42 protein-coding genes (2 of these 42 running past the window's edge) are annotated in these 57,671 nt (G+C 51.9%); 14 read left to right on the forward strand and 28 right to left on the reverse strand.

From position 1 onward, the window contains the following. A protein-coding gene (locus TH63_RS10345; protein WP_048920885.1) for a PAS domain-containing sensor histidine kinase crosses the window boundary here: on the reverse strand, positions 1–1,033 show its 5' portion. Its footprint begins 62 nt before the window's first position; 1,033 of the gene's 1,095 nt are visible here — the first part of the coding sequence; the start codon lies at positions 1,031–1,033; its stop codon lies off the left edge, out of view. Between the two features lie 168 nt (positions 1,034–1,201). Between TH63_RS10345 and TH63_RS10350 the strand changes: the two genes are divergently transcribed. Next, on the forward strand, positions 1,202–1,636 hold the full coding sequence (locus TH63_RS10350; RefSeq protein WP_048920886.1) for a response regulator: 435 nt from the start codon (positions 1,202–1,204) through the stop codon (positions 1,634–1,636). 631 nt (positions 1,637–2,267) lie between these two features. Here TH63_RS10350 and TH63_RS10355 read toward each other — a convergent pair. From TH63_RS10355 to TH63_RS10375, 5 genes are all read right to left on the reverse strand, one after another. Then, positions 2,268–2,672, reverse strand: coding sequence for a response regulator (locus TH63_RS10355; protein ID WP_076606638.1), 405 nt, complete (start codon positions 2,670–2,672; stop codon positions 2,268–2,270). A 185-nt stretch (positions 2,673–2,857) separates the two neighbouring features. Next, positions 2,858–4,054, reverse strand: coding sequence for a Na+/H+ antiporter NhaA (gene nhaA, locus TH63_RS10360; RefSeq protein ID WP_048922735.1), 1,197 nt, complete (start codon positions 4,052–4,054; stop codon positions 2,858–2,860). A gap of 189 nt (positions 4,055–4,243) precedes the next feature. Beyond that, on the reverse strand, positions 4,244–5,839 hold the full coding sequence (gene treF, locus TH63_RS10365; protein ID WP_082161630.1) for an alpha,alpha-trehalase TreF: 1,596 nt from the start codon (positions 5,837–5,839) through the stop codon (positions 4,244–4,246). Positions 5,840–6,086: 247 nt separating this feature from the next. Continuing rightward, on the reverse strand, positions 6,087–6,773 hold the full coding sequence (locus TH63_RS10370) for a potassium channel family protein (protein ID WP_048920888.1): 687 nt from the start codon (positions 6,771–6,773) through the stop codon (positions 6,087–6,089). Positions 6,774–6,784: 11 nt separating this feature from the next. Then, positions 6,785–8,608, reverse strand: a complete 1,824-nt coding sequence (locus TH63_RS10375) for a TrkH family potassium uptake protein (RefSeq protein ID WP_156180533.1) — start codon at positions 8,606–8,608, stop codon at positions 6,785–6,787. Positions 8,609–8,762: 154 nt separating this feature from the next. Here TH63_RS10375 and TH63_RS10380 point away from each other — a divergent pair, with 154 nt between their 5' ends. Further along, positions 8,763–9,059, forward strand: a complete 297-nt coding sequence (locus TH63_RS10380; RefSeq protein WP_048922738.1) for a sll1863 family stress response protein — start codon at positions 8,763–8,765, stop codon at positions 9,057–9,059. Positions 9,060–9,251: 192 nt separating this feature from the next. Here TH63_RS10380 and TH63_RS10385 read toward each other — a convergent pair whose 3' ends face one another. Further along, positions 9,252–9,662: a response regulator gene (locus TH63_RS10385; protein WP_048920889.1), complete on the reverse strand. Its 411-nt coding sequence runs from the start codon at positions 9,660–9,662 to the stop codon at positions 9,252–9,254. Then, positions 9,655–11,514, reverse strand: a complete 1,860-nt coding sequence (locus tag TH63_RS10390) for a PAS domain-containing sensor histidine kinase (RefSeq protein ID WP_048920890.1) — start codon at positions 11,512–11,514, stop codon at positions 9,655–9,657. Before TH63_RS10390 ends, TH63_RS10385 begins: the two co-directional genes overlap by 8 nt. A gap of 639 nt (positions 11,515–12,153) precedes the next feature. Between TH63_RS10390 and TH63_RS10395 the strand changes: the two genes are divergently transcribed. After that, entirely contained in the window at positions 12,154–14,835 is a 2,682-nt protein-coding gene (locus tag TH63_RS10395) for a S8/S53 family peptidase (protein WP_197088538.1), read from the forward strand. Positions 14,836–14,946: 111 nt separating this feature from the next. Here TH63_RS10395 and TH63_RS10400 read toward each other — a convergent pair whose 3' ends face one another. Continuing rightward, positions 14,947–17,220, reverse strand: a complete 2,274-nt coding sequence (locus TH63_RS10400) for an aconitate hydratase (RefSeq protein ID WP_048920892.1) — start codon at positions 17,218–17,220, stop codon at positions 14,947–14,949. A 152-nt stretch (positions 17,221–17,372) separates the two neighbouring features. Here TH63_RS10400 and TH63_RS10405 point away from each other — a divergent pair, with 152 nt between their 5' ends. Further along, positions 17,373–18,620: a peroxiredoxin family protein gene (locus TH63_RS10405; RefSeq protein WP_082161633.1), complete on the forward strand. Its 1,248-nt coding sequence runs from the start codon at positions 17,373–17,375 to the stop codon at positions 18,618–18,620. 139 nt (positions 18,621–18,759) lie between these two features. On the opposite strand, the gene mgtA is transcribed toward TH63_RS10405, so the two are convergent. The 3 genes from mgtA to TH63_RS10425 form a co-directional block, all read right to left on the reverse strand. After that, the gene (gene mgtA / locus TH63_RS10410) at positions 18,760–21,294 is read right to left on the reverse strand and encodes a magnesium-translocating P-type ATPase (protein ID WP_048920893.1); all 2,535 of its coding nucleotides are present in this window, start codon (positions 21,292–21,294) and stop codon (positions 18,760–18,762) included. Between the two features lie 120 nt (positions 21,295–21,414). Beyond that, positions 21,415–23,259 (reverse strand): ABC transporter ATP-binding protein, encoded by a 1,845-nt coding sequence (locus TH63_RS10415; protein WP_082161635.1) that lies wholly within the window; start codon positions 23,257–23,259, stop codon positions 21,415–21,417. Between the two features lie 1,076 nt (positions 23,260–24,335). Further along, on the reverse strand, positions 24,336–25,313 hold the full coding sequence (locus TH63_RS10425; protein WP_048920895.1) for a polyprenyl synthetase family protein: 978 nt from the start codon (positions 25,311–25,313) through the stop codon (positions 24,336–24,338). A gap of 103 nt (positions 25,314–25,416) precedes the next feature. On the opposite strand from TH63_RS10425, the gene TH63_RS10430 reads away from it, so the two are divergent. Both TH63_RS10430 and folK read left to right on the forward strand, forming a co-directional pair. Next, the gene (locus TH63_RS10430) at positions 25,417–26,274 is read left to right on the forward strand and encodes an alpha/beta hydrolase family protein (RefSeq protein WP_048920896.1); all 858 of its coding nucleotides are present in this window, start codon (positions 25,417–25,419) and stop codon (positions 26,272–26,274) included. Next, the gene (gene folK, locus TH63_RS10435; RefSeq protein WP_048920897.1) at positions 26,274–26,759 is read left to right on the forward strand and encodes a 2-amino-4-hydroxy-6-hydroxymethyldihydropteridine diphosphokinase; all 486 of its coding nucleotides are present in this window, start codon (positions 26,274–26,276) and stop codon (positions 26,757–26,759) included. The genes TH63_RS10430 and folK overlap by 1 nt, the downstream gene beginning before the upstream one ends. 473 nt (positions 26,760–27,232) lie before the next feature. On the opposite strand, the gene TH63_RS10440 is transcribed toward folK, so the two are convergent. From TH63_RS10440 to TH63_RS10450, 3 genes are all read right to left on the reverse strand, one after another. After that, the gene (locus TH63_RS10440; RefSeq protein WP_076606460.1) at positions 27,233–29,140 is read right to left on the reverse strand and encodes a polysaccharide biosynthesis protein; all 1,908 of its coding nucleotides are present in this window, start codon (positions 29,138–29,140) and stop codon (positions 27,233–27,235) included. Positions 29,141–29,182: 42 nt separating this feature from the next. Continuing rightward, positions 29,183–30,058 carry an ACP S-malonyltransferase gene (fabD, locus tag TH63_RS10445; RefSeq protein ID WP_048920898.1) on the reverse strand — a complete coding sequence of 292 codons (876 nt, stop codon included), beginning with the start codon at positions 30,056–30,058 and terminating at the stop codon, positions 29,183–29,185. A 153-nt stretch (positions 30,059–30,211) separates the two neighbouring features. Continuing rightward, the gene (locus TH63_RS10450) at positions 30,212–32,929 is read right to left on the reverse strand and encodes a T9SS C-terminal target domain-containing protein (protein ID WP_048920899.1); all 2,718 of its coding nucleotides are present in this window, start codon (positions 32,927–32,929) and stop codon (positions 30,212–30,214) included. A gap of 346 nt (positions 32,930–33,275) precedes the next feature. On the opposite strand from TH63_RS10450, the gene TH63_RS10455 reads away from it, so the two are divergent. The 4 genes from TH63_RS10455 (at position 33,276) to TH63_RS10470 (ending at position 37,491) form a co-directional block, all read left to right on the forward strand. Continuing rightward, on the forward strand, positions 33,276–33,968 hold the full coding sequence (locus tag TH63_RS10455; protein ID WP_048920900.1) for a succinate dehydrogenase cytochrome b subunit: 693 nt from the start codon (positions 33,276–33,278) through the stop codon (positions 33,966–33,968). 9 nt (positions 33,969–33,977) lie between these two features. Next, entirely contained in the window at positions 33,978–35,891 is a 1,914-nt protein-coding gene (locus TH63_RS10460; RefSeq protein WP_048920901.1) for a fumarate reductase/succinate dehydrogenase flavoprotein subunit, read from the forward strand. 135 nt (positions 35,892–36,026) lie between these two features. Continuing rightward, a complete protein-coding gene (locus tag TH63_RS10465) occupies positions 36,027–36,779 on the forward strand; it encodes a succinate dehydrogenase/fumarate reductase iron-sulfur subunit (RefSeq protein WP_048920902.1) in 753 nt (250 codons plus the stop codon). Between the two features lie 187 nt (positions 36,780–36,966). Next, on the forward strand, positions 36,967–37,491 hold the full coding sequence (locus TH63_RS10470; RefSeq protein ID WP_048920903.1) for an NADPH-dependent FMN reductase: 525 nt from the start codon (positions 36,967–36,969) through the stop codon (positions 37,489–37,491). A gap of 221 nt (positions 37,492–37,712) precedes the next feature. Here the strand turns inward: TH63_RS10470 and ftsZ are convergent, their stop codons facing one another. From ftsZ to mraZ, 13 genes are all read right to left on the reverse strand, one after another. Further along, positions 37,713–39,218 carry a cell division protein FtsZ gene (gene ftsZ, locus TH63_RS10475; RefSeq protein ID WP_048920904.1) on the reverse strand — a complete coding sequence of 502 codons (1,506 nt, stop codon included), beginning with the start codon at positions 39,216–39,218 and terminating at the stop codon, positions 37,713–37,715. Between the two features lie 25 nt (positions 39,219–39,243). Beyond that, a complete protein-coding gene (gene ftsA / locus TH63_RS10480; RefSeq protein ID WP_048920905.1) occupies positions 39,244–40,572 on the reverse strand; it encodes a cell division protein FtsA in 1,329 nt (442 codons plus the stop codon). Positions 40,573–40,580: 8 nt separating this feature from the next. Beyond that, the gene (locus tag TH63_RS10485) at positions 40,581–41,138 is read right to left on the reverse strand and encodes a cell division protein FtsQ/DivIB (protein ID WP_231583458.1); all 558 of its coding nucleotides are present in this window, start codon (positions 41,136–41,138) and stop codon (positions 40,581–40,583) included. 190 nt (positions 41,139–41,328) lie between these two features. Next, positions 41,329–42,738, reverse strand: coding sequence for a UDP-N-acetylmuramate--L-alanine ligase (gene murC, locus TH63_RS10490; RefSeq protein ID WP_048920907.1), 1,410 nt, complete (start codon positions 42,736–42,738; stop codon positions 41,329–41,331). Then, a complete protein-coding gene (murG, locus tag TH63_RS10495; RefSeq protein ID WP_048920908.1) occupies positions 42,735–43,841 on the reverse strand; it encodes an undecaprenyldiphospho-muramoylpentapeptide beta-N-acetylglucosaminyltransferase in 1,107 nt (368 codons plus the stop codon). The genes murC and murG overlap by 4 nt, the downstream gene beginning before the upstream one ends. Further along, on the reverse strand, positions 43,834–44,997 hold the full coding sequence (locus TH63_RS10500; RefSeq protein WP_048920909.1) for an FtsW/RodA/SpoVE family cell cycle protein: 1,164 nt from the start codon (positions 44,995–44,997) through the stop codon (positions 43,834–43,836). The genes murG and TH63_RS10500 overlap by 8 nt, the downstream gene beginning before the upstream one ends. Further along, on the reverse strand, positions 44,994–46,343 hold the full coding sequence (murD, locus tag TH63_RS10505; RefSeq protein ID WP_048920910.1) for a UDP-N-acetylmuramoyl-L-alanine--D-glutamate ligase: 1,350 nt from the start codon (positions 46,341–46,343) through the stop codon (positions 44,994–44,996). Before murD ends, TH63_RS10500 begins: the two co-directional genes overlap by 4 nt. Before the next feature lie 59 nt (positions 46,344–46,402). After that, positions 46,403–47,620, reverse strand: a complete 1,218-nt coding sequence (mraY, locus tag TH63_RS10510) for a phospho-N-acetylmuramoyl-pentapeptide-transferase (RefSeq protein WP_048920911.1) — start codon at positions 47,618–47,620, stop codon at positions 46,403–46,405. A gap of 89 nt (positions 47,621–47,709) precedes the next feature. After that, a complete protein-coding gene (locus tag TH63_RS10515; protein WP_048920912.1) occupies positions 47,710–49,173 on the reverse strand; it encodes a UDP-N-acetylmuramoyl-L-alanyl-D-glutamate--2,6-diaminopimelate ligase in 1,464 nt (487 codons plus the stop codon). Further along, positions 49,112–51,265 carry a penicillin-binding protein gene (locus TH63_RS10520; protein ID WP_076606461.1) on the reverse strand — a complete coding sequence of 718 codons (2,154 nt, stop codon included), beginning with the start codon at positions 51,263–51,265 and terminating at the stop codon, positions 49,112–49,114. The genes TH63_RS10515 and TH63_RS10520 overlap by 62 nt, the downstream gene beginning before the upstream one ends. Then, entirely contained in the window at positions 51,255–51,686 is a 432-nt protein-coding gene (locus tag TH63_RS10525; protein ID WP_048920913.1) for an FtsL-like putative cell division protein, read from the reverse strand. Before TH63_RS10525 ends, TH63_RS10520 begins: the two co-directional genes overlap by 11 nt. 39 nt (positions 51,687–51,725) lie before the next feature. Continuing rightward, the gene (gene rsmH, locus TH63_RS10530) at positions 51,726–52,652 is read right to left on the reverse strand and encodes a 16S rRNA (cytosine(1402)-N(4))-methyltransferase RsmH (RefSeq protein ID WP_048920914.1); all 927 of its coding nucleotides are present in this window, start codon (positions 52,650–52,652) and stop codon (positions 51,726–51,728) included. 7 nt (positions 52,653–52,659) lie between these two features. After that, positions 52,660–53,127 carry a division/cell wall cluster transcriptional repressor MraZ gene (gene mraZ, locus TH63_RS10535; RefSeq protein WP_048920915.1) on the reverse strand — a complete coding sequence of 156 codons (468 nt, stop codon included), beginning with the start codon at positions 53,125–53,127 and terminating at the stop codon, positions 52,660–52,662. Positions 53,128–53,457: 330 nt separating this feature from the next. Between mraZ and TH63_RS10540 the strand changes: the two genes are divergently transcribed. From TH63_RS10540 to TH63_RS10555, 4 genes are all read left to right on the forward strand, one after another. Continuing rightward, positions 53,458–53,886, forward strand: a complete 429-nt coding sequence (locus TH63_RS10540) for a hypothetical protein (protein ID WP_197088539.1) — start codon at positions 53,458–53,460, stop codon at positions 53,884–53,886. Between the two features lie 86 nt (positions 53,887–53,972). Beyond that, positions 53,973–56,186 (forward strand): TonB-dependent receptor, encoded by a 2,214-nt coding sequence (locus TH63_RS10545; RefSeq protein ID WP_082161638.1) that lies wholly within the window; start codon positions 53,973–53,975, stop codon positions 56,184–56,186. Positions 56,187–56,330: 144 nt separating this feature from the next. Then, the gene (locus TH63_RS10550) at positions 56,331–56,681 is read left to right on the forward strand and encodes a heavy-metal-associated domain-containing protein (protein ID WP_053093780.1); all 351 of its coding nucleotides are present in this window, start codon (positions 56,331–56,333) and stop codon (positions 56,679–56,681) included. Between the two features lie 198 nt (positions 56,682–56,879). Then, positions 56,880–57,671, forward strand: the 5' portion of a protein-coding gene (locus tag TH63_RS10555; protein WP_048920918.1) for a M1 family metallopeptidase. Its footprint extends 1,083 nt past the window's final position; 792 of the gene's 1,875 nt are visible here — the first part of the coding sequence; the start codon lies at positions 56,880–56,882; the stop codon falls past the right edge of the window.

Below are 57,671 nucleotides of genomic sequence, written 5' to 3' on the forward strand. Positions count from 1 at the left end.
TCTTGCCCTCATGCAGGTTCACAATGTTTTTGATGATAGACATGCCCAGGCCCACGCTTTTCTCGCCGCGAAGGCCTTCGCGCCGGGCTTTGGTGAACTTGTCAAACAGGTAAGGCTTGAGGTGATTTGGAATGCCAATCCCGTTGTCTGCCACGGTAATGAGCACCGTATCAGACTTGGGTTCCAGAGACACAGTAATGGTCCCTTTTTCCCTGGTGAATTTCATGGCGTTAGACACCAGGTTGTTTAATACCTGCATGAATTTCATGACGTCCAGGTATACAAACACGGGTTCAGCGGGCAGGTTGGCGGTAAAGTTTTTCTCCAGCAGCGTGTCACCCACGTGCTGGTAATTGTCCATCATGATGCCCAGTTTCTGCGTGATGTCTACCCGCTCCTTGTGCAGCACCACCTGTGAGGACTCCAGAAACTCATTGTCCACGAAATCACGGATCAGGTCAGAGCCCTTGGTGGCGTTTTCTTTAATGTAGCCCACCAACTCCAGGGTCATGGGGTTCGCCGACTTCAGTTCAGCCTCCAGCAGTTTAATCATTCCCTCAATGTTGTTGAAAGGCGCGGCCAGGTCATGGGAAAGAATCTCCAGGGTAGAGTTTTTCTTTGAATTAAATTTAAGGATGTTGCTTTGGTACTCTTTCCTTTTGGTAATGTCTTCGGCATACCCCGTAATATAGCGGGTGGCCTCCATTTCTATAATTGCGCAGTTGAGGCAGATCCATTTAAGTGGCTGGCCCGGCACCTGAATCCTGAACTCAATGCCGCTTTGCCTTAGGCTGTTCTGGAGCTGGTGGTATTGCTCCGTGAGAAAGTCTCTGTCATCCGCGTGCACCCGGTCCACAAGTCCCGTGGCGTCATAGAGCACTTTCTCGGTGTCTACCCCAAACATCTTGGCAAAGGCCCCATTCACGTATTGCAGCGCGTTTTGCCCATCTTGGTACACAAAATATGCCTGCCCGAAGGCCTCTGCCGCCTGCTCTACCAGAGAGGCGTAAAAGGCAGCTTTTGTATTTTTCATTTTTATAATTTAATAAGGTGAATTCCGGTAAGAATGAGGAGAAACGTGTATTTTAAAAGTATGTTCGTTTTTATATATAGCAGGCCTTAAACTTTTGGTTTTAGAAAGCTGGAAAATAAAGAGTATCTTCGTTATAGTTATTCTTATGTCACGCTTATCCCCTACGTCATGCCGGCAACCCAAAGATCAAATCCCTACTATCATGAAACAGGTGAAATCCTGGTGATTGATGATGATTCCTCTAGTCTGTTTCTAATTCAGGACCTACTTAATTCGCTGGGGATGGGCGATAAGGTCACCACGGCTACCAACGCCGCAGATGCCCTGGCGGTGATCAAAAGCCGCATTGGCACAGACAAATTCCCTGAGCTGCTGTTCCTGGACATTAAAATGCCTGGTATTGACGGCTTCGGGTTTCTGGAGCAGTTACGCCACATGTACTATCCCAGCCACGCAGAACCAAAAGTGGTCTTGCTAAGCTATTACGGCAACAGAATGTACCAAGAGCGCGCGGCGGAATTTGGTGTTTCTGCTTATTTACGTAAACCGTTAACCAAAGAAAAGGTTATGGACGTTATTGACCTGCATACGTTCAACAACTAAGGCCCGCCCTACTACCTAGATTCCCGCTTTTAGCATCAAGTGCCTCTGGTGGAATGGATTCTTCCTTCTATGAGCCTGGCAATAAGAACATCCTTGTCCCCTGCCCCGGACCCCGGGGCAGGGGACAAGGATGTTAGCTGTCCTGCTCAAGGCTTCCCAAGCCGTTTTTATCGCCAAAAAGACCTTGGCAGTATTCTTTTCCAGACTTTATACTTGCTGCTGTTTCCTGCGCCCCTCGCCTGCTTTCAGCAACTAAACCCACGGTTATTTCGTCAAAGACGCCTGTAACAGGCTTACGATTGGACCTTGGTCACTTGGCTGCTTGCCTTGTTAAAAAGGAGGGCTGGCCGCGAGGCTGTTATTTATCTTTTTAATTCTTTATCTTTAACCTAGACTCCACGCTTAAACCTACCTACTATGGCCAAAGGAAAATCACCCTCAAAAGAAACCAAAAAGAAGGAGCCCACTAAAAGCTTGAAAGAGAAGAGAGCTGAGAAGCAGCAGAAAAGGGATTCTAAACGGGACTAACACGCCCGCCTTCATTATGAACCGGGGCCCCAGCGGTGGCGTAGCAGAACAGAAATCTGGCTACGCCACCGCTGGGGCCCCGGCTTTTATAGGGGTACTTCCCTTATAAAGGGTTCGGTAATTCGTTTACTACTTCCCTGAAGTCTTGCTCACTCAGGGGTTTTGCCAAGTGTCGCTGAATGCCCAGGGCCTGCATCTGGTTAATATCTGAAGCGTTGGTAGAGGTAGACAAGACCACAACCCTGGTGGCCGCTTCCTTTGCCACGCTCAGCTTGTTGAATTCCTCCAGAAAGGAGAAACCGTCTAGCACCGGCATGTTAATGTCCAGCAGAATCAAGCTGGGGTACGCTTCAGGCCCCGAAAGGCTTTGCAGGTAGGCCAGCCCCTCCATGCCATTGGAGGCCACAATAATCTGGTCTACCAGACCGGTTTCTTCAATAACGGTCTGGTTAAGAAAGTTGGTTATCTCATCATCCTCAATAAGAAGTATGGATTTGATTTTTTTCACGGGCAATAGTTAAGTGGGGGACTTATTAAATATTGTAAAGAAAAGACTTTACCAGATAAAACTTCTCAAAACCTGCGGTTTTTACTGAATTTTAACAAAGATTTTTTTCTCCCCCTCCTGTGCAGCGCATCAAAAGCTCCACCCAGAGCAATACCTACTTCTTGGTATTTGTGAAACTCTCCTTTTTAGCCCTTTTCTGCCTGCTGGAGCCGTGGCGCGCGGCAGGAATTTTTCAAGACCAGGTACCCGACCACCCCACTTAAAACCGAGGCGACCAGGATAGCGAATTTGGCGTTGGTTTGGTAGGCTTCTTCCTGGAAAGAGAGCAAGGCAATGAAAATAGACATGGTAAACCCTACCCCGGCCAACAACCCGGCCCCTATCAGCTGCCGCCAGGATACCCCCTCTGGCAAAGAACTAAGCTTTATCTTGTAAGAAAGCCAGGAGAGAAGCATAATGCCCAGTGGCTTACCAACACAAAGTCCCAGCAAAATACCCAGGCCCAACGGACTGGCCAGCCCCTCTACCATGCCCGCCTCAAACCTGATATTGGTGTTTACCAGCGCGAAGATGGGCATGATGAGAAAGTTCACCGGCTTTACAATGGCATGTTCCAGCTTTTCCAGAGGAGACTCCTCGGCGGTTTTGTTGGTAGGAATGGTAAAGGCAGTCAACACCCCGGCCAGGGTGGCGTGCACCCCAGAATGATGGATAAAGTACCACATGGCCAGCCCGGGCACCAGATAAAAGAAAAGGTTGGTTATGCCCAGCCGGTTAAAGACCGCCAGCAGCGCCATCACCCCGGCAGCGTACAGCAGGTAATTCACGTGCAACTCCGCAGAGTAGAAAACGGCAATCACCAGAATAGCCACCAGGTCATCTACAATGGCCAGGGCCGTTAAAAAGATCTTGAGCGCTACCGGCACCCGGTTTCCCAGAATAGAGAGAATACCAATGGCAAAGGCAATGTCCGTAGCCATGGGAATACCCCAGCCCCCGGCCGTGGGCTCGCCTGCATTGATCAAGGCATAGATTGACGCCGGTACCAGCACCCCGCCCAGCGCCGCAAAAACAGGCAGGGCGGCCTGGCTTACAGAAGACAGCTCGCCTTCTATCAACTCGCGCTTGATCTCCAGCCCTACCAACAGGAAAAAGATGGCCATTAACCCGTCATTCACCCATAACAAAACAGAATATTTTAAGCCAATCATCTCCGAGGCATAGCCCACCTCCAGGGCCAGAAAACGTTCCAGGTCATCGCCTAGCGGCGAATTGGCAATGAGCAATGAAATGGCCACAAAAGCCATCAACAGAAAACCACCCGCCGACGTGGATTGAAAGAAACGCTTGTACACCTCTAAATTGATAAGCTTACTGATCATAGGCAATTTTGAAATGTAGGTGAAGGATACCCCGCTGGTTACTACCAATTGCGTGGTTACCTGAGACTGGCTTTAAGATACTATAATTTTATTTACCCGAAAGCGCTGCTGTTTCAGGGCCTTTTTTCTGAACACAGGGCAAAACCAGCCAATAGCCGTAGCCTGAAAAGCAGTCAGACTGAAAATTTTTTACTTGCGTTGCTGCTGTTTTATCAATTTCAGGAGCACCCCGTTGGTCCACCCAAAGCCGTCCTGGTTGGGGTATTCTCCCCCGCCGCCCTGGGTGGCCGGCTTCTCCACGTTGTATTTCTCCGTCAGTTTGCCGGTCTGCTTATACACTTGCAGGTTTTGGTTTACCCAGTTCCAGGCAATGGTGCTGGCCAGTTTGTTTTGGCCGTAGGCTTTTAAGCCCTGAATGCTCATCCATTGCAAGGGTGCCCAACCGTTGGGCGCGTCCCACTGCTGCCCTGAGGCTACCAGCGTTGCCGGCAAGCCGCCCTGCCGCAAGAAATCACGTTCCAGCTTCCTGGCTACGCCCCGGGCCTGTGCTTTGGTAGCCATGCAAAAGAACAAAGGCGTAACCGCCGCCAGCGTAGGGTGCGTGGACAATTTCTGCCGCACAAAGTCATAGTCAAAGAAAAATTGCTCGGTGGGGTTCCAGCAGTAAGCCAGCAGTGCCTTCTTCCTTTTTTCGGCCTTGGCCCGGTAGGCCCGTTCCTGGTCTTTATCCTGCCGCAGATGCGCCATGTCTGCCAGTAATACTTCTACGTGGTAAAGCAGGGCATTCAGATCTACGGGTACCAATTCGGTGGTTCTGATGCTCTCCAATGACTTTCCGTCTAAGAACCAGCGGCTGCTGAAGTCCCAGCCAGACTCAGCGGCGGCCCTTATGTTGCGGAAAACTTCCTCAGGATTCCGGCCGGAGGCCCGGGCCACTTCCAGATCTTCCTTGTAGGCTTCGGGGCGTGGCGAGGGGTCATCGTCCCAGTAGCGGTTCAGGACGTTTCCATCGGGCAGCAGCACTACCCGGCGGAAGGCAGGTTTCTGGGCGGTAAGGTTCTGGGCCCCGTCCATCCAGAAGGCGTATTCCTTTTCCAGGGCCGGGGCGTAGGTGCTCAGGATTTGCTGCCCTTTCTGCTGGGCCAATACGCGCAGCATAAGGGCAAAGAACGGGGGCTGCGACCTGCTCACGTAATAGGTGCGGTTTCCGTTAGGAATATGGCCTACGGTCTCAATAAGAAAGGCGAAATTGTCTACCATGTTCTGGATAAGCTGGGTCTGCTGGCTTTCCTGTAGGCCCAGCATGGTAAAGTAACTGTCCCAGTAGTAGATTTCCCTGAAGCGGCCCCCCGGCACCACATAGGCGTGGGGCAAGGCCAGCAAAGACCCTTTTTGCTGCTGGGGCTGGCGGGTTAAGACGGGCCACAGGGCCTGGATATGGTCAGTGACCGGCTGGGAGGTATCTGCCTGGTAGTCATTGCCCGGGGTAGGCGGTAACTCAAAGTGGCGCAGTACAAATGCCTTCAGGTCAAAGCCTGGCTTGTCTTTCTCCTGCGCATACGCCCTTAGAATCTCCGCCGGGGCGGAACGGGGCACACAGTCCGGGAAAGTCTTGGAGTCTGGAAACACGGGCGCCACCTGCACAGCCTTAAACAGGTCACCCAGCTCCTGGTGCGGCCTGAACTGTGCCTGACCATCCAAACCCCAGCACAGGGCCAGGAAAAGCTGTAAAACCGGTAAAATTCTATGGAATGGGGAATTGTGGCGGGCGTACTTGTCTGTCATAGGAGAAACGGTTGAAACCAACTGTCCATACGCAGGAACCCGCTGGTTGGGATACAGCGCTCCGTTTTTGCACCCATTTAGCTGCCTGCCCAAAGGACTATTTTTCCCTTTTTTCTACTAGTATTACCAGCTAAAAAAATTCCGTTTCGGGCCTGTTTTCAGAAAAACAGCCCCGAAACGGAAACAGGTATTTGTTGCTTAGTTTACAGTGGCAAAAGAAGACATCCGGCCTTAGGCCTACGGTAGTTTACCGCTCATGCAGCAACCGGTCAATGTCCTGAATTTTTCCGAAGATCACAAGAATGTCGCCGGCCTCAAAGACCGTTTCGGCTTTCACCACCCCCATCACGGTGGCTTTCTGCTGCGTCTTCCCGAAAAGGTTTTTAGTTTCCCGGTGCCGCAGAATGGTGAGCACGTTCACTTGGTACTTGGCCCGGAAATTAGACTCCGCAATGGTCATGCCCACGTACCGCTCCGGCACGGTGGCCTCAATAATGTTGTAGTCTTCGGTCAGGTCAAAGGAGTCAATCACCCCGCGCATCTCCAGTTTCTTGGCCAGCCGCTCGGCGCTTTCCTGCTCGGGCCTGATGATCTGGTCCACCCCAATCGCCTCCAGCACGGTTTGGTGCAAAGGGGAAATGGCGCGGCTCATCAGGCGTTTTACGCCTAGCTGCTTAAATATGGCGGTGGCCATGACAGAAGCCCCGAAGTCTTCGCCAATGCCCACCAGCACCACATCAGTTTCGGCTATGGGCAAGGTGGCCAAAGAAGGCATATCGCTGGCATCCAGGCAGATGGTATGGGTCACGGTATCTTTGTAGGCCTCCACCTTGTTCATGTCCTTGTCTACGGCAATCACCTCATGGCCCATCTCCGTTAACCGCATAGACAATGATGACCCAAAATATCCTAACCCTACTACTATATAACGCATACTTCGTTTTTTTACGTGATGATGATGGTCTCTTTAGGGTAGCGGTAACGCAATGAGGCCACTTTGCGCAGTAAACTCACAATCAGGGTGAGCGTGCCTACCCTTCCTAAAAACATGGTAATGATCACTACCACTTTGCTGGGGGTGCTTAACAGAGGGGTAATGCCCAGCGTTAACCCCACAGTGCTAAACGCCGAGAAACACTCAAACGCCACCGCTGAAAGCCCCAAATGAGGGTCAAAGAAGGTGACCAGGAAAACGGCCGCGCCGATGACCAGCAAAGACAACAGAATAATGGCAAACGCCTTGTACACCGATTCCTGCTCAATTTCGCGTCCAAAAACCTCTACCCGGTCCTTGCCCTTGGCCAGGCTTATAATATTTAAGATAGCCAGCGCAAAGGTGGTGGTTTTGATACCGCCGCCCACAGAAGCCGGCGAGGCTCCAATCCACATCAGTAATAGGTAGAGCAGAACGGTGGGAGCGGTCAGGGCCGCCAGGTTGACGGTATTAAACCCGGCAGTACGGGGCGTCACGGCCCCAAAGAAAGATCCTACCAGTTTCCCCCAGGGGCTTTGGCCCGCCAGCGTGTTGTTCATTTCCAGTAGATAGTAGATAACCGAGCCCAAAAACAAAAGCAATAAGGTAGTGATCAACCCTAAGAGGGTGTTCACGTTCAGAAGCCGTGGGGTGTGTTTGAGAGGAGTTTGCGGGTTTAACTTATGAACCTGCGCCAAGGCTTTGTACCGGACAAACCTAACCAGGTTAAAAACAATGGGAAATCCTAATCCACCCATAATGACAAGCCCTGCAATGATTAACTGCACCGGGTAATTAAACCTGATCAATGGGTCATATAACCCCAGACTTAAGGTAGAAAACCCCGCATTACAGAAGGCAGAGATGGCATGAAAAAGTGAAAAACTGAACTTATCAGGGAGTACGTTTACCGGAATATCCTGCAGAACCCAATAAAGCAACAAGGCCCCTGCCAATTCAAATCCCAGGGTAAAAGTAACAATTTTAAAAAGGGTTCGAGTAATCTGACCCAGATTGTCTTCATTCAGCCAATCTTTCATAAAAAGGGAACTCTTTAAAGAAGAACCCTGAAAAAATATTCCAAAGAAGCTGGCGAAGGTCATGATTCCCAACCCGCCTACTTGAATAAGTATGAGGATAATCACCTTTCCGGCCGGGGTGAAGGCCGTGGCCGTGTCTAGGGTGATAAGGCCCGTGACACACACCGCGCTGGTGGCCGTGAAAAGGGCATCTATAAACGAGATCTCCTCATACGTGGCCTGGGGCAATAGCAGCAGGAACGTGCCCACCGCAATCAAAAACATGAAACTGAGCACAAACATCTGCGCCGGGTGCAGGTTACCCCGGTAGAAAAGCAGCGTTTTCTTGGACAGCTCTATGAAGAAAACATAGAAAATAATAAAGTGGATGGGGTGTTCACTGTCAAAGAAATGCAGCAGACTACTAGCCTGAGTTACCTGGTTGCTAAGAATCAGGCGCGCCACCAACACCAAAACCATGAAGGTGAGCAGCAAACCCTCAAAGATAAGAGAGGGCCTTTTGGTGCCGTCTTTAAACATGACCGCCATCCTGAAACCCACGCACCCCAACACTACCAGAAAATAGAAGTGGTAGAAGTAGTGCAGGTAGATGTAATCGGGTTGAAGGTGCTCAAACCCAATGTCATACAGAAACGCCAGCAACCCCAAGCTACTGAAGTAAAGCAGGAAGGTATCCAGCAAGGCTACAATGCGGGGCGTATTCCTGAAGGTGGCCTGCAGCGGGGTAAGCCTAGACTTATTGTTTTTCAACTTCATAAAAATGTGAGCTCTACCGCCAATCGTTCACTCATTCTTCCCATTTGGCTTATCCCAAATGAAGGTGGAGTACGCAGCAAATGTAAACAAGGCGGAACATTTTCCGCTCACCCAAGTACTTAAAAAGCAAAACAACTTTACTTGCCCCTACAATATGGATACCTACAACCTGAAGCCTGAGCACATGCGGGCCCCTGAACACCTGAATGAGAAAGAGATCCGGCAGAGTTTAGAGGAGCTGGACGCCAAGATAAAAGTACTGCAGGGCCGGGCCAACGCCACCACTGCAGATTCGTCGCATACCTACCATGAGCACATTGCCGCCCTGGAGGCCAAACGCACCCTCATTGCCCAAAAGCTGGAAGACACCTCCAGCGCCACAGACAGCACCTGGCAGGAGATAAAACGCAGCCTGGATGATCTAGCCGACGGGATCAAGAAGCTATTTTAAGACCGGAGGTTCCTAACCGTTTTAGGGCTGTTTTTGAGAAAACGGGCCCAAAACAGCTAGATCTATTTGCCTTAGCCTGGGCCGGTTCTTTTCTTGAGGCTTTCCATTTTTACCGTCACTTAAGCTGTAAAAACCTGATGGGCGAAGCATCTGTTTTGGGCCTGTTTTGGAGAAAACAGGCCCAAAATAGATTTAAGGCATAGGGTAATGTTCAGAGATGATGTTGAGGATATCTGGGGTCAGGGGCTTGGAGAAGAAGTCATTCACCTCAGAGAGGTTGCGGGCATGCAGGATGTCGTTTTTGTCTACCGCCGAGGACAGCACAAAGAGCAGGCACCCTTTGGTCACCTCAGAAGGCAGCTTTTGGTATTCCTCTATAAACTCCCAGCCGTCCATGCCAGGCATGTTAATGTCCAGGAAGATGATCTCAGGAAAGTCCTCCGGAGCTTCACTCACCAGTTGGGTCAAGTTCTCCAGGGCGTCTTCGGCCCATAAATAACTGTTGATGGTGTCTGCGAAGTGCTGCCCTCTTATTACGCTTTCGCATAAGAAGTTATGGATCTCATCATCATCAATTAAAAATACTTTCCTGTTCTTACTCATGTGTTAGGGGATACTTAAAAAAAACTTTGAAGGTTGATCCCTTGCCTACCTCACTATCAACATCTACCCAGCCACCAATGGTCTCCACCTGGGTTTTAATCATGTAAAGGCCCAAGCCTTTCCCTTCAATGTGAGGATGAAATCGCCGGTAAAGCCCAAAAATTTTGGAGCCCTGTTTGCCCAGGTCAATCCCCATGCCGTTGTCTTGTATCTGCAGACATAATAATTCGTTTGAAAATACAGTTTTAATACCAATTTCCAAACCTGTTCCTTCGCGGCGGTATTTTATAGCGTTCGTAATCAGGTTCAAAAGAATGCTGTGCACATAACCTTTATAGGCCAACACCTTGGTGCCGGCGCTAAAATCTGTGGTCAGGTTGCAGGAGGACTGGAACAACTGCCAGGCCACGCTGTCCTGCACATCCTGTAATACCTCCTGCAAATCCACTACCTCCAGGGGCTGGTCTACCTTGCTCCTGATGGTGAGAATCTCGTTCAGGTCTTTAATGGTAGAGTCTAGCTTGTGCGAGGTTTTCTCCAGCTTATTGATGAGGACCGGGTTGACCGGGTCCAGCACGTTTTTACGGTTGTACAGGCTGGTCAGCCCCATGATATTGGCCACGGGCGCCCTAAGGTTGTGGGAGACAATATAGGCGAACTGCCGCAGGTGCTCGTTTTGCCGCGCCATCTCCTCGGTAAGGCTGAGTTTCTCGGCCTCGGCCTGCTTGCGGTCCTTTATCTGCCTGATGGAGATAAAGCTGAAATTCTCCTGCTCAAAACCAAAAAGGTTGAAATTAATTTCCACGGGTACTTCCTGCCCATCTTTGGCCCGCACGTTTATCTCAAAGCTTTTGATGGTGACCGGCCCTTCCCCGGTGCTCTGGCGCTCCCAGACCTGCCGCAAAAGCGATGGGGCAACCTCAAAAATGGTAAGCGCCAAAAGTTCTTCTTCTGAATACCTCAGCAACGCAATGGCCGCCTTATTCACCCGCAAGATACTGCCGTCTACCCTGGCCCAGAGAAAGGCCTCTGCCGCGTGTTCAATGGAAAGATCCGCGAATTTCAGTTTCTCTTCCGTTCTTTTCCGCAGGGTAATGTCATTGGAGCTTCCGTCTAAGCGCATCATATGCCCCTGCTCATCTAGTTTAGAGGAGCAGCGGGTAATCAGCCATTTCTCTTCCCCGGCTTTGGTCCTGATCCGGTATTCCATCTGGAACTGGTTGCTGCTGGTCTTTAGCTTGGGCAAGGCCTCCTCAAAAAGGGGCCGGTCTATGGGGTTTACCAGGTTAAACCATAAATATTTATCCGCATAAAACTCATCTGGGGTGTACCCCAGTATGGTCTCACACTGCGGGCTCACGAAGGTCATCTCCATCTTGGCGTTAAAGGAGAAAATAATGCCCACAATATTGTTCAGGATTGATTGGGCCCGGCTTTCTAAATCCAGCAGTTGTTTCTCGGCTATTTTTTTGGCCGTGAGGTCATGGACCACAGCTAACCGGTAATTGTTATTCCCTTGTACCTCCAGGGCATGCGCATGAACTTCTACATACAATAAGGTCCCATCTTTTTTCCGGTGTACGCATTCATCAGTCAGGTTCAAGTCTTCTCTTATCTGGCTTAACACATCCAGTAAATGGGGAACCTGGTCTGGGGGCCGCACGTCTTTGATGGTCATCTGAAGGAATTCCTCTTCTGAGTATCCATACAACTTTACGGCGGCGGCGTTCACCATTATAAACCGAAGGCTTTGGGTATTGAAAACCCACATGGGCAATGGGTTATTTTCAAACAACAGCTTGTAATAACCATCCTTAGGAATTTCAAATGCTTCCTCTGCAAGAGATTTCATACGGTGTTGTTTTCGTGATTTCTCATCAAAAGGAAACCATTTACCTAAATATTTGGTACTACCTGCAATAATACAAACCTAGTGACAAAACATGGAAGCTAGGCCTTGAATAACTTTATATAATTCAAATACATACACCAGTACGAAAGAAAGCCATATTTTAAATCTATTGCTTGACCTAACTAGTTAATTATCTGTTTCTTTAAAGAAAAATAACAAATTATAGTCGGCGAAAATAAAGGCCCTAATGCTTATATTGGTATAAAATAGGAAGGATTTTCTTTATATTCTATGCCTGATTGGGCTGTTTTATAGATTATTTACAAGTTCTTTCTTTAATACAATAACTACTTTCTTAAAGATAGTATTTACCAAAGACCAATAGTAGTACTTACCGTATTAAAAGATGGATCCGCCTCTTCATTTTCATAATTCTATTATTGCCGTTTCTTGACCCAATAACTCCATTGCCTTTGAAAAAAATTTACCTTTAGTTAAATGAAAAACTTTTACTTAGTTCTGTCATTTTTAGGCATAATCCTGTGTTCCTTTGGCAGGATGGAGGCGAGGGCCCAGAATACTCCAAAAACAGAACCACTTACTCTGGTTTTCAAATTAAAGCCATCTGCGGCGCAGGCCTTGGGAAAAAGCGCGGGAGCCTCTTCCGTGCAACAAGTGGTACAGCGCGTGGCCTCTACGCCGGCAGCCAAGAAATTCCCGCATGCCGCCCCAATGGCAGAAGCCAAAACGTTAGCAAAAAACGGGGTGGACCTTTCTTTGATCTACCAGTTACGCTACACCCCTGGCCAATCCTTTCTACAGATTAAAAAAGACCTGCTGGCCACCGGCCTGGTGGAGTATGTAGAGCCCCTTTACCTCTATGAACCGCTGCATATCCCCAATGACCCCTTGGCAGATTCAGTGTCAGGCTCTCAGAACTACTTAAAGATCATCAACGCCTACAGAGCCTGGGATATCTCTAAGGGAGACAGCAACGTGGTTGTTGGAATTCTAGATACCGGCGTACGGCTTACCCACGAAGACCTGAGAGGTAACCTTAAATGCAACTACGCAGACCCCATTGACGGAATAGACAATGACGGCGACGGCTACGTGGACAACTTCAGGGGCTGGGACATGGCCGATGGCGACAACGACCCTACCGCCGACGCCAATGGACACGGCACCTTCGTTACGGGCTTCTCCTCTGCGCAGGCCAACAATGGCATAGGCATTACCGGGGTGGGCTACAATTGCAAATTCTTACCAATTAAGGTTTTCTCCTCTCAGTCTAACGGCCCTTTTAGGGGATATGATGCCATTGTCTACGCCGCCGACCATGGCGTAAAGGTGATTAACTTATCCTGGGGCGCTGCTGGCAACTATTCTGCCTATGAGCAGGATGTGATCAACTACGCAGCCATTAACCGAGATGTGGTCATAGTTGCCGCCGCAGGCAACACCAACGCTGAGTTGGATTTTTACCCGGCCTCTTATCAAAATGTATTATCGGTGGCTGCTTTGGATAAATATGATGTAAAAGGCAGTTCCCATACCTTCAGCTATGCCATTGACCTAGGGGCCTTGGGCGTAGACGCCTTTTCTACCCAAAATGCCAGCGACTCCCGTTACAGTTCAGCCTCCGGTTCTTCTTTTGCATCCCCAATAGTAGCGGGTGCGGCGGCTTTGGTGCGTAGCCGGTTCCCTACCTTAACAGCCCTTCAGGTGGCCGAACGGATCAGGGTCACCGCCGATGAAATTTATACCATCCCCGGCAACGCCCCCTACTATGAAAAACTAGGCAAAGGCCGTTTGAACGTGTACCGCGCCCTGGCAGAAAACACGACCAAAGCTGCCCGGATTACTGCCGTCAACCTGGTCAATAACGGAGCACTCCTGCCCGGCGAGGAGGTACAACTTACGGGCTCCTGCACCAATTATCTACAACCTTTATCTGCGCTCACGGTTACTATTTCCTCTACCAGCCCCTATATCCAGGTACTGCAGGACCGGGCCACCCTGGGCGCTATGGCTACGCTGGCCAGCTCTAGTAACCAGGCCACTCCTTTCAAAATTAAGATTGCCGCCAATACGCCTTCCAATACCACCATAGATCTGCGTTTTAGTTTTGCAGACGGCGCGTACACAGATTTCCAATATGTGAAACTGGTGCTCAACCCTAGCTTCCTGACCACAGATGTGAATGATCTGGTAGCCTCTGTCATGAGCACGGGGAACATTGGGTATAATGGATTGAACTACAGCCAGGGGAAAGGGGTAACTTACCGGGGCAGTTCGCCTCTGCTGGCAGAGGGCGGGTTACTGATAGGGTACTCCCCTACCTATGTGTCTGATAACATCAGAAACGAAAAAGGCGGCACCGACAAAGACTTTTATTCCGTCTCCACCCTTTTCCGGCAGGTAAACTCTCCCTACGCCGATTTCCATGCCTCCAACGTGATGGAAGATTCCCTCACCGTTACCAAAAACAAAAGCCTGAAAATCCAGCAGAATGTCTTCGCCTGGAAAGACAACCCTAACCGGGGGTATGTGATGCTGGAGTATATTCTGACCAACCGTACCACTGAGCCTATTGAGAATGCCTACGCCGGCTTCTTTACAGATTGGGACCTTCTGGCCGCATCTAAAAACGTGGTGGAATGGGACAACCAGTTACGACTGGGCTTTATCAGGCATATCACAGATACCACCCTCTGGACTGGCATTCAATTATTAAGTGAGGGCACCCCCGGGTTTTATGCGCTAGAGAATTCTTCTGCCACCCCGGGAACCATTAACATGGGAGATGGCTTCTCGGCGCAGGAAAAATACCTGGCCATGTCTGGGGGAGTGCAACGGGAAAAAGCCGGCTTTGACACGGGCAAAGACGTCTCCCTACTCGTTTCCAGCCCCATTAAATCATTACCGCCCAATGAACATGACACCGTGGCCTTTGCCATAGTGGCTGGCAACACCCGCGCCGAAATCTCCCAGAGCGCCGCAGCGGCCCTCCGGAAGTACCAGCAACTGCAAACAGCCCGTACTGTCACCTCCAGCCCGGGTCTTCTGCCTGCCGACGCCGTCAGCCTTTACCCCAACCCTACGCAGGGACAGGTAACGGTCTCCTTGCCGGCGGCCATGCAACAGACTACGGTAACGGTGCAACTGGTGAACGCCAGAGGCGAGATCGCCTGGCAAGGTCCGTACTCCCGCACCGATAAACCCAGCCTTGATTTCTCGCATCTGGCATCTGGTATCTACTACCTGCGCTTAACCTCTGCTGCCGGAACTGTGACGAAGAAGCTGATGCTCTCAAAATAAAACTTCTGTTTTAGGGCCGTTTTAGTAAAACGGCCCTAAAACAGAAGTGAATAAAAAAAGGAAAGGCGGCCTATGGGCCGCCTTTCCTTTTTTTATGCGTTGCCTGATGAATTAGGCATTCTGCTGCAGACGAATCAAGTTAAGGGCAGAGCCGGCTTTAAACCACTCAATCTGACCTTGGTTGTAGGTATGGTTGGCCTCAAAGGTGTAAGTAGAACCGTCTTTATGCGTTAACTTAACTTTCAAAGGAACGCCCGGAGTGAAGCTGGTTAAACCAAGGATGTCAATTACATCCTCTTCCTCAATGCGGTCATAATCTTCCTTGTTAGCGAAGGTTAAGGCCAGCATGCCTTGCTTCTTGAGGTTGGTCTCGTGAATACGGGCGAAGGATTTCACCAATACCACTTTCACGCCTAAGTGACGGGGCTCCATGGCCGCGTGCTCACGGGAAGAGCCTTCTCCGTAGTTCTCGTCTCCTACTACCACAGACCCAAGACCGGCGGCTTTATAGGTACGGGCTACCTGAGGCACTTCCTCGTATCCGCTGCCGCGGGTGAGTTGATTTTTCACCTTGTTGGCTTCGCCGTTGAAGGCGTTGATAGCACCAATCAACATGTTGTTGGAGATATTATCCAAGTGACCACGGTATTTCAACCACGGACCAGCCATAGAGATATGGTCGGTGGTACACTTGCCCTGGGCTTTGATCAACAGTTTCAACCCGGTCATGTCTTGTCCGTCCCAGGCCTTGAACGGCTCCAGCAACTCCAGACGGTCTGAGTTAGGATCTACCACAATGTTCACGGCACTTGGGTCAGCAGCTGGGGCTACGTAACCAGCGTCTTCCACGGCGAAACCGTTTACCGGCAATTCAATACCCATGGGCTCATCCAATTTCACCTGCTCACCGTTTTTGTTGGTAAGGGTGTCGGTGAGCGGGTTAAAGGTAAGGTCACCGGCAATAGCGAAGGCGGTCACAATCTCAGGAGAGGCCACAAATGCGTGGGTGTTTGGGTTACCGTCGTTCCGCTTCGCGAAGTTACGGTTGAACGAGGTGATGATGGAGTTTTTGCGCTTAGGATCGTCGGTGTGACGGGCCCACTGGCCAATGCAAGGTCCACAGGCGTTAGCCAGCACAACCCCGCCAATCTCTGCGAAGGTATCAAGTAAGCCGTCACGCTCAGTGGTGAAACGTACTACCTCAGAACCTGGGGTAATGGTGTATTCTGCGTTTACCGCCAGCCCTTTAACAGTGGCTTGCTTGGCCACGGAGGCCGCGCGGGTAATGTCTTCATAAGAAGAGTTGGTGCAAGAACCAATCAAACCAACTTCCAATTTGGCTGGCCAGTTGTGCTCACGCACGGCAGCGGCAAACTGAGAGATAGGCCATGCGGCGTCTGGGGTGAACGGACCGTTCACGTGTGGCTCCAGGGTGCTCAGGTCAATTTCTATCAGTTGGTCATAGAAAGAAGCCGGGTCAGCGTATACCTCGTCATCGGCACGCAGGTGCTGGGCTACCTGATCGGCGGCCTCGGCAATCTCAGCGCGCTCCGTACCTACCAGGTATTCTTTCATTTTCTGGTCATAGGCGAACACTGAAGTTGTAGCTCCAATCTCGGCACCCATGTTACAGATGGTGGCTTTACCGGTACAAGACAGGTTGTTGGCACCTTCGCCAAAATATTCTACAATGGCTCCAGTACCGCCTTTAACGGTTAAAATACCGGCCACTTTCAGGATTACGTCTTTGGCAGAGGTCCAACCGCTTAACTTACCGGTCAGTTTCACACCAATCACTTTCGGAAATTTCAGTTCCCAGGCCATACCGGCCATTACGTCAACGGCATCGGCACCGCCCACGCCAATCGCGATCATGCCCAGACCACCTGCGTTAGGCGTGTGGGAGTCAGTCCCGATCATCATTCCGCCCGGGAAGGCATAGTTCTCCAGTACTACCTGGTGAATGATACCTGCGCCTGGTTTCCAGAAGCCAAGACCATATTTGTTAGACACCGAGGCCAGGAAATCATACACCTCTTTGTTTTCGGTGTTCGCTTCGGCCAAATCCTGGTCAGCGCCTACGCGCGCCTGGATAAGGTGATCACAGTGTACCGTTGAAGGAACAGCAGCCGTGGCGCGGCCCGCCTGCATGAACTGCAACAAAGCCATCTGGGCGGTGGCATCCTGCATGGCCACGCGGTCTGGCGCGAAATCTACGTAAGACTTACCCCGCTCATAGCCTTGCGTAGCCGCACCGTTATATAAGTGAGCGTAAAGAATTTTCTCTGTCTGAGTTAAAGGACGGCCTACTGCCGTACGTGCCGCTGCAATCCGGTCGCCCAGTTGCGCATACACTGCCTTGATCATTTCTACATCAAATGCCATAGATCTGCGTTGTATTATTTTAGTTCTTGCTTAACGTCGCGCACAAAAGTCGCAAACAAAACACTTCTACACAAACTTTTAAATGAACAGCTTCCGTAAAGGTTTTTAGTGGCCTTTGCCACTTATTCCACCCGGAGCCGTAGATTTGCAGCATGAACAAGAAATCGTTTTTTAAATATTCCTTTTTCACGCTTTTAGCGGCGGCCATGGGCCTGCAGGGCTGTTCTTCTCCTTCTACCTCAAGTGAGTTAAAGACAGGCCCTTGGCGCGGTACCATTATGGTGAACGGCCAGGAAATGCCTTTTAACTTTACCGTTTCTGAGGAAGGCGGAAAGCAGGTAGCTCATCTTCTTAACGGAGAAGAGAGAATTTTGATTGATGAAATTTCATACGTCCAGGATAGCGTGCGCCTGCAGATGCATATTTTTGACGCGGCCCTCATTGCCAAAGCAGATGCCAATAAGCTTACCGGCCGCTGGGACCGCAAAGACGTGGCCGAGCCGTACAGCCTGCCTTTCTCGGCGGAGCATGGGAAAACGAGTCGTTTTTCTGAAAACCCCGCCAAACCAACCCTCAACGTGAACGGTAAGTGGGAAGTAACCTTCACTGAAGAAGACGGCCAGACCTATCCTTCCATTGGTGAGTTTGTGCAGAAAGGCAATGCCCTTACCGGTACCTTCCTGACCACCACCGGCGACTACCGCTATCTGCAGGGCCAGGTTTCTGGCAATGAACTGAAGCTTTCAACCTTTGACGGGGCCCACGCCTATCTCTTCACGGCCAATGGCGGGCCGGACAGCACCTTGACCGGACACTTCTACTCCGGCAAAGCCGGCCATGAAACCTGGACCGCAAAACGCAACCCAGACTTTAAACTGGCCTCCGCCGACACGCTCACCCACCTGAAGCCGGGTTATGACCGCTTAGACTTTTCTTTCCCAGACCTGAGCGGCAAGAAAGTCTCCCTCACAGATCCAAAATTCAAAGGCAAGGTGGTGGTGGCGCAGATCTTCGGGTCCTGGTGCCCTAACTGTATGGATGAGACCGCATTTATGGCCCCCTGGTACGCCAAAAACAAAAGCCGCGGCGTGGAAGTGGTTGGTCTGGGCTATGAAGTGAGCCCGGATTATGAAAAGGCTAAAACTCGCATTGAAAAGATGCGCGACCGGATGAAGGTAGACTACACCTTGCTGGTGGCCGGCACCAAAGACAAGGAACTGGTGGCAAAATCTTTACCGGCCCTCAACCACGTACTCTCCTTCCCTACCACTATCATTATTGACAAGCAAGGCAAGGTACGCAAGATCCACACGGGCTTCTCGGGCCCCGGCACCGGCAAATACTATGAGGAGTTTGTGCAGGACTTCAATAAAACCATTGACGCCCTATTGGCCGAATAGAGAACAAATCAAGCAATTTCAAGCAGCGGCGCGGTTCTCTCAAAGAGCCGCGCCGCTGCTGTTTTGGGCCTGTTTTCTGGAAAACAGGCCCAAAACGTAAACGTCTCTTATTTTAACGGAGGCATACCTTTATTGAGTGTTACCTTATTCTGCTTAGGTTGTGGGTTTCCCTCCTAAAAAACCATACCTTGAGCAAGTCAGCGGTGATGATATAGGCCAGCACAATCAATATCATGGCCCCCAGATTGACCAGCGGCAAAGGCACCAGTCCCAGGCTTCCAGCGAAGGGTAGATACGGGAGGCCCAGCGTGAGGACCAGCCCCACCAGGCTTAAGAGGGTCAAGTACTTGCCAGGGCGGCTTCTAAAGAAATTCTTGTAGGTCCTGATGATGAACAGGATAAACAGCTCCGTAAGAATAGACTCAATAAACCACCCAGTCTGGAAAGCGCCTTCCGTAGATTTCAGCAGGTACAGGAGCGTGACAAACGTTACCACGTCAAACAGCGAGCTGTGCAGCCCGAAGACCACCATGTAGTCCCTGATCAGTTTCAGGTCCCACTTTCCTGGCTTTACTATCTGCTCCTGGTCCACGTTGTCTGCCGTAATAGAGATATAGGGAATGTCTGTGATAAAATTAGTGAGGATGATCTGCTTGGGCAGCATGGGCAGGAACGGGAGAAACAGCGAAGCCACCGCCACGCTCAGCATGTTGCCAAACGTGCAGCCCGTAGAGATGAAGATGTATTTGAGGGTATTGGCAAAGGTGATGCGGCCCTCCTTGATGCCGTCTACCAACACCGACAGGTTATTCTCCAGCAACACAAAATCTGCGGCCTCCTTGGTGATATCGGCTGCGTTGCTCACCGAGATGCCCACATCTGCGGCGTTGATGGCCGACACGTCATTGATGCCATCGCCCAGGTATGCCACCGTGTAGGATTTGCGCAGGGCCAGAATGATGCGCTCTTTCTGGTGCGGCTCCACCTCCGCGAAGATGTGGGTCTTAGCCGCCTTGTGTTCCAGAGCCTCCGGGCTGATGTTCAACAGTTCTGGGCCGGTCACAATTTTGGGGTGCGCAATGCCCATTCCCAGCCCAATGGAGCGGGCAATGTTTTTATTATCGCCGGTGATAATCTTGAGGTCTACATACAGCTTTTTAAGGTTCAGAATGGTTTCCACAATACCGGCTTTCATGGGGTCTTTGAGCAACACAAACCCCACAAAGGTCATCTCCGTCTCCGCTTCCTTGGTCACGGCTTCCGCTGGAATGTTTTTATAGCACAGGGCAATGGCTCGCAGGCCGTCTTCGCCGTATTTCTCAAACTGTTTTTGTACCTGCTCCAGGTGCGGCGCAAAGGGCTCCACCTGGTGGTCATTCAACCGGATGGTGGTGCAAATAGCGACAATCTGAGGATAGGCGCCTTTACTGATCAATAGTTTTTCCTGGCCGGTGTCAACGGCAATGCTCAACCGCTTCCGTATGAAATCATACGGGATCTCTCCTATCTTCTGGGGCAGCGCAGTGGCTGGCATGGACATTTTCTTGAGCGCCTCATCTATGGGGTTGGAATACCCCGTCTCAAAGGAAGCGTTCCAGAAGGCCAGCGTTTTCACGTAGTCGCTTTCCTGGCCAGTGCTGTCTACCAGGCGCTCCACGGAGATGGTGCCTTCGGTCACGGTGCCGGTCTTGTCCGCGCACAGCAGGTTTACTTCCCCCAGGTTCTGGATGGAGGCCAGCTTCTTCACAATCACGTTGCGCTCCAGCATGCGCTTGGCGCCCGCGCTCATGGCAATGGTGGTGATGGCGGGTAACAGTTCCGGGGCCATTCCCACGGCCAGCGCCAGGGCAAACAGCGCCGATTCTACCACGCTTTTATGGTTAAGTAAATTGACCACCAGAATGACTAGCGACAGCACCAGCGTGATCTTCATCAGGAAATAGCCAAAATCCCTGATGCCTTTCTCAAAGGTACTTTCACTGATGGTAGCCCCGCTTTTGACAATTGTCCCGAACAGGGTATTGGTACCGGTGTTTACTACCAGCGCCTTGCCCGTGCCGCTCACAATACTGGTTCCCTGCCAGAGGCAGTTGCGTCTTTCTGCCAATGGGGTTTGCTCTTCTTTTCTGCCGGTTTCCTTGCGCACCGGAAAAGACTCTCCGGTCAGGCTGGCCTCATTGGCATGTAGTTCATTGGCTTCCACTAGCAGGCAATCGGCGGGAATGAGGTCACCGGCGTTAAACAGGATCACATCACCGGGTACAATCTGAGTAGAGAGCACTTCCTTTGCTATGCCGTTTCTTAAAACGGTACTCTGCAAGGCAATCATGGACTGTAGCCTTTCCACTACCTTGCCGGCCTTTCGTTCCTGGAAGAAACTTAGCGTACTGGAGGAAAGGACAATCAGCAGAATAATGAACACGTCTGAGGTATCGCCCAGAAAGGCAGACAGAACCACGGCGCCTAATAATAGCAGAATGATGGGGCTCCGGAACTGATTGATAAAAAGAAGCAAATCCTTTTGGAGGGCGGGTTTCCGTTTAATCGCTACCCCTGCCTTTTGTAAACGCTGCAAGGCTTCTTGCTCTGTTAACCCGGTGCCGGAACTCTGGAGCTGGCCAAACCAATACGGAGGCTCAAATTGCCAGAAGGTGCTTTGGGTGGTCAGGTCCATGGGTGCAATCCCTTTTACAAGCGTTCTATAGCTATAAACGTGGTAGCAGCCCCAAAGGCGACGCTCCTGCGCTTTATTCTACCACTTTTCGCGTACCTCCAGCTTCAGCGAGAAACCGGGTCAGACCTCATTCTCCTGCAGCGTATACAGCTCGGCAAACAGGCCCCCTTTTTGTAGCAATTCATTACTGGTTCCTTCCTCTACCACACTGCCATCTTTAATGACAAAGATATTGTCTGCTGCCCTTATGGTGTGCAGCCGGTGGGTGATGGTGATGACGGTGCGGCCCTCCATCAGTTTTTCAAGGGCGTCCAGCACGCTTTTCTCGGCCTCGGGGTCCAGGGAGGCGGTGGGTTCATCCAGGATAAGGATGGGGGAATTTCGCACAATGGCCCGGGCTATGCCAACGCGCTGCCGCTCTCCCCCAGACAGCGTCATGCCCCTTTCCCCTACCTCCGTGTTATACCCCTGCGGAAGCCGGATGATAAACTCATGGGCATTGGCTTTCTGGGCGGCCTCCAGAATTTCCTCTTGGGTGGCCTCGGGCCTTCCGTAGGCGATATTCTCCTGGATGGTTCCGAAGAAAAGTACGGTCTCCTGGAGCACAAAACTGATCTGCATTCTGAGGCCGTCTAGCTTGAACTCCTTTATGTCTACCCCGTCCATCAATACCCGGCCGGCCGTGGGATCATAAAACCTGGGGATGAGGCTGGCGATGGTAGATTTTCCGCTGCCGGTAGGTCCGCAAATACCTACGTGCTGCCCTGCTTTTATCTCCAAGTTGAGGTTATGCAGCACCAGGTTGCCCGGCAGATAGGCAAATGACAGATTTTCCAGTTTAATGTCACCTTTAAATTTACCAGGCGTACGGGCATTTGGCTTCTGGTAGATAAACGTATCTGTGCCTAAGATCTGTTGAATCCGTTCCAGGGCCACCAGCGCTTGGGCAATGTTGGTGGTCATTTTGGCAAGGTTCTTGACCGGGTTGAAAAACTTATTGAGGTACGAGAGAAATACCGTTAAGGCCCCCAAAGTCATTAACCCCTTCAGGACCAGTTCAGCGCCGCGGTACAGCACAAAAGCGGTGCAAAGGGATATGACAATACTGACCACCGGCGAAATCATAGACTTTACCTTTCGGGCTTTCAAGGCGGCCTCAATGGTTTCATAACTCACCTTTTCCAAGCGGTGCTCTTCCAGGTCCTGCCGGCCAAAGGCATTGATATTTCTGATGGATTCCAGCCCTTGTTGCAGCACACTTACCATTTCGGCTTGATCCCTGCGCACCTCATGGGTGGCTTTTTTCACGGCTTTCTTGAACCGGACAATAAAGAGCAGCAGAAACGGAGACACGCCCACCGCCATGAGGGTAAAGTCCCAGTTAAGGGAGAACATAATTATAAGCATGCCTATAATAGTAAGGGCATCTATCAGAATGTTCAACAAGGTCTGGGAAGCGAAATCCTGGATAGTGGAAACGTCTGAGGTAATGGTACTGAGGAGTTTACCTACCTGGTTGCGGTCATAGTAAGAAAGCGAAAGCCGCAGCAAGTGGTGGTACATGTGCCGGCGCAAATCATTGGCCACGTATTGGGCCACACTCTCTGTATAATAATTATTGGCAAAGCTAGCCAGTTCCCCTAACACGGTGACAAAAACAATGACCAATGCAGCCAGAAGGGCCAGTTCAAACTTGGTCTCGCCAATGGAAAAAGCCCTGATCCAAGCCAGCCACCTAGGTAAGTCATGGTCATTGATCACATTGTCTATAATGATTTTCAAAGGCCATGGAGTGGCCAGGCTCATGATGGTTTCGCCCAGCATGGCGGCAATTATGATCAGGATCCAGGTGCGGTAAGGCTTCAGCAACCCAAACACCAGGCCCGTCAGGCTTTGGGAGACCTGCAGTTTTTCCCCGTCAGATGCCGTTGGATCATGTGGCCTGTCTGTAGAAACTGTTTCCATAACATCTTCTGCTATAAGACCAATACGAGTTTCAGCTCAACTTATATGTGGTAGGAGCTTTTTTAGGGCTTGTGAGAAGCAGGTGGATTCGGTTTGAGGGAAAGGGCGTTGGGAACTATTAAGGAGATTAAGGGAGGGGTTTGTTTGGGAGCTTTACTTTCTTGTTGCTAAAATACGCGTACCACTATTTAATTTATAAGTTTAACGGGTCTTGCTAAACTACTATAAGTCCGGCGGCCGAAGCATGCAAAATATTGGCAAAAGTTACTCTATTTAAACATAAAGCTGGAAGCAAAAACAATGATTATTATAGCCCCTAACAGAATCATGATCCGGGAAAACCTATTTGTGAGCTTTACCTTTATTGCACCTTTAGGAATGTTTTGTTCAAGAGCTTTTTTTACCTGACTATAATTTTGATACTGCTTTTCTCCTAATGTCATCTGGTCTCGGTCGGGTAACTGTATAAGAATTCCACTCGTTGACCATACATAATCAGATATCTTCAAATCTTTGTAATCGTAAAATCTGGTAAATAGTCCATATAGATATATCACTTCAAGCTTGTTCGGGTGGAACTTGAAATCCTTCAACAAGGACAGAAACAAGGCTAATGGGAAAATAGAAATCCACGAGAGGAATAGAACTCCTCCAATTATATCTATGTCTGTAACATTGTCGAGGTTATTAATTATTATGATATAGACTATATAAAGCATTACTACCGAACAGATGGAAAACACCACAAGCAAAGGAAGTAGAAGATAGGTAAGTCTTGACTTTATCATTCTTTAAAATTTTGCCAACTAGCCGCTAAAGGCGTTATTCGGTTTATTTACATAATGCATAAAAGAGAGCTGAATTAATAACCACCTTAAACCCAACGCTTATCCTGCCAAACCGCATCTAAAATAATAATAAGCAGGCACTGAACTAAGCCCTAGTCCGAACCACCAATCATAAATACAAGATACAGAAAGAATTTTCTGTTTTGAGGCCATTTTCCGGAAAACGGCCTCAAAACACCAATGCTACTAACGATAAACGTTTTCAGGGAAAAGGATTGAAAAGGCGGCTTATTTCTCCCGGTCTATGGTGTACCGGATGAGTTGCTCCAGGGAGTCGCGGGAAGGGGAAGCGGGGAAGGTGTGGAGGAGTTCCAGGGCCTCGGCGTGGAAGGCTTCCATCCGCTGGATAGAGTATTCCAGGCCCCCAGATTTTTTCACGAAGGCAATCACCTCGTTGATCTTTTCGGTTTTGCCGTTGTTGTTCTTGACGTTGTAGATCACGCGGCGCTTGGTGAGCCAATCTGCTTGCTGCAAGGCGTAGATTAGGGGAAGCGTCATTTTCTTCTCTTTGATGTCAATGCCCACGGGTTTGCCTATCTCGGCGGTGCCGTAGTCAAACAAATCATCTTTGATCTGGAAGGCCAGGCCCACTTTCTCGCCAAACAGGCGGGCTTTCTCCACGGTTTCCTCATCAGCGCCCGCCGAGGCCACGCCAACGGCACAGCAAGACGCTATCAACGAGGCGGTTTTCTGCCGGATGATGTCAAAATACACCTCTTCGGTGATGTCCAGGCGACGGGCCTTCTCCATCTGTAGGAGTTCGCCCTCACTCATCTCGCGCACGGCGTTGCTCACAATCTTGAGGAGCGCAAAATCATTGTTGTTGAGGGAGAGCAAGAGGCCTTTGGAGAGCAGGTAATCACCCACCAACACGGCAATCTTGTTTTTCCAGAGGGCGTTCACAGAGAAGAAACCGCGGCGATAATTGGAATCATCTACCACATCATCATGTACCAAGGTGGCGGTGTGCAGCAGTTCAATGAGGGCGGCGCCGCGGTAGGTAGCCTCAGAGGTTTGATCCTGCATGAGCTTGGCCATAAAGAAAACGAACATGGGGCGCATCTGCTTCCCTTTCCGTTTTACAATGTAGCCCATGATCTTATCCAGCAACAGAACATTGGATTGCATAGACTGCCGGAACTTCTTTTCGAACTCCTGCATCTCGGCTGCAATGGGGACCTGTATCTGGTTTAAAGGGCTGCTCATTTTGGTGGCACAATAATACGAGCCTCCGCCCTCGAAAGCAAACGCTCCATTTGGATTTGACGTTATTCAGGCGTTACTTCGGCGGCCTTTTAAAATTAACCTTATGGTACAGCACACAGACTTTCTTCTCTCCTCTCCGCATGGCCGCGATTTTGCCGTTGACGCCCGCTGGGAAGCCGATGGACAGGCCAAACCGGTGGTGGTGTTCGTGCACGGGTTCAAGGGTTTCAAGGACTGGGGCCACTTTAATTTACTGGCAGATTACTTTGCCCACCATGGGTTTGTGTTTGTAAAGCTGAACCTGTCACATAACGGCGTGGAGCCAGACGGCACCGACCTCACCAACATGGAAGCCTTCGGGAACAACAATTTCTGCATTGAGTTGGACGATCTGGGCACCGTCATAGACCACCTGAAAAACAACCCCGCCCAAATACCGGCTCAGGAAATGGATCCTGACTACCTGTTTCTGATCGGGCACAGTCGTGGCGGTGGCCTGGTGCTGCTTAAGGCCTCTGAAGACAGCCGCATCACGGGCGTGGCCACATGGTCGGCGATCAGTGACATAGACCAGCGATGGTCGCCTGAGGTGATGGAGCAGTGGCAAAAGACCGGGGTGCAGTACATTGCCAATGCCCGCACGGGCCAGCAAATGCCGCTCTACTACCAATTGGTGGAGAATTACCTGGCCAACCGCGACCGCCTGAATATTGCCAAGGCCGTAGAAAAGATCCAGATGCCGCTCCTCATCATCCATGGCGAACAGGATGAGACGCTACCCGTGCAAATGGCCCACGATTTGCACGCCCAAAACCCCTTCGCGGAGCTTTACCTTATCCCAGAGGGCGACCATTCATTCGGTGGGAAGCACCCCTATGGAGAACCGCACTTACCAACCCCAGCCCAAGCCGCCGCCGATAAAACCATCAAATTCTTTCAGGAAGCCATAGCCCGTTCATAATGACCCCTCTTTTTCTGCTACTGGGCAGCAACCTGGGCGACCGTACCTTTTACCTTACAGAGGCCTGTTTGCGTTTAGAGGCCGTTTTCGGGAAAACAGCCCTAAGGTCCAGCCTCTACCAAACCGCCGCCTGGGGCTTTGAAGATCAACCATCCTTCCTGAACCAGGTGCTGGTCTTTCACACCAATCTTTCCCCGCAAGAAGTGCTGGCCACTACCCAACAGGTAGAACAAGACCTGGGCCGCATCAGGAAGGAACGCTGGGGAGCCCGCGTCATTGACATTGATCTGCTCTTTTATGGTCAGGGAATCATAGAAACCGCCACCTTACATCTTCCCCACCCCCAACTGCACCTCCGGCGCTTTACTCTGGTTCCCCTGGCAGAAGTAGCCCCAGATTTCATACACCCGGTTTTAGGCAAAACGGTAGCAGAACTCCTAGAGGAGTGCCCGGATTTGTTGGAGGTGAGTCTAGTAAGGGAGTGATGTTAGAGGATTTTTCCGACGATTCTCCAATAGTCATCTCTTGTGTAAACACCCCTCTGCGCTCCCCTCAAGGGGAGAGTCTGCGTCGAAGAGGTGGGACAGCGCTTTAGGCCTGTTTTCCGGAAAACGTGCTGAAAACGCCCTAATCCAATCCCCAGCATTCCCCGATTCCAGTCTTTACCTCGAGCGCCTCGCTTGTGGCCCTGCAACAGCTCTAGCTAAGAGCAGAAGGCAAAGCGGCCGCAAGGGCAGTGCGAGGGGGAAAGACGGGGCCCCGCGGCCGTGAGCGCTCGGAGGGAAACCATGCAACAAGACAGCATAAGGACTCAGGTGTTGGCTTCTAATCCAAGGCTTAAGCGGAAAGGTGTGCACTAAGAAAAGCAATTGCGATTGGAAAGGCAGTTTAATTTGTTGGTGAGAACACCAACAACGGCCGGTAATCTGACCAACAATTGGCGGAAGCAACACCCTTCTTACTTCCTTACATCAAACTTCTGATACACCGAATTCTGGCTCACATACTCCGGCACCAACAGTTTCATATTCTTGATCACCGCTACGTTGTCCTGCGAAGAAAATAAACCAATCAGGGCTTCAATATCTTTTAGCACCTGTTCACTCTGCGGGGTGGGCAGGTTGGCGATTCTGATTTTGGGATGGTCGGTGGTCTGCACGGCCTCATTCTCATGGAAAAGCTCTTCCTCCAGTTTCTCGCCTGGCCGGAGTCCAGTGTAGACCAATTGAATGTCCTTGCCCAGGGTGAGGCCCGAGAGTTTGATCATTTTCTTAGCCAGGTCCACAATCTTGATGGAATCACCCATGTCAAAGATGTAAATCTCGCCGCCCTTGCCCATGGCGGAGGCTTCCAGCACCAATTGGCAGGCTTCCCGGATGGACATAAAGTAGCGGGAAATGTCTGGGTGGGTAACGGTCACGGGGCCGCCCTCCATAATCTGCTTCCGAAAACGAGGAATCACGGAACCGGTACTGCCCAACACATTACCGAAGCGGGTGGTGATGAAGCGGGTACGCTTGTGTCCAGAATCACGGAGGTAATGGTCCATGGCGTGCACGTACATTTCACAGAGCCGCTTGGAGGCGCCCATCACGCTGGTAGGGTTAACGGCCTTGTCGGTGGAGAGCAGCACAAATTTCTGGGCCTGGTATTTCACTGCCAGATCGGCAACGATCTTAGTACCCAGAATATTGGTATTCAGGGATTCAGTGGGGTTCTCCTCCATCACAGGCACGTGCTTGTAGGCCGCGCAATGGAATACCACCTCGGGGGTAAAGGTCTTGTACACGGCCTCCATACGTTCCTTATTGCAGATACCGCCTAGGATCACCTCAAAGTTCAGCTTAACGTACAGCTCGGTCAGTTCCAGTTCCAGGTCATATAAAGCGGATTCCGCCTGGTCTACCAACACCAGTTGCCGCGGCTTGAACCTAATCAGTTGCCGGACCAGTTCGCTGCCAATGGAACCCGCCGCGCCGGTCACCAGAATGGTGCGGTTCTGAAGCTCCTTGTGCAAGAGCGGAGAATCAATTTCGGCCGAAGGGCGGCCCAACACGTCTTCAATCTGCACCTCGCGTATCTGCTTGAAACTCAGCTCCCCGTTGATCCATTTATAGACCGGCGGCACCACCAGTACCTGCACACCCGCATTAAGGCACGCCTCCACCAGTTGCCGGCGCCGTAAGGTGGTAAGCCGCTGCACCGCCAGAATGAGCAGATCTACTTTGAGAGAAGAAAGCTGGGCCGTAAAATTATCCAAGGGTTTATGGATGGGCACGCCGTTAATGGATAGCCCCTGCTTCTGTTTGGCGTCATCAAGAAAAGACACTATATTATAGTAGGTGCCCATGTCCTGGTGCAGGGTGTTCAGGGTGATGCTACCCACTTCGCCGGCCCCAAAAATGACCACGTTCACCTTAGGCGAGTTGGTGTGGTTCCACTCATAGTGCATGATCTTGGCCCATACCCGTAGCAGGGAAAGCGCCAGAATACTGCCCAGATAATCAATGAGCAGCACAGAAATGGGAATGAAATTCTGATACCCCAATCCTTTGTTGTACACCAACTGGGCGGCCACTAATACCAGGGAACTCACCGAGAGGGCTACAAAAAGCTTGCGCAGGTCATCCAGGCTGGTGTAGCGAAGGATGCCCGCATAGGTTCGGGTATAAAAAAAAGCCGCTGCCCTTACTGCCAACACAATGGGCAGCATCTGGGCAACGGACAATTCAGTGTATTTCTGGAAATCAAAGTTAAAGCGCAGCAGGTAAGCCATCAGGAAGGAGACAGCACACAGGAGAATATCCAGGGCAAACACCAATTGCTTTGGCATCTTCTGACCGAAAAACTCTTTTACCTGCCCCATGCTTCTGATTTTAACCTTACCCGCTACGTACGAAATTCAGGCTTAGCTTACCTGCCATACCTCGGCATTTTTGTCAATCTTTTTCACCAGGCCCTGCAACACCTTGCCTGGTCCGCACTCAATAAAGATCGTGGCGCCATCGGCAATCATCTGCTGCACAGACTGCGTCCAACGTACGGGGGCGGTCAGCTGCTTGATCAGGTTCTGCTGGATCTCCTGCGGGTCAGAATGCGGTTTGGCATCTACGTTCTGGTATACCGGGCAGATGGCAGGGCTAAACGTGGTCTGACGGATCGCCTCCTCCAGTTCCGCCTCCGCGGATTTCATCAAAGGTGAGTGGAAAGCCCCTCCTACCGGTAACAACAAGGCTCTTTTGGCGCCGGCGGCTTTCAAGCGCTCACAGGCCTCCTCCACGCCCGGCACCGAGCCGGATATCACCAACTGACCGGGGCAATTGTAGTTGGCCGCAACCACCACATCCTTCACCTCGGCGCAGATCTGCTCTACCTTCTCGTCTTCCAGGCCCAGGATAGCAGCCATGGTAGACGGTTGCTCCTCGCAGGCTTTCTGCATGGCCAACGCGCGCTTAGAAACCAGGCGCAGGGCATCTTCAAAAGCCAGCACTTTATTGGCCACCAGGGCAGAGAACTCGCCCAGAGAGTGACCGGCCACCATTTCTGGGGCGAAGTCTGTGGCTACCGCGGCCTGAATAACCGAGTGCAGGAAGATGGCGGGTTGGGTAACCTTGGTCTGCTTTAGTTCCTCATCGGCGCCACTGAACATAATATCTGTGATTCGAAAACCCAAGATCTCATTAGCGCGCTCAAAAAGGTCTTTAGCTGCGGGGTATTGCTCATAAAGGTCTTTGCCCATACCCACAAACTGGGAGCCCTGGCCCGGAAAAACGTATGCTTTCATAGTTTGGCTTTAGATTTTCGTTTTAGGCCAATTTATGTAAAAACGGGCTCAAAACAGGTTTTATCAAAAGTAAGACGGCAAATATATAAAAATGGTGCCCATTCCCGGAGGAATAGGCACCATTCTTCATGATTTAAAATGCACAGCCTAAGGTTAGCGCAGAATCTCTACCCACCCTTTGTAGGTGCGTATTTCAGGCACCCTGCCGTAAAACTCTACCTCTACCTGATAGAAGTAGGTGCCTTCAGCCAGAGCTTTGCCGTTGTCCCCTACGCCTTTCCAGCGTAAACCGGGTTCGGCGCTGCTTTCATACACCTTGTTACCCCAGCGGTTATATACCTTAAGGGTGGCTTTCTTGATGAAAGTGGCCCCTTGCTTAGGCGTGAACTCATCATTACTGCCGTCATTGTTAGGGGTAAAGATGTTCGGCAACACAAACACAATACAGTTGTCTTCGCATTCAATGTTGCTGCGCTCACTCTCGCTTCCGTTCTTGTCAGTTGCCGTGACGTAGTAGCAACCGGCAAACGAAGGCAGGTTCTGGTGCAGGTAAGCCAGATCTTTGATAGTGGCAATGACCTTGAACTCCTCGGCATCGGTCTCCCTGAAGTACACTTTGTAGAAGTCAATATCCGAGGCGTTACAGCCGGTAGGTAGCGTCCAGGAGAGGCGGTTCTGGATAGGCGTCACACCGGCCACAAAGTCATCGTCGCAGTCATTGTCTACGGTCAAGATAGGCACGCAAGGCCGCGAGAAGCAGGTAATCTGGCTGTTATTGAGGATTGGGTCTGGCAGCAGCGGGTTCTGGAACGTGCCCTTGGTCACCACATAGGCGCAATACTCCTTGCCTTGCTCCAGCGGAACCTGTTTAGAGAAGGTACCTGCGGTAGGCCCTGCCAGCACACTGTCATATTTCTGGAACACCGCAGAGTTGGGCAGTTTCAGGTAAATGACGTGGTACAAAGGCTTGGCCGGGGTGCTGGCGTTGTTCCAGGGCACGTTGTAGGTCCAGTTCAGAACCATTGTAGCCCCGTTGGCTACGGCATTTAACCGCACACTGGACGCCGAGGAAGAGTCTACCAACACCGTGGGTGAACCCGTAGTGCCGGAATGGTAAAACTCTACCCGGTAGGCGTAGGCCGTGTCCAGGGTGTTCAGGTTATTATCTGTGAAGACGGTGTCATTGAGGTTGTTGCTGATGAATACCTGCGTGTAGTTGCCTTGAGGACTTCTTCCCTGGCCCATGGTACGCAACAAGCGGTACTGCAAAGGAGGAGTCAAGGTGGTCACAATAGCCTTTGGCTTGTTCCACTCCACCCTGATCTTACCGGTGGTGGCGCTGGTTTCCAGTACGCTTACTTTGGTGAGGGAAATAGACTCAAGCGTGGCGCACAGCTCATTGGAGGCAATACTGCTTCCGCCGCCCGGCTCCGGGAACTCGGCGTAGATGCGGTAGCAATAGGTCTTGTTGCGCTCCAGGCCTTTTCCGCCGTTATTATCCAGGAACGTGGTAACGCCTGCGCTCACCTCCCCTACCCGCACGTACCCGGCAGAGGCCGGAATACCCGTCTCACATGGCCCCGGCTTGAAATTAGAAGGTCCTTCGCGGCGGTAAATATACATTCTGGTGGCGTTAGGGCATGTGTAGGCAGACCAGTTCAGCCGGATGCTGCTGCTGGTTTGCGGCACCGCCGATACCAATACCGGAGGCGGCCCCACCACCGAAATACGCCAAGGTTTAAGGTCCGTTAAAATAATGCGTCCTGCCGGCGGCCGGTCTTCTGCCCTGAACACCACCTGGTACGGTGATCGTCGGACGTCCAGGCAGGTGGTCTGCCAGGTAAAGATGTGGCTGGTGTCACTCTGGGGTCTGAAGGTGGCCGGCGGCAACATGCTTCCAAACGCGGTCACCGTCACAGGGTCTTTGTCCGGGTCGCGCACCTTGATAATGTCTCTGAGCAATGTGCCTGCCACTACGCAGGTATCACGGGGCACAATAAGCACCGGGGGCCGGTTGGGGTCATCACGCACAAACACCTGCATGTCCCTGATCACGGTGCCTATGAGCCGTCCATTCCGCCACTCTTCCACAATAAAGGCGAAGTTGAATTCCCCCAGGGTATTGGGGGTGTTCCAGGTGATCTGGCCGGTGTTGCGGTCAATGGAGAACCCTGCAGGCCCGCCGGGCTGGGCGGCTCCCAGGAACTGGTCCAGGCTCCGGTAGCCCGGCGCTGTCTGGCCAATGGGGTTTCCGCAGGCGTCCCGGCCGGCATCTACCCTGGAGGGAAGCAGTTTAAAGGAAAGGCTGTCGCCGTCTGGGTCATAGGCCCCGGGGTTGTGCACGAAGATCTGTCCGCGCACCGCCACGTCTACCGGGGGTACTTCCAGGACCGGGGACCGGTTGATGATGGGGAACAGACGGTCAATGGTGAGCGTAGACTGCAGAAAGAAGGTCTGCTGCACCGAGTTGGAAATGTTGACTACGCCCCCGTTCCGGTTCTCGCCCACGAACGTGGCCGTAAAGGTGCCCCCGCCAGAATAGATATGCTCAAAGAAATAAGTATTGACAAAAGTGTTGTTCTGCCCGTTCTGCAGCAGCACCCGGCTGGCCCGCGGTGAGGTCTGTTGGGTACAGTCGCCAAAGTACAAGGTAGCCTCAAGGTCTTCAAAGGGTGGCGGGGCCACGCTGTAGGTCACCAGCTTAAAGAAGAAACGAAGCGGGTTTTTGGCCGCCGTGGTATCACTCTTAATAAAGATATTGCCGGCGCGTAAGTGGGTAGCCTGCGCCTGAGGCGCCAGAAAGAGGGTCAAAAGAAACAGCCCACCCAGCACATACAGCCAAGCTTTTACTTTATGTAAATGTAGAGGCATATAGTAGAGTTTTGCATGCAGAAGCAAAGATAGAAGAATCTCTATCCTGACCATGGACTTAACCAACAAATACGTGGTATCCTGGTTATAGAGATATAGGTTTATGGCTATAACGAATTCTAGGTTTCACTGTTGTAAACTTCCGGGGCAAAAGACGTTTTTAGCCTATTTTTCCTAAAACGGCTCTAAAACGTCCTTTGCCCAAGGGAGTTTAGTGGAGCAAAAGGCTCAATTTAGATTTATTCAAAATAAAAAAGACCAATTGCTTGAGAAGGCCCCCGCATGTACCTTTGGAAAGATTTAACCATCCCTAACACACCTAATTTCTCAACCTTAACACAACAAAATGAGTTGGTTCTCTAAAACGTTATCCAGTAGTATAGGCCGAAAGTTTCTGGTGGCCATCACTGGTCTGTTTCTCATCTCCTTTTTGGTGGTACACCTGGTGGGTAACCTCCAGTTGTTCAAAGATGACGGAGGTAATGCGTTTAACGTCTATTCGCATTTCATGGGCACAAACCCCATCATCCGGACTATGGAATTTGTGCTGGTGGCAGGCTTCCTGCTCCATATCTATGAGGCCCTGGTGCTTACTCGCCGCAACCAAAGCGTACGGCCGGTAGCCTATGCCTATAACCGTCCTCAGGACAACAGTAACTGGTCTTCCCGCAACATGGGTTTACTGGGTACCGTGATCCTGGTGTTTTTGATCATCCACCTTTGGAATTTCTTTGTGCCGGCCCGTTTTGGCGGCTTAGAAGGAGTGGTGGTAGACAATGTGCACTATGATAACCTTTACCAGAAAGTAGTGCAGTCTTTCCACATCTGGTGGTATGTCCTGATCTATGTGCTGGCCCAGATTGCCTTAGGGTACCACTTGTACCACGGGTTCCAGAGCGCCTTCCAGACCCTGGGCTTAAACCATAAGAAATACACGCCGGCCATTCAAATGTTCGGGGCTTTCTTCTCTGTGGTGGTGCCTGCTGTTTTTGCCGCCATGCCTCTGTATTTTTTCATCAAAGACGTTGTTTTGTCATAAGCGAACGGTATGATTCTAGATTCCAAGATTCCTGAAGGGCCATTGGCCGATAAATGGGAAAAGCATAAATTCAATGTGAAGCTGGTAAACCCGGCCAACAAACGTAAATACGATGTCATTGTAGTGGGAACCGGTCTGGCCGGGGCTTCCGCTGCCGCCACCTTAGCCGAGTTGGGCTATAACGTAAAGGCCTTCTGCTACCAGGACAGCCCACGCCGCGCGCACTCCATTGCAGCCCAGGGGGGTATCAATGCCGCCAAAAACTACCAGAACGACGGTGACAGCGTGTACCGCCTTTTCTATGACACCATTAAAGGTGGTGACTACCGCGCCCGCGAAGCCAACGTGTACCGTCTGGCGCAAGTGAGCGTGAACATCATTGACCAATGCGTGGCGCAAGGCGTTCCCTTCGCCCGCGAGTACGGCGGACTACTGGCCAACCGCTCCTTCGGGGGTGCTCAGGTAAGCCGGACCTTCTACGCCCGGGGCCAAACCGGCCAGCAGCTGTTGCTGGGTGCCTACTCTGCCCTTAACCGTCAGATTGCCTACGGGAAAGTGAAGATGTACCCGCGTACCGAGATGCTGGACCTGGTTATGGTAGACGGCAAAGCCCGCGGTATTGTCACGCGTCACCTGGTGACCGGTAAAATTGAGTCACACAGCGCCCACGCCGTGATTCTGGCTACTGGTGGCTATGGTAACGTGTTCTACCTTTCCACCAACGCCATGGGCTCCAACACCACGGCTATCTGGCGTGCCCACAAGAAAGGCGCCTTGTTCGCCAACCCATGCTTCACCCAAATTCACCCAACCTGTATCCCGGTTTCCGGCGACTACCAGTCTAAGCTGACGCTGATGTCTGAGTCCCTGAGGAACGACGGACGCGTATGGGTTCCTAAGGCAGTAGGTGATAACCGTGCCCCGGGAGACATTCCGGAAGAGGAGCGTGATTACTTCCTGGAGCGCAAATACCCTTCCTTCGGTAACCTGGTGCCCCGCGACGTGGCTTCCCGTAACGCCAAACTGGCCTGCGACGAAGGACGTGGCGTAGGAACCACCAAACTGGCCGTGTACCTTGATTTTGCCGATGCCATTAAGCGTGACGGTTTAGACAAGGTGAGCCAGAAATACGGTAACCTTTTTGAGATGTATGAGAAGATCACGGGTGAGAACCCGTATGAATCTCCAATGCGCATTTACCCGGCCGTGCACTACACTATGGGTGGCCTTTGGGTAGATTACAACCTCATGACCACCATCCCGGGGCTTTACGCCACCGGCGAGTGTAACTTCTCTGACCACGGCGCCAACCGTTTAGGGGCTTCTGCTTTGATGCAAGGTCTGGCCGACGGCTACTTCGTGATCCCTTATACCATTGGTGATTACCTGGCACAGATCCCTGCCAGCCGCGTAGAAACCAGCCACCCAGCCTTTAAGGAGTCTGAGGCTGCCGTGAAGGCCGATGTGGACCGCTTGCTTAATATCAAAGGCACCAGAACCGTTGATGATTTCCACAAGGCCCTTGGCCACCTCATGTGGGATTACTGCGGCATGGCCCGTAACGCCGAAGGCCTCCAGTACGCCAAGCAGGAGATCAGAAAACTGCGCGACGCCTTCTGGAATGACGTGAAGATTTTGGGTACCAACGAGGAGCTGAACGTAACCCTGGAGAAAGCCGGCCGCGTGGCCGACTTCCTGGAACTGGGCGAACTGATGGTAGATGATGCCTTGAACCGCAACGAGTCCTGCGGAGGTCACTTCCGGGAGGAGTACCAGACCCCAGAGAACGAAGCGCTGCGTGATGACGAGAACTACACCTACGTAGCCGCCTGGGAGTACACCGGTCCTAACGAACAGCCAACCCTACACAAGGAAGAGCTGAAGTTTGAGAACGTGAAGCTGACACAACGCAGCTATAAGTAATGAATAATTAAGAATTGGGAATTAAGAATGGAGGCAGATCCTGTAACTGGAGCCTCTTTCACTAATTCCTAATTCTACATTCTTAATTCTTAATTAGAAAAAGAGATGGCTGGTAATAATCCTAACAGCAAACCAATGAACCTGACGCTGAAAGTGTGGAGACAGAAAAACTCCCAGGCGGCCGGTAAGCTGGAAACATACCAAGTAAAAGATATCTCCCCAGAAATGTCGTTTCTGGAGATGATGGACGTGCTCAATGAGGGGTTGCTCCTCAGCGGCATTGACCCTGTGGCCTTTGACCATGACTGCCGCGAGGGTATCTGCGGAATGTGCAGCCTTTACATTAACGGCAGGGCCCACGGGCCGGAGCGTGGCACCACCACCTGCCAGTTGCACATGCGCAAATTCTCAGACGGGGATACCATCACCATTGAGCCCTGGAGAGCGGGCCCGTTCCCGGTTCTGAAAGACCTTTGCACTGACCGTTCTGCCCTGGACCGTATCCAGCAGGCCGGGGGGTACATCTCCATTAACACCGGTGGGGTACCAGATGCCAACGTGATTCCTATTCCTAAGTCTATTGCAGACAAAGCGTTTGACGCGGCTACCTGTATTGGTTGTGGCGCCTGCGTGGCGGCCTGTAAGAACGGTTCTGCTATGCTATTCACCTCGGCTAAGGTATCCCAGCTGGCCCTGTTACCACAGGGTAAGGTAGAACGCAAGACACGCGTAGAGAACATGGTGGCCCAGATGGACATTGAAGGCTTTGGCGCCTGCTCCAACATTGGATCCTGCGCGGCAGAATGCCCGGTAGGTATCTCCCTGGAGAATATTGCCATGCTCAACCGTGAATACTACGCTGCTTCTTTCACGTCTGAGAACGTTTAAAAAACGGTAGCACCCATAAGCAAAAGGCGAAGCTTTAACGGCTTCGCCTTTTCTGTTTTAAGCCTGTTTTCAGGAAAACAGGCTTAAAACAGCCTTACCCCAATTCAACTTTGCTCCGTTTCTACGGAATAAAATTAGGCGTAACTTTAGCGCTTCCCTTTGGTTATACAAGCATACCTTGTAGTTCATGATTCTGATTATATCCGGTACCAACCGCCCCGACTCCATCACCCTGCAAATAGCCAGGCTTTACCAAGAGATGCTAGCTGCCCACGGACAGGCTTCTGAACTACTGGACTTGCAGGACCTTCCCCTGGACTTCGCCTCTCCTTCGCTCTATAAAAGTGAGCTGTATTCTCAGGCGTTCCTGGACCTGCGCCGGCAAGTAGTCACCGCCGCTAAGATTGTGTTCATTGTGCCGGAGTATAACTGCTCCTACCCCGGCGTGTTGAAGGCCTTCATTGACGGCTTGGAATACCCAGATGCCCTGCGCCGGAAGAAGGGAGCCTTGGTGGGGCTATCTACTGGCAGCCAGGGCGGCAATATTGCCCTCAGCCACCTCACCGACGTCCTGAATTACTGCGGGCTTCATGTGCTGGCCCAGAAGCCCCGCCTGCCCTTCATTCACAAGCATCTGCAAAATGGACAGTTCACCAACCCGCTTTACCACCAACTCCTGGAAGAACAGATAGCTGAATTCATCACTTTCTAGCCTTTCTACCAGGCTTCTGGTGTCGCCGCCCTTAAGTGGTTTCCTCCTTGCAATACCAATGCGTTTTAAGGCCGTTTTCCTGAAAACGGGCCCAAAAGGGAAATAACCCTCTGCCTCATAGGAATTCCTATCCATTGCTTTGCGGTCAAAAACATCCAAAAAAGAAGCCCTGAAACGTTTTGCGTTTCAGGGCTTCTTTTTATAAAACAGGGCTAAAGCGCCTAGTCTACATTGTCATGCAAAAAGCGGTTATCGCCTAGCAGTTCGTTGTCATCGTTGAGGTTAAAGCGGGAAATCTGCTGCTCTGCGGAAGGCACCACGTTCTCCAGTTGCACGTTTCTTCTCAGATAGGCAGGTACCTCCAGCTTCTCTTTGATGGCGGCATCGGTGTTGGTGTCCAGGCTTAATCTGCGCAGGCGCTCGCGGCGCTCGTTGATTTTGTTCTGAGACGCCTCGCTTACTTCCTGAACTGCGGCCACCTCTACTACCTCTTCTTCAAAGGAGGGGGTGAACAGTTCACTGGTAGAATCAAGGTCAAAGATGATTTTGTTTTCGGTTACCGGGGCTGGCTTGCGCACTGGCTCATTGGCCACTAGCTGGGTAGCAGATACCGGTGGGGTAACAGAGAAGGTAGTAGGGGCAACGGGGGCTACAGGCTCAGCAGCATACTCTCTCACGGCCTGAGGCGCAGTGGCACCTACTACCGGTCCTCCCGCCTCAAAAGTCTTTTTTGGGGCCGGAAGGCTAACCATTTCACGGGCAAACCCGGTAGCAATGACCGTTACTCTAATGCTGGCACCCAAGGTAGAATCAATACCATGGCCAAAGATCACCTCAGAGTCATCACCGGCTTTTTCCTGGATGTAGTCAGTGATCTCCGTCAGCTCATCCATCTCCAGTTCGGCCTGGTCACCAGACATAATGGAAAGAAGGATTTTCTGGGCACCGTGTATATCAGTGTTGTTGAGCAACGGCGAGGAAAGGGATTCCTCGGCGGCACGAAGGGCGCGATTCTCGCCTTCAGTGATGGCAGAACCCATCACGGCGGCACCGGAGTCTTTCATGACCGTTTTCACATCTTCAAAGTCCACGTTCACCTCAGAAGTCACCGTAATGATCTCGGCGATACTTTTGGCGGCGGTGGTTAACACGTTATCTGCTTTGGCAAACGCTGCTCTGATTGGCAGGTTCCCGAACATCTCGCGCAGTTTATCATTGAGGATCACCAGCACGGTGTCACAGTTCTCGCTCAGTTCTTTGATACCGTTGTCAGCGGCGGTACGCTTCTTTCTGCCCTCAAAGGCAAAAGGGGCGGTCACAATACCAACGGTTAAGATATCAAGCTCTTTGGCTACTTTGGCAATTACCGGGGCAGCACCGGTTCCGGTTCCCCCGCCCATACCTGCGGTGATGAACACCATCTTGGTATGCGCGCCCAGCAATTCTCTTATCTCTTCTTTGCTTTCCAGGGCAGCCTGCTTGCCACGCTCAGGATTGGCCCCGGCACCCAGACCTTCGGTGAGGGTAGTTCCAATCTGAAGTTTATTGGGCACACTGCTGCTTTTCAACGCCTGCTCATCAGTATTACATACCACGAACTCCACGTCCTTAATGCCTTGATTGAACATGTGGTTCACAGCATTGCTTCCCCCTCCGCCAACACCAATCACCTTAATGATTGACTTGGAGTGCGATGGCACATCAAACTTGTACGATGAAAAACTCATGTTATCTCTCCTGAAAATTTACGCGTTAATAGTTTTGTTGCTTATCGTCAAAATCATCAATAAGCATACTCTTGGTCCGGTCTAAGATCTTGGAAAAGAAGCCGGGGCCGCTATTTGATTTCTGAACTGGTCTTATCTCGTTGACAATCTTGTTACCGGTACTGTTAGCCATCTCGGTGTAGCGGTTCACGCGCTCATCAAGCGCCTGGTAACCAGCCAATACAAGACCAACGGTGGTAGCATACATTGGGCTCTTCACTGAGTCAATCTTGCTTTTGCCTAAGTGCTCATTGGGGTAACCAATGCGGGCATCCAGTCCAGTAAGGTACTCTACCAATTGCACCAGGTTCTGCAGTTGGGCACCGCCTCCGGTGATCACCACGCCTGCCGCCAGTTGGTTGGCATACCCGCTTCTAACAATTTCTGAGTAAACGAGTTCAACAATTTCCTCCATTCTCGCTTCTATAATATAAGCAAGGTTTTTCAAGGAAATTTCTTTGGGAGTCCGGTCTCTAAGGCCCGGGATTGAAACGATCTCATTCTCAGAGGCTTCGTCGGCGATGGCTTTGCCAAAGCGCACTTTGAGCTGCTCAGCCTGGTTCTGCATGACCATGCAACCCTGCTTGATATCTGAGGTGATGATGTTACCGCCAAACGGAAGCACCGCGGTATGACGGATGATGTTGTCTTTGAAGATAGCCAGGTCAGTAGTACCGCCTCCAATGTCAATCAGGGCCACACCGGCTTCCCGCTCCTCTTCGCTCAACACAGACATACAAGATGCCAGGGGCTCCAGTATAAGCTGGTCAATCTCTAAACCGGCCCGGCTGATGCACTTGGTGATGTTGTTTACTGCGTTAGACTGGGCGGTGATGATGTGGAAGTTCCCCTCCAAACGAACGCCAGACATGCCAACCGGGTCCATGATGCCATCTTCGTAATCCACCTTGTAGTCCTGGGGCATTACATGGATGATCTCACTGCCAGGTGGGGTCACCAGACGGTACATGTCATTGGTAAGACGGTTCACGTCCTCAACGGTGATCTCGCTGTCCAGTGATGTGCGGGTGATACTGCCGTTGTGTTGCAGACTTTTGATGTGCTGCCCGGCAATACCTACGTTCACGACCTTAATGTCAATACCAGATTGCTCTTCTGCCTGCTTTATCGCTTTACGGATGGCTTCAACGGTTTTGTCAATGTTGCTCACCATGCCACGCACTACGCCTTCAGAAACCGCTTTCCCCAAGCCCAGGATCTCCAGCTTGCCGTACTCGTTTTTCCTCCCTACCAGCGCGCAAATTTTGGTTGTTCCAATGTCTAAGCCTACAACTATTTTGTCGTTCTGCGTCATATTGTTGTCTATTCACAAATAATCTGATCCTTGTATTCGATATTTAATCGACTATACTTCTCCCACCCCACTACCGGCATTACCTCTTTGTAGAAGATGAAAAGCCTTTTGAATTTCTCCTCTACCTGCACCGGTTTCCCAAACTCTATCCGCTGGTCCCCAACCTGCGTCAGAAAACTTACTTTCCCTTTTGGGTCAATGTCCATGTGCGCCAGTTGCGCGTTCCAGAACGGGTCCTTCTCAATGTACTTCAGCAGAGACAGATACGCCATCCCTACGGAGTCCTGGAAAAATGACCCTTCACCGGCAGTCGTCGCCGCGGAAACGGTCACCGGAAGAACGTGCGCTGTGTACAAAGATGACAAGGGCAGTTGATTGCCTTCTTCATCCAGGTACACATCTTTCTTCGAGCTCAGGAGACGCGCAATGGGCCGGTTTTGCTGGATGGTCACGTTGATATTGCCCTCCAAGTCTCGAGAGACTTCCGCCTGCCTTACAAATTTATGCGATTTAATCCGCATTTCCAGCCGCTTGAGGTCAATCTCCTCTTTTTTCCTACCGGTCAAAGGCTGGGCCCCATTTTTGGTAAGCAGAGCAGTTACTTCCGATGCACTAAGAAAGTAATTGTTATACTCATTATCAATTTTAATATTGACTTTTTTACATATTTTACCTTCTTGCCTCGCTTTGGAAAATCCTGCCAGAAAAATAAACCCTGAAAGGCAAAAAAGCGCGAAAAGAAGGGCCTTTACTTTCCTATTCCAATACATGCGCCTTCTCCTCCAACAGTTTTTTAATACCGGGTACCAATATATCTATATCGCCAGCCCCTATGGTGGCCAACACATTAAAATCCAAGTCTTTGCCTAACGCTTCCAACACTTGGTCACGGTCTATCATCTTTTTGTTTTCAACTTGTAATTTGTCAAAAATCAACTGGGCCGTCACCCCTTCTATGGGCAACTCCCTGGCCGGATAGATATCCAACAGCCAAACCTCATCTGCCAGGCTCAGGCTTTGGGCAAATCCCTCTACAAAATCACGGGTGCGGGTAAATAAATGGGGTTGAAAAATTGCTCTGATAAACTTGCCGGGGTAAAGCGCCCTCACCGAATTCAGGAAAGCTTCTATCTCCCGGGGGTGGTGCGCATAATCGTCTAAATATACCCTTTTTTCCGACACATATACCTTTTCAAACCGCCTTTTTACGCCCGTATAAGCCGCAATTCCAGAATGAATTTTTTCAACCGGGACCCCCACCAAGGAAACTGCCTGCGCGGCCGCCAAAGCGTTCTCAACGTTGTGGAAACCCGGCACCTGCAAAGTGGTTTCAGGGAGTAGTAAGTTCCTGCCTTTGGCTGAAAATTTCATGGCGCCATCGGCAATTCTTACCTCGGTAGCACATAGTTCCTCATCCTCAAGCCCATAGCGAATTACCGTAACCGAAGGGTCTGCCGCCGCGGCAATGCTTTGGTCGGCGGTATGGTTGAGCAGCAGGTAACCGTGGGGCTTGATCTGCCGCACAAACTGCCGGAACGACTCCACCAATGCCTCCTTGGCCCCGTAAATATCCAGGTGATCTGGGTCAGTGGAGGTAATCACCGCTATGTCTGGGTACAGCGTCAGGAAGGACCGGTCATACTCATCTGCCTCTACCACCGCCAGCGCACGCTCTTCCTTTTGGTTAGGCAACAGCAGGTTGGAGCCCAGGTCGGTGGAGATGCCACCTAGGAAGGCCGAGGTGGAAACGCCGGCGTGGTGCAACAGGTGCGCCACCATGGATGAGGTGGTGGTTTTCCCGTGGGTACCGGCCACCGCCACCAGATATTGGTCCTTTGTAAGCAGCCCCAGCACCTGGGAGCGTTTCATAATGGTGTAGCCCTCCTCCTCCAGGTATTGCCGCTCTGCATGCGTAGCGGGCACGGCCGGGGTCAGCACCACCAGCGTTTCCTGCCTGTTTTTCCTAAAAGAGGCAGGAATCAGATCTACGCTATCCTCAAAATGAATCTGGGCTCCCTCCTCCCCTAGCTTCTGGGTAAGGGGCGTGGGCGTCTTGTCATAGCCAGCCACGGCAAAACCCTTGGCCAGAAACCAGCGGGCCAGCGCGCTCATGCCAATCCCGCCTATGCCCAGGAAGTAGATATGCTTGTATTGGTGCAGGTTCATTTGATCAGCTTCATCAATTCTTGCACAATGTCTTCAGTAGCCTGAGGCCGGGCCAGCTGCGCGATGTTCCGGCGCAACAATTGCTGTTTTTCCGTATCTGCAGCCAGGGCGAAAGCGGATCCCCAGAGTTTCCGCCCGGCATCCACGTCTTTCACCAGCATGGCAGCGTCTTTCTGCACCAGGGCCATGGCGTTCTTGGTCTGGTGGTCTTCGGCCACGTTGGGCGAAGGCACTAGAATGGAAGGCTTCTCCGCCAGGCACAACTCCGAGATAGACAAGGCGCCAGCTCGGGAAATAACCACGTCGGCGGCAGCGTAGGCCAGGTCCATGCGCCGGATGAAGTCAAAGGCTTTGATCTGGTCTTCTAAATAAGGCTGGGTGGCCGTCTGGGCCTGCGGATAAAAATTTTTACCGGTTTGCCAGATGAGGTTAAAGCCGGACTCCTGTATTTTCTGCAGCGCCGCCTCGGTGCTTTGATTCAGGGTACGCGCGCCCAGGCTTCCGCCAATCACCAGAAAGGTCTTGCGTGCCGGGTTCAACCCAAAGAAATCCATCGCCTCTAGCCTCTTGCCGTCCAGGTTTGCAATGTCGCGGCGCACTGGGTTGCCGGTGAGTACCAGCTTGGCGCTGGGGAAATACTTGTACATGCCGTCATAGGCCACGCACACCTTGTCTACTTTTTTGGCCAGGAGTTTATTGGTGATACCCGCGTGGGAATTCTGCTCCTGGATAAGGGAGGGAATCCCCATCCTAGTGGCGGCGTACAGCAGCGGACCGCTGGCATAGCCCCCCACCCCTACCACGGCATCGGGTTGAAAGTCCTTTATGATTTGGTAGGCTTTGCGCACGCTGGAAATCACCTTCAGGGGGAATGACAGGTTGTCTACCGTCAGGCGGCGCTGCAAACCACTGATCCAGAGACCAATGATCTTATAACCTGCCTCGGGCACCCGCGTCATCTCCATCCGTCCCTGCGCGCCTACAAACAGGATCTCTGCCGAAGGGTGCAGCCGCTTGATCTCATTGGCAATGGCTACGGCCGGGTAAATGTGCCCGCCGGTCCCTCCGCCGCTGATGATGAATTTGTATTGCTTATCAGGCATGGGTCAACACGTTTGCAGGTTTTTTCCCAGAAATAGCCGCCTCTTTCTTGGCCTCGTACTCACTACGGCTTACGCTCAGGATAATGCCGATGGAGATACCCGTGAAGATCAGGGAGGTACCGCCCATGCTCAGCAACGGCAAAGGCAGACCGGTAATAGGGCCCAGGCCTACGGCCACCCCCATATTCACCATGGCCTGGATGACCAGACTGAAACTGATACCGGCGGAGAGTAATCCGCCGAAGGCCCCCAAGCTGTTGGTCACCGCCATCATGCCCCGGTACAGGAAGGCCAGATACAGGAAGAGCACCACCGCCCCTCCTACCATGCCGTATTCCTCAATGATAATGGCGTAGATAAAGTCTGAATAGGGGTGAGGCAGCACGTTGCGCTGGTCTGAGTTTCCGGGGCCTTTCCCCAGCATACCTCCCGTGGCGATGGCAATGTAGGACTGCTCCAGCTGGAAAACCGTCTCATTTGGATCCATGAAGTTCTCAATACGGGTAATGGCCGTCTGCATCCGTTGCCCCAGGGTCAAGGCCACCGCCCCAAACAAGGCCCCCACAATGATCATGGTAAAGATGGGTTTCATGGGCACCCGACCAATGAACATGAGCAAAATGCAGGTCAAAAACAGCAGAAGACCCGTGGAAATATTACTCATTGCAATCAGGCCGCAGATCAATCCGCTCCAGAGGAAAAGCGGGATAAGGGTCTGCTTGGACTCAATGTTCATCTGGCGTTTGCTCAAAATGCTGGCCAGGTAAGAAATGAGGGCCAGCTTTGCCAAATCTGAGGGCTGGAAGGTCTGGTTGATGATGGGAATGGTCAGCCAGCGAGAGGCCTCGTTGATGTTGGAACCTTTGAGATAGGTGTAAACAAGCAATGGCACCGAGAAGATCAGCGCCAAAAGGCTCAGTTTGGCATAGTAGCGGTAATTGATCTTGTGCGCGAGCCACACAAACGCCAGGCCAATAAGGATGAGGGTGGAGTGCTTAAAGAGGAAAAACTCCGTATTCCGCGACATCTTATAAGCCAGCGTACCCGTGGCAGAATACACCACCGCAATACTGATCAGGGCGAAGGAGATGACAATGCCCCACAACACAGGGTCACCCTTCAGGTTGTCATGGAGCCAGTTTTTTACAGTAGTCATATAGCTTTTTGCTGAAGAGCCGCCACTGCCTCAGTGAAGGAACGGCCCCGGTGTTCATAATTCTTGAATAGGTCAAAGCTGGCGCAGGCCGGGGAAAGCAAGACCACATCGCCGGGCTCGGCGAAATCCTTGGCCAGCCGCACGGCCTCGTTCACATCCTGGGTCTCTACCAGTTTAGGGCAGATATCTGAAAAAGAGGCGATAATCTTGCTGTTGTCCACGCCCAGGCAGACAATAGCTTTTACCTTTTCTTTTACCAGCAGAAGCAAGGGAGTATAGTCGTTACCCTTATCGGTGCCGCCCACTACCCACACAATGGGGGCCTTTATCCCGTCCAGGGCGTACCATACGGCCTCCACGTTGGTGGCTTTGGAATCATTGATGAACCGAACGCCGTCAATTTCGCCTACCGGTTGCAAGCGGTGTTCGGCATTCTGGAATGAACCCAAGGCGGCCTCAATGGTGGCTGGTTCAATGCCAACCAACAAAGCCGCGCCTACCGCCGCCATGGTGTTGTATTGGTTGTGCTGCCCAATCAAGGGAGATTTGGAGGTGCCTACTTTTGCCCTGATTTGGGAAAAAGAGGCTATAATCGCTTTGCCCTCCGTTCTAATGGCCAGGTTCTCCTCTCCTTTCAACCCGAACGGTACGGGCGTGCCTGGCACCTCATGGGCCGCCAGGTATTTCTGGATTTCCGTGTCGTCCTGGTTAAACAGGAAGTATTCGCCAGCGGTCATGTTTTGCGCCACCCGGAACTTGGCGGCCGCATAGTTTTCCATCTGGTAGCCGTAGCGGTCCAGGTGGTCGGGGGTGATGTTCAGCAGGATTCCTATATCAGCCTTGAACTGGTACATGTTGTCCAGCTGGAAACTGCTCAGCTCCACTACATAATAGTCATACCCACCCTCCAGCACTTTGCCTGCCAGACTCTCGCCCACGTTGCCGGCTAAGGCCACTTTCAGGCCAACGCTTTTGAGCAGGTGATAAGTTAAAAGCGTGGTGGTGGTTTTACCGTTGGTGCCGGTAATGCAGATCATCTTGCCCTTGGCATAGCGACCGGCAAACTCAATCTCAGAGATGACGGGAATGTTCCGCTCCAGCGCGCCCTGGATCACCGGCGCCTTATCAGGGATGCCCGGGCTTTTAATGATTTCCTGGGCGGCATAGATCTGCTCCAGGGTGTGCGTTCCTTCCTCGAAGGGAATCTGCGCCCGGGTCAGTTGGGCCCGGTATTTTTCTGCAATGGAGCCCTGGTCAGAAACGAACACGTCAAAGCCCTTCGCCTGCGCCAACAAGGCCGCCCCTACGCCGCTCTCCCCTGCTCCTAGTATGGCTATTTTTTGCATTGCTTGTTTTGGTATTTGCTGTTTTAGGCTTGTTTTCCGGAAAATAGGCTCAAAACGCCTTATCTTAATTTCAAGGTAACCAGGGTCAAAATAGCGAGCATAATGCCCACGGTCCAGAAGCGGGTCACGATCTTGGATTCATGGTAGCCTAGTTTCTGGTAATGGTGGTGTAAGGGTGACATCTTGAAAATGCGTCGGCCCTCGCCGTATTTCTTTTTGGTGTATTTGAAGTAGCTCACCTGTAGCATCACCGATAGGTTCTCCACCAGGAAGATGCCGCAAAGGATAGGGATCAGGAGCTCTTTTCTCAGAATCAGGGCTAAAACGGCGATGATCCCGCCAATGGAAAGGCTACCGGTATCGCCCATGAAAACCTGCGCCGGATACGAGTTGTACCAAAGGAAACCTACGCAAGCCCCCACAAAGGCGGTACAGAAAATCACGAGCTCGCCGGTGTTGGGAATATACATGATGTCAAAATAATCCGCAAAGATGGCGTTACCAGAAACCCAGGCAAACACGGCCAGCGTGGTACCAATGATAGCAGAAGTTCCCGCGGCCAGGCCGTCAATCCCATCGGTGATGTTGGCGCCGTTAGAGACCGCCGTAATGATAATGATCACCAACGGAATGTAGAGGAAGCGGGCATAAGAACCCAATAACGGACTCGCGAAGCTGAAGAAATGGTGGTAGTCCAGCTCGTTGTTCTTGGTGAAAGGCACCGTGGTTATCATTTTGCGCACATCCTGGTAGGTGCCCGCCACGTCAATGGCAGACATCCCTTTGGCCGTCAGGTACTGACGCACGACTACATCTTCAGAGAAAAACAGGGTAATGCCCACAATCAGCCCCAGGCCCACCTGACCCATGATCTTGAAACGCCCGGCCAGCCCCTCTTTGTTTTTCTTGAACACCTTGATGTAGTCATCCAGAAAGCCGATGGCGCCCAACCAGATAGTGGAAACCAACATGAGCAGAATATACACATTATCCAGCCTGGCCAGCAAAACCGTAGGCAAAACAATGGCCAACAGAATGATAAGACCGCCCATGGTAGGCGTGCCTCTTTTCTCCAGCTGCCCTTCCAGACCCAGATCCCTGATAGATTCCCCTACCTGCTTGCGCTGCAGAATCCGGATAAGACGCCCCCCGAAGATCATCGCGATCAGAAGAGAGAAAAGCGCGGCCAGCCCAGCCCTGAAAGAGATGAACCGGAACACCCCGGTACCCAGGAGATCAAACTGCCTGTCTAAATAATCAAATAAGTAGTAGAGCATCTGTTTCGGTTTAGGGGGAAGAAATGCGTGGCAGAAAATCTGCTGCCATTCCTGGTTTACGGGTTTAAGGTACGTTTACTAAAGGTTGGTTATTTCTGCAACAGCTCAAAGGTCTCAAGCAAAATCTGCTTGTCGTCAAACGGCGACCGCACGCCTTTCACTTCCTGGTAGGTCTCATGGCCTTTGCCAGCCACCAGAATAATGTCATCTGCCTCGGCCAGAAGCACCGCCGTTATGATGGCCTCGCGCCGGTCTACCACCGAAAGCGACTTTTTCAAATCTGTCACTTTCACGCCGGCCTGCATCTGGTTCAGGATCTCCTGGGGTTCCTCATCCCGGGGGTTATCGGAGGTCAGGATCACGCGGTCGCTCAAGCGGGCCGCAATGTCTGCCATGACGGGGCGCTTGGCCGCATCGCGGTTTCCGCCGCAGCCCACAATGGTGATCACTTTCTGCTCTGGTTTTCTGATCTGCTGAATGGTCTGCAGCACGTTTTCCAGGGCGTCGGGCGTATGGGCGTAATCCACAATGCCGGTGATATGGCCAGAAGACACCACATAATCAAATCGGCCAGCGGCCGAGGTAAGGTTGGAAAGACTGGACAGCACTTCCATTTTGTCTTCGCCCAGCAATACCGCGGCGCCATACACCGCTAAGATGTTGTAGGCGTTAAACGTCCCTATCAACCTAAACCAAACTTCTTGCCCGTCCAATTCCAGTTGTAAGCCTTGGATAGAATTGTCCAGCAAGCGAGCCTTGAAATCAGCTTCCTTGCGCAGGGCGTAAGTGTATTTGGTAGCCTTGGTGTTCTGAAGCATCACCATACCGCGCTTGTCATCTGAGTTTACCAGCGCAAAAGCCTTCTTGCCCAAGTGGTCAAAAAACAGTTTCTTGGCCCTGATGTACTCGTCAAAAGTGCCGTGGTAGTCCAGGTGGTCATGGGAGATGTTGGTGAACACGGCCCCGGCAAACTGTACCCCGGTTACACGATGCTGCACCAGCGCATGCGAGCTCACCTCCATAAAGGCGTGGGTACAGCCGGCGCTTACCATTTGGGCCAGCAGTGCCTGCAAGGTAATAGCATCTGGCGTAGTGTGGGTGGCGGGGATGACCGTCTCGTTGATCTGGTTCTGCACCGTGGAGATTAACCCGGCGTTATAGCCTAACTCCCGGAAAAGCTTGTGCAGCAACGTCACGCAGGTGGTTTTGCCGTTGGTGCCGGTCACGCCTACCAGTTTCATTTTTTTGGATGGATGCCCATAGAAGGCGGCGGCCACGTGGCCCATGGCCTCGGCAGCATCAGGCACCTGCACAAACGTGACGGTTTCCGGAGCGTTTTGAGGCAGTTTTTCGCAAAACACCGCTGAAACGCCCTGCGCCACGGCGGCGTCTATATAGTCATGGCCATCCCGCAGGGTGCCCTTAATCGCAAAAAAAGCCACGCCCGGACCCGCCTGACGAGAATCCATGGTTAACGCAGAAAGCTCGGGGTTAGAGGGCCCGAGCAATTGCGTTGGCTGGAGTACCTGTAGCAGGTGTTCTAGTTGCGCCATTTCTACTTAGTGTAAGTGTAATAATTGATCCTTTTCCAATGGGGCCGCCGGGCGGAAGGCTCTGGCTCTGCACCCGGCCCATGCCAATGGCCCGTACTTTGATGCCATGGTTCCCCAAGAGGTACAAAGCGTCTTTCAGGGTCATGTCCGTCACGTCCGGTACCTGCCCCATCTTCACAGGTACTGGTTTTAACGCCACAGATTGCTTCTGCGTATCTACCCGCACCCAGTCTTCCTCGGGGTTGGCCGGATGGGCGCTCACCCCCAACTTGTTACAAAGCAAAGTAAGTTCTTCCTGGCTGCCGGCATGAAGGGCGGGTAATTTAGGCTGCACCCCTACCGGTTTGCGCACCATAGGGGCATGAATGGCCAGGTCCTGGGCATAGGCCTTGTCGGCCAGTTCCCGGAAAACCGGCGCGGCCACGTCACCGCCGTACTGGGCGTTTTTCTGGGGATTATCAATGATAACAATGCAGCTGTATTTAGGCCTGTCTGCCGGGAAATAGCCCACAAAGGAGGTGGAGTATTTACGGGTATATTTCCCGTTGATCACCTTACGGGCAGTCCCGGTTTTGCCGGCCACCTTGTAGTCTGTGCTGCGCACGTTTTTACCGGTCCCATTCTCTACTACCCCTTCCATCATCTGGCGCAGTTGGGCCAGCGTCTCATCAGAGCAGATCTTGGGATTGAGCACCTTGGTGTCAAACTGCTCAATGATCTGGTCGGCGCGCTTGATGCTTTTTACGATCATGGGCTGCACCTTTATCCCGTTGTTGGCCACGGCATTATAGAAAGCCAGCGTCTGCAAAGGCGAGATTTTCAGCTCATACCCAATAGACATGGTGGAAAGCGACGGCCGGCTCCAGCTGCGGTCTTTAGGGGACTTGATGTAAGGCACCGCCTCGCCGTTCATCTGGAACCCCAGTGGCTGGTGCAACCCGAATTTATGCAGGTAATCCACGTACTTCTGTGGGTCTTTCTCAAAGGTCTGCTGGATGAGCTTGGCAACCCCCACGTTAGAGGATTTCTCAAACACCTGCTGCAGCGTGATCTTGCCGTAACCGTGCGTATCTGTTTTCACGGCGCCGCCAATGCGCTCAGATCCCACGCCGGTGTCCACGGTGTCGGTGAGCTTTTTATCGGTCTCTTCCAGCAAGGCCATCATGGAGGCCAGTTTGAACGTGGAGCCCGGTTCGGTACGGCCCTGGTTCCCCACGGCGTAGTTGTAATCCTCCACGTAAACGCCTTCGCTCTGGCGGCCAAGGTTGGCAATGGCCTTGATTCGGCCGGTGCTTACCTCCATCAGAATCACGCACCCGTGGGCGGCATCATTAAGGGTAAGGGCGCGGTTAAGGGCGTTCTCGGCTACGTCTTGCAGGTTAATGTCAATGGTGGTCTGCACGTCAAACCCAGGCATGGGCTTCACCTCGGTGCCGTCATTGATGGGTTTGTTGCCGCCGGCCATGCGCTCAAACAAGGCCTCGCCGTCTTTCCCGGACAGGTGACGGTTAAAGCTGAACTCCAGCCCTGCCCCTTTGCGGTTCTCATTGATAAACCCAATAGTACGTTTGGCCAGGGACCCGAAAGGCATGAACCTGCGGTCCAGCTTTTCAAAGATCACGCCCCCTTTGTTTTTACCTGCCCTGAAAATAGGCCATTTGGCCATCATCTTTTTGTCCTGGTAATTGATAAGGCGGCTGTTCAATCGCACGTATTTGCGGCTGGCGCTGCGGGCATTCTTAATTTTCTGACGGTAGTATTCCGCGGAACGGTCGCCGTAGAAGCGCGACAGCTGAATGGCCAGCGAGTCTATGCCCTTGGCGAAGATATCATCCGGGGAAATGGTAGGGTCAAAGGCCACGCGGTAAAACGGCAGCGAGGTAGCCAGAATACGGTCATCATCTGAATAGATATTGCCGCGGGTAGCCATTACGGGCTGGTAATGGAAGCGCTTCTCATTCGCGATCTCGCGCCACTTGTCCCCGTCCCTGAACTGGATGTGGCCTACTTTAAAGATAATCGCAAACCCAAAAAGACAGATAGCCAAAAAGGCTATCCGCACTCGCGTGACGATAGACTTCTTAATATTCATCTTTCCTGATTACTACTTGAATGGGGGGAGTAGAGCTTTCCACCAGGCCAGAGGCCGCCACGTTACGGGCCACCTCAGACTGCTTACTGGCCTCCATGTACTCAGACTTGAGCGTGGTGTAGTCGGCGCGCAGGTCTTCTGTGTCTGACTTGGTTTTGTCAATGCGGCGCAGCGTGCGGTCTGCGTAGTGGGTGTTGCCAATATAGAACAAAGTGATGCCCATCAAGAACAGCACCTTGGGCAAATAGCGCACGGGCAGACCGTCGGCAAAGAACCAGTCTACCTTGGTATAGCGGTCCAGCAACTCAAAAAGGCTGGTGCCTTTCTGGCGCGGCGGGCGTGTTTTCTCCACCTTAGGCACCTCCCTGAGAGTGTTTGCCTTCGGCCGATTCACTTGCGGACGTACAGTATTCACTGCCATGTTAAAATCGTAAAAGTGTCTTCTATCCCTTCTTCCTCTCTACTTTTTTGACGATTCCTGCGTCTCCCTTTTCACTGCCACCCTGAGCTTGGCGCTCCGGGACCGGTTATTTTCCTGTAACTCCTGGGCGCTGGGCACAATAGGCTTGCGCGTGATAGAGTCCAGGGGTTTAATCTCATTCCCGAAAAAGTCTTTCTCCACCTCGCCAAAAAACTTACCCTTGGCGATGTAGTTTTTCACCAGCCGGTCTTCCAATGAATGGTAAGAGATCACAGACAGCCTTCCCCCGGGTTTTAACACCTCCACGGCCTGCTCCAGCATCTCTTCCAGGGCCTTCATTTCATCGTTCACCTCAATGCGCAAGGCCTGAAACACCTGCGCCAGGTATTTATTCTCCTTGCCCCTGGGCGTGCACCCGGCAATGGCTTTCTTGAAATCACTGATGGTCTCTATGGGCTGCACGTTTCTGGCGGACACTACCTCACGGGCCAGGGTCTTGGCGTTCTTCACCTCGCCGTACATGCCAAAAATGCGGTGCAGCTGTTCCTCTGAATACTCGTTGATAACCTCCTTCGCGCTCACGGGGCTGTCCTTGTCCATGCGCATGTCCAAGGGGCCTTCAAACCGGGTGGAGAAACCGCGCTCAGCAGTATTGAATTGGTGCGAGGAAACGCCCAGGTCTGCCAGAATGCCGTCTACCTGCTTTACGCCGTACAGGCGCAGGTACTTTTTGAGGTACCGGAAGTTGGCTTTCACAAACGTAAACTTGTCAGAGATAAGTTTTTCGGCCTGCTGCTCGGCATCCGTGTCCTGGTCAAAGGAATAGAGTTGCCCGCCCTGCATCTTCTCCAGAATATAAGCAGAATGGCCGCCGCCGCCAAATGTGACGTCTACGTAAATGCCGCCGGGTTTTATGGCCAACGCATCTACCGATTCCTGTAACAACACGGGTTGGTGGTACTGCATGGGCTGATTAGTCTAGTATTGGGGAACTCGGTTGGTCACCGAGAAACTTCTGCGCCAGTTGGGAGAAGTTCTGTTGGTCTTTGATTAAGAAAGCGTCGTATTTATCAGGGTTCCAGATCTCCACGCGGTTACCCAAACCTATCACAATGGCGTCTTTCTCTATCTCAGCGTAGCGCACCATAGTACGCGGTAAGATAAAGCGGCCGGCGGCGTCCAGTTCAATCTCGGTGTTGCCCCTGAAGAAATTGCGTTGGAAATGGCGGTACTCCTCATTGAACTCATTCAGACCCGCCACCTTATCATAGATGGTCTTCCACTCCGTTTTGGGGTACAAAACCAGACAGGGCTCAAAACCCCGGGTCAACACCACCTGGTTGCCGCACTCATCTGGCAGGTTTGCCTTGATTTTGGCAGGCAGCACCAATCTTCCCTTCGGGTCTAGCTTACATTCGTATTCGCCGGAGAGGAAGTTCATGGTTCTGGGTGTGGTGACTAGAGTCTTTGGTACAAAACAAAAGTACTAAAGGGCAGGGCAAAGTCAACCACGGCCTCCCACTTTTTCCCACTTTGTGGATAAATCATGGTTATCCACCCCACTTATACACATTATCCACATTCTTACTCCCCCACTTTGGGAAAACTTTTGGATAACCATTCAGGAATATTTGCTAAAATACCCGTGATAAAAACATCAAACATATGATTATCAATTACTTACATTATTTTTTACAGCATCTTAAAGGCACTTAAGGCAAAGTGGAGGGAAGGTGGCAGAAAGTGGGTCAAAAATCCATATCTTTGCGCCATGCGGGGAAAACTCTCACAATTGACGCTTTTACTACTGGTATTTTGCCTGCTCACGGGTTCTGTGGGTATGGCGGCAACCCAGCGTTTCTGCGCCATGCTGAGCACCTCCCCGGCCACCGGCCAGGACCTGGAAGGCATGGGGTGCTGCGCTGAGAAAGCCACCAATGATTGCCCCGAGGAAGCTCCCCGTTTTGCCAGGAAACCGTGCTGCTCGTTCTCCACCACCCACCAAAAACTGGACGTGGTTTCGGTGGCACCTATTTCCAAGGTACAATTCACGGCCTTCTTCCCCGCGCAGGTTCCTTTCTTGCTGCGGCCTGTTATGGCTGCCCGCGCCGCTACGGTTGCCTGGCCTTTGTATTCAGACGCGTCCCCACCTTTGACTGGGCGTCAGCTACTTCAGCGCCTGCACACCCTCCATATTTAGGTCTTTCTTTTTAGAGCCCGGCCGTAGCCCCAGTTTCCTGGCTTGCTGCCCCTGAAAAGATGTTTATACCTAAATTACAATTACCCATGTCTTTTAAAATCCGTCAGGCGTTTTGCGCCATGGCTTTCATTTGGCTTCTGGTCCCTTTCCTAGCCTCAGCCCAGAACCTCACTGGCCGCGTTGTGGACGCCGCTACCTCCAATCCGCTTATTGGCGCTTCTGTTATCTGGTTAGGCACCAGCCAGGCCACCTCTACCGATGCCAACGGCCACTTCTCCCTGAAACCTGCCCCGGCCGGCCAAAAAGCCGTGCTGGTAAGTTACCTGGGCTATAAAACCGATACCGTTCAGGTAGAAGGCCGGGAAAGCATCACCGTGAAACTGAAGTCCATCACCTCCATTCAGGAAGTCACCATTACCGGAAAGCAGGACCGCTATTCCGCCCTTAGCCCCACCAACTCGCAGGTCATTACGGCTATGGACTTAACTAAATCAGCGTGCTGTAACCTGGCGGAAAGCTTTGAGACCAATGCCTCCGTGGAAGTCTCCACCTCAGATGCGGTTTCCGGGGCCAAGCAGATTCAGATGCTGGGCCTGGACGGTTCCTATACCTTAATGACCACCGATAACGTGCCAGCCCTGCGTGGCCTGGCCACGCCGTACCGCCTGAATTACCTGTCTGGCACCTATATAGAGGCCATTGACATTATCAAGGGCACGGGTTCGGTGCTGAACGGCTATGAGTCCATCTCAGGGCAGGTAAACGTGCGGCTCAAGGATCCGGAGAAATCTGACCGTCTCTATGTGAACCTGTACGGTAACAGCCTGGCCAAGTGGGATGCCAACGTGAACACTTCCTTCACCCTCACCCCTAAGCTCAGCACCGTGCTCATGCTGCACACAGACCAACTGGCCAATCGGGTAGACGATAACAAAGATGGCTTTCTGGACCTGCCGCTGGGCAAGCACTATAATGTGTTCAACAAATGGAAATTCAACAGCGGGGAACGGATTGTGGCCGAAGTTGGCCTGCAGGCCCTACAGGAAACCCGCACCGGCGGACAGGTAAATTACCGCTCCGGCACGCCCCAACAGGAAGGTAGCTTTTACGGCACTGAGTCAGAGACCGAGCGGGTAAGTGGCTTTTCCAAGACCTCCTACACGTTCAAAAACAAACCGTACCAAAGCCTGGGTCTAATCTTATCGGCGGGCCGCCACCAGTTTGACTCGCATTACGGGCCCAGAACCTATAACGGTTATCAGAACAGTGGCTTAGCCAATTTGATCTTTCAGTCGGCGTTTGGGAATACCTCGCACACCTATAAGACCGGGCTTAGCTACCAGCTGGAAGATTACCAGGAAACCCTGGCGGGGAAGGAGCTACAGCGCCGCGAGCGGGTGCCGGGCGCCTTCTTTGAGTATGTGTACCAGAACAGCCAGAACCTGACCCTGGTAGGCGGTCTGCGCGCCGACCACCACAACCTGTATGGCTGGGTGTACACGCCGCGCTTTAACGTGAAGTATGATTTCAACCCCAATTCCATTGTGCGCCTGGCGGCGGGCAAGGGCTTTAGGGTGGCCAACCCCATTGCTGAAAATGTAGCTTCTCTGATCAGCAACCGGGAATTTATTTTCCAGAACAACTTGCAGCCTGAGAAAGCCTGGAACCTGGGCGGAAGCTTTACCCAGTACTTTGAGGTAGGCGAGCGCAAAGGCGCCTTTATCACAGACTATTACTACACCACCTTCCAGAACCAGGTAGTGCCAGACATGTACAGCAGCCCCAACCAGGTGGTGTTTTCAAATTTGGAAGGCCGCTCGTTCTCCAAAAGCTTTCAGGCGGAACTGCAGTATGAACTCACCGAGCTATTGGACGTGAAAGCGGCCTACAAATACTTTGACGTACGTTCTACCTACAACGGGCAACTGGAGCAACGGCCGTTCATCCCCAACCACCGCGCCTTCCTGAACCTGGGTTTTGCCACGCCCTTTGACAAATGGCGCGCCGACCTGACCGCCCAGTGGTTCGGTCCCAGAACGGTGCCTATGCTGGAGCAGCAGGCAGAAGGAAACCTACGTACGCGAACGGTTAGCCCGTACGCGTTGTTTAACGGGCAAATCACGCGGGCCTTCAAACGCTGGGAAGTGTACCTGGGCGGCGAAAACCTGTTGGGCTACAAGCAGAAAAACCCTATCATTGCGGCAGACCGGCCCTTCAGTCAGGACTTTGACGCCAGCATGGTATGGGCCCCCATCATGGGCCGGGTGGTTTACGGAGGCCTTCGGTTTACGATTAAATAATGGCTGATTGTTCATTGCTGTTAAGGCTTTAGAAAAAGCCATAATCAATCAACCATTAAGTCCGTTTTTGGCCCGATTTTGGCAAAACAGGCTCAAAACAGAAATCCTATAAAACTCATAAATTCAACTCTTAACTATTTAAAAATGAAAACTCTTAAACTCTGGATGCTCACTTTGGTTTTCACGGCCTCGGCATCGATTGGTTTTGCCCAGGATGGCAAGAAAGGCCAGGAAGTGAAATTCAAAACGTCTGCGGTATGCGGCATGTGCAAAGCCACCCTGGAAAAAGGCCTGGCCTATGAGAAAGGCGTAGAGAAAGCTTCGCTGGACGTGAATTCCAAAGTATTGACTGTCACCTTTAACGGTCAGAAAACGTCGGTAGAGAAGCTGAAGAAGGCCGTGAATGAATTGGGCTATGACGCCGATGACGCGCCAGCCACTCCCCGCGCCTATGAGCGCCTGGACGAGTGCTGCAAGAAAGACGCCGTGCACTAAGAGACCCTTTACCCTATTTACAAAAATGCCTGCCTGTGTGCAGGCTTTTTTGTTGCCTCTGTTTTAGGCCTGTTTTCCGGAAAACGGGCCTAAAACAGGTGTTGCTTTCCTGTCACCCAGACCGCTACTTCAGGAAAAACAATACCTTTACGGCAGCAGCCTAACCGCCTTTGCTACCTGTACCCCTAACCGTTTCTCATGAAACTTGCCAAATCGCTTTTCTTGCTGGCCTTTTCATTCGGTAGTCTGGCCACGCTGGCCCAGCAGCCGCTGCCCATGCCCCGCAACATTGCCAACGCTTACCAAAAAGGCACCCGCAGCCTGGACGGCACACCCGGCCAAAACTATTGGCAGAATACGGCAGACTACACCATTAAAGTTGACTATGACCCCACCTCGCGCCGCCTGGCTGGCACCGTAGACATTGACTACAGCAACAACAGCCCAGACACGCTCAAGCAAATAGTTTTCAAACTCTACCCTAACCTGTACCAGAAAGGCGCTCCGCGGGCGGGTCGCATTGAACCCAAAGACGTAAGCGAAGGGGTGCAGATTGAGCGCCTCACCCTGAACCAGGAAGCCCAGAACGTGCAGAAATTCAAGCCAGACGCCACCAACCTGACCCTGAAGATCAAACCCATTCCGCCAAAGCAAAAGGCGAAGTTTTCCATTACCTACCATTACACGCTCAACGAGGGCTCGCATAACCGCACCGGGCAGGTAGATTCTTTGGGAGCGGCCTTCGTGGCCTATTTCTTCCCACGCATTGCCGTGTATGATGATGTGGACGGCTGGAACCGCACGCCTTACCTGGGCCCGCAGGAATTCTACAATGACTTCTGCCGGTTCACCACCGAGATCACCGTGCCCAAGGATTTTGTGGTCTGGGCCACCGGCGATCTGACCAACGCCAAAGAGGTGCTTTCCAAAAAACACGCCAAGCGCCTGCAGGATGCCGAGAAGAAGGATAAGGTAATAGCGGTTATAGAT

This window comes from Rufibacter radiotolerans (assembly GCF_001078055.1).
Lineage (GTDB): Bacteria > Bacteroidota > Bacteroidia > Cytophagales > Hymenobacteraceae > Nibribacter > Nibribacter radiotolerans.

Excerpts from the sequence above, each read along its gene's own strand:
- TH63_RS10350 (WP_048920886.1), top strand. The coding sequence starts at position 1,202 with ATGCCGGCAACCCAAAGATCAAATCCCTACTATCATGAAACAGGTGAA.
- nhaA (WP_048922735.1), bottom strand. The coding sequence starts at position 4,054 with ATGATCAGTAAGCTTATCAATTTAGAGGTGTACAAGCGTTTCTTTCAA.
- treF (WP_082161630.1), bottom strand. The coding sequence starts at position 5,839 with ATGACAGACAAGTACGCCCGCCACAATTCCCCATTCCATAGAATTTTA.
- TH63_RS10370 (WP_048920888.1), bottom strand. The coding sequence starts at position 6,773 with ATGCGTTATATAGTAGTAGGGTTAGGATATTTTGGGTCATCATTGTCT.
- TH63_RS10375 (WP_156180533.1), bottom strand. The coding sequence starts at position 8,608 with ATGAAGTTGAAAAACAATAAGTCTAGGCTTACCCCGCTGCAGGCCACC.
- TH63_RS10380 (WP_048922738.1), top strand. The coding sequence starts at position 8,763 with ATGGATACCTACAACCTGAAGCCTGAGCACATGCGGGCCCCTGAACAC.
- TH63_RS10385 (WP_048920889.1), bottom strand. The coding sequence starts at position 9,662 with ATGAGTAAGAACAGGAAAGTATTTTTAATTGATGATGATGAGATCCAT.
- TH63_RS10390 (WP_048920890.1), bottom strand. The coding sequence starts at position 11,514 with ATGAAATCTCTTGCAGAGGAAGCATTTGAAATTCCTAAGGATGGTTAT.
- TH63_RS10400 (WP_048920892.1), bottom strand. The coding sequence starts at position 17,220 with ATGGCATTTGATGTAGAAATGATCAAGGCAGTGTATGCGCAACTGGGC.
- TH63_RS10405 (WP_082161633.1), top strand. The coding sequence starts at position 17,373 with ATGAACAAGAAATCGTTTTTTAAATATTCCTTTTTCACGCTTTTAGCG.
- mgtA (WP_048920893.1), bottom strand. The coding sequence starts at position 21,294 with ATGGACCTGACCACCCAAAGCACCTTCTGGCAATTTGAGCCTCCGTAT.
- TH63_RS10415 (WP_082161635.1), bottom strand. The coding sequence starts at position 23,259 with ATGGAAACAGTTTCTACAGACAGGCCACATGATCCAACGGCATCTGAC.
- TH63_RS10425 (WP_048920895.1), bottom strand. The coding sequence starts at position 25,313 with ATGAGCAGCCCTTTAAACCAGATACAGGTCCCCATTGCAGCCGAGATG.
- TH63_RS10430 (WP_048920896.1), top strand. The coding sequence starts at position 25,417 with ATGGTACAGCACACAGACTTTCTTCTCTCCTCTCCGCATGGCCGCGAT.
- folK (WP_048920897.1), top strand. The coding sequence starts at position 26,274 with ATGACCCCTCTTTTTCTGCTACTGGGCAGCAACCTGGGCGACCGTACC.
- TH63_RS10440 (WP_076606460.1), bottom strand. The coding sequence starts at position 29,140 with ATGGGGCAGGTAAAAGAGTTTTTCGGTCAGAAGATGCCAAAGCAATTG.
- fabD (WP_048920898.1), bottom strand. The coding sequence starts at position 30,058 with ATGAAAGCATACGTTTTTCCGGGCCAGGGCTCCCAGTTTGTGGGTATG.
- TH63_RS10450 (WP_048920899.1), bottom strand. The coding sequence starts at position 32,929 with ATGCCTCTACATTTACATAAAGTAAAAGCTTGGCTGTATGTGCTGGGT.
- TH63_RS10455 (WP_048920900.1), top strand. The coding sequence starts at position 33,276 with ATGAGTTGGTTCTCTAAAACGTTATCCAGTAGTATAGGCCGAAAGTTT.
- TH63_RS10460 (WP_048920901.1), top strand. The coding sequence starts at position 33,978 with ATGATTCTAGATTCCAAGATTCCTGAAGGGCCATTGGCCGATAAATGG.
- TH63_RS10465 (WP_048920902.1), top strand. The coding sequence starts at position 36,027 with ATGAACCTGACGCTGAAAGTGTGGAGACAGAAAAACTCCCAGGCGGCC.
- TH63_RS10470 (WP_048920903.1), top strand. The coding sequence starts at position 36,967 with ATGATTCTGATTATATCCGGTACCAACCGCCCCGACTCCATCACCCTG.
- ftsZ (WP_048920904.1), bottom strand. The coding sequence starts at position 39,218 with ATGAGTTTTTCATCGTACAAGTTTGATGTGCCATCGCACTCCAAGTCA.
- ftsA (WP_048920905.1), bottom strand. The coding sequence starts at position 40,572 with ATGACGCAGAACGACAAAATAGTTGTAGGCTTAGACATTGGAACAACC.
- murC (WP_048920907.1), bottom strand. The coding sequence starts at position 42,738 with ATGAACCTGCACCAATACAAGCATATCTACTTCCTGGGCATAGGCGGG.
- murG (WP_048920908.1), bottom strand. The coding sequence starts at position 43,841 with ATGCCTGATAAGCAATACAAATTCATCATCAGCGGCGGAGGGACCGGC.
- TH63_RS10500 (WP_048920909.1), bottom strand. The coding sequence starts at position 44,997 with ATGACTACTGTAAAAAACTGGCTCCATGACAACCTGAAGGGTGACCCT.
- murD (WP_048920910.1), bottom strand. The coding sequence starts at position 46,343 with ATGCAAAAAATAGCCATACTAGGAGCAGGGGAGAGCGGCGTAGGGGCG.
- mraY (WP_048920911.1), bottom strand. The coding sequence starts at position 47,620 with ATGCTCTACTACTTATTTGATTATTTAGACAGGCAGTTTGATCTCCTG.
- TH63_RS10515 (WP_048920912.1), bottom strand. The coding sequence starts at position 49,173 with ATGGCGCAACTAGAACACCTGCTACAGGTACTCCAGCCAACGCAATTG.
- TH63_RS10520 (WP_076606461.1), bottom strand. The coding sequence starts at position 51,265 with ATGAATATTAAGAAGTCTATCGTCACGCGAGTGCGGATAGCCTTTTTG.
- TH63_RS10525 (WP_048920913.1), bottom strand. The coding sequence starts at position 51,686 with ATGGCAGTGAATACTGTACGTCCGCAAGTGAATCGGCCGAAGGCAAAC.
- rsmH (WP_048920914.1), bottom strand. The coding sequence starts at position 52,652 with ATGCAGTACCACCAACCCGTGTTGTTACAGGAATCGGTAGATGCGTTG.
- mraZ (WP_048920915.1), bottom strand. The coding sequence starts at position 53,127 with ATGAACTTCCTCTCCGGCGAATACGAATGTAAGCTAGACCCGAAGGGA.
- TH63_RS10540 (WP_197088539.1), top strand. The coding sequence starts at position 53,458 with ATGCGGGGAAAACTCTCACAATTGACGCTTTTACTACTGGTATTTTGC.
- TH63_RS10545 (WP_082161638.1), top strand. The coding sequence starts at position 53,973 with ATGTCTTTTAAAATCCGTCAGGCGTTTTGCGCCATGGCTTTCATTTGG.
- TH63_RS10550 (WP_053093780.1), top strand. The coding sequence starts at position 56,331 with ATGAAAACTCTTAAACTCTGGATGCTCACTTTGGTTTTCACGGCCTCG.